Source organism: Cellulomonas phragmiteti, assembly GCF_016862775.1.
Taxonomy (GTDB): Bacteria; Actinomycetota; Actinomycetes; order Actinomycetales; family Cellulomonadaceae; genus Cellulomonas; species Cellulomonas phragmiteti.
Map to the genome: position 1 here is coordinate 115,344 of NZ_BONP01000008.1, position 54,949 is coordinate 170,292.

The following is a 54,949-nucleotide window of genomic DNA, read 5'->3' on the forward strand; positions in this document are numbered from 1 at the left end:
GTCCGGCATCGGCGTCCCGTGCCGCGACGTCCGTGCCGAGCTGCTGCGTGCCGTGGACGCGGACCCCGACGCCGACGTGCCCGTGGCGGGGCTCGCGGGCGTGGCCGGCGTCGACGCGATGCGATGCGCCTACCGCACCCGCCTGCTGCGCATCGCGGCGACGGACCTCACCGCGGACGACCCGCTCAGCCGCCTCCCGGGCGTCGGCGCCGCGCTGGCCGACCTCGCGGCGGCCGCGCTCGAGGCCGCGCTCGCCGTCGCGCGCGCCGACCTCGAGGACGAGGGGCGCGGGGTCCGGCTCGCGGTCATCGGGATGGGCAAGGCCGGGGGGCGCGAGCTGAACTACGTGTCGGACGTCGACGTGGTGTACGTCGCCGAGCCCGTCGCGGGCACCGACGAGGACGAGGCGATGGTCGCCGGTGCGCGGCTCGCCGCCGGCCTGGCACGCGCGTGCTCGGCGCCGGCGGGTGAGCCCGCGCTGTGGCCGGTGGACGCCGCGCTGCGACCCGAGGGCAAGGACGGTCCGCTCGTGCGGACCCTGGCCAGCCACCGCGCCTACTACGAGCGGTGGGCCCGGACGTGGGAGTTCCAGGCGCTGCTCAAGGCACGCCCCCTGGCCGGGGACCACGAGCTGGGGCTCGCGTACGTCGAGACCGTCAACCCGCTGGTGTGGTCGGCGGTGCAGCGCGAGAACTTCGTCGAGGACTCGCAGGCGATGCGCCGCCGCGTCGAGGCGCACGTCCCGCGCGCCGAGGCGGACCGCCAGCTCAAGCTCGGCGTCGGAGGGCTGCGGGACGTCGAGTTCACGGTGCAGCTCCTCCAGCTCGTGCACGGGCGCGCCGACGACTCCATCCGCAGCCCCAGCACGCTGACCGCGCTCGCCGCGCTCGCCGCCGGCGGGTACGTGGGGCGTCAGCACGCCGCCCAGCTGGCCGTCTGCTACCGCTGGATGCGGATGATGGAGCACAGGATCCAGCTGCACCGCCTGCAGCGCACGCACCTGGTGCCCACCGCCGAGGCCGACCTGCGACGGCTGTCGCGGACGATGGGCATGCGGGTCGAGGGACCCGCGGGCCTGCTCGAACGCTGGCGCACGACGCGTCGTGACGTGCGGCGGCTGCACGAGGAGCTCTTCTACCGCCCGCTGCTGCCGGCGACGGCACGGCTGTCGACGGCCGAGGCGAGCCTCGCGCCGGAGGCCGCCCGCGCGCGGCTCGCCGCGATCGGCTACCGGGACCCGGCCGGCGCCGTGCGGCACATCGCCGCGCTCGCCGACGGGGTGTCCCGACGCGCCGCGATCCAGCGGCAGCTGCTGCCGGTGATGCTCGGGTGGTTCGCGGACGGCGCCGACCCCGACGGCGGGCTGCTGGCGTTCCGGCGCCTGTCCGACCAGCTGGGGACCACGCACTGGTACCTCAAGCTCCTGCGCGACTCCGGCACGGCGGCGCAGCGGCTCGCGCAGGTCCTGTCCACGTCGCGCTACGCCGCCGACGCGCTGCGGCGCTCCCCGGAGTCGGTGACGTGGCTCGACGACGACGCCGAGCTCGCGCCCCGCTCGGCGGAGCGCCTCGCGGCGGAGGCCGACGCGGTGCTGCGGCGCGCCGACGAGGCCGTCCCGGCCGTCACCGCCCTGCGGGCGCTGCGGCGCCGCGAGCTGGCGCGCACGGCGGTCGCCGACGTCCTCGGGGTGACCACGGGTGTGCGTGCGGCGCAGAGCCTGACCATCACCGCGGACGCGGTCCTCGCGGGGACGCTGCGCGTCGCCCTGACCGACGTCCGCACCACCATGGGCCTCGAGGCCGACCCCACGCGCGTGCTCGTGGTCGCGATGGGCCGGCTCGGCGGACGCGAGATGAGCTACTCGTCGGACGCGGACGTGCTGTTCGTCCACGACCCGCTGCCGGGCGCCGACGGGAAGATCGCCCAGGACTTCGCCGTCGCCGTCGCGTCCCGGGTGCGTCAGCTGCTCGGGAGCATGGGGCCCGAGCCGACGCTCAGCGTGGACGCCGACCTGCGGCCCGAGGGGCGCAACGGACCGCTCGCACGGTCGTTCGACGCCTACGTCGAGTACTACCAGCGCTGGTCGTCGCCGTGGGAGAGCCAGGCGCTGCTCCGGGCGCGGCCCGTCGCCGGCGACACCGGGCTGGGGGAGCGCTTCATCGAGCTCATCGCCCCGCTGCGCTACCCGCCGGGCGGCCTGGACCCGGCGACCGTGCGCGAGGTGCGGCGCATCAAGGCGCGGGTGGAGGCCGAGCGGCTGCCCCGCGGCGTCGACCCGCTCCGCCACGTCAAGCTCGGCCGCGGCGGCATCAGCGACGTCGAGTGGACGGCGCAGCTCCTCCAGCTGCAGCACGCGCACGAGGTCCCCGCCCTGCGGACCACGTCGACCCTCGACGCTCTCGACGCCGCCCGCGACGCGGAGCTCCTCGACGACGCGGACACGACCGTCCTGCGGGAGGCGTGGGAGCTCGCCTCCCGGGTCCGGGACGCGAACGTGCTGTGGACCGGCCGCGCGGAGGGGGCGCACGCGGACGTCCTGCCGCACGACCGCACCGCCCTCGCCGGTGTCGCGCACGTGCTCGGCGGGTCCGCGGGGTCGGGGGCGATGCTCGAGGAGACGTACCTGCGCACGGCACGGCGTGCCCGCATGGTCGTCGAGCGGGTCTTCTACGGCTGAGACGACCGCTGGTCGTCCGCCCGGGTGACGCCTACAGTCGATCGGGTGACGGCCACCGCGGACGGGCAGACGCGTGGCGCACCGGGCACGTGCCCGGTGCGCAAGCTGACGCAGCCCGACGACGGACTCGTCCCCGACCTGGCGAGCGTGGACGGCGGGGCGCCGCGCTGGCGCATCCGCTCGTACGCGCTGGCGCGTGCCGTCCTGCGCCGCCCCGACGGCACCCGGCAGGCGGGGTTCGGTGCCGACGGCCTGGGCGCGGGCCCCGTGCGGATCCGCCCGCCGATCCTGTACCTCGAGGGCGACGCGCACCACGCGCAGCGTCGCGCGTCGGCGCGGCTGTTCGCCCCGCGCGTCGTCGAGGGCTACCGCGACTGGATGCAGGAGACGGCAGACCGGCTCGTCGTCGAGGTCCGGCCCGACCGCTGGACGGACCTGTCGCGGCTGACCATGCAGATGGCGGTCGAGGTCACCTCACGCGTCATCGGTCTCGACCACGGTGCGTCACCCGGTATGCGGCGTCGGCTCGACGAGTTCTTCGAGCCCACGACCGGTGGCTCCTCCGTGCTGGCGCGCTGGGGCGCGGCACGCCGCAGCACCGCGATGCTGCGGTTCTTCCTCCTGGACGTGAAGCCGGCGATCCGTGCACGCCGTCGGCGCCGTCGGGACGACCTCATCAGCCGGCTCCTCGACGACGGCTACACCGACCTCGACATCCTCACCGAGTGCGTGACGTACGCCGCCGCCGGCATGGCCACCACCCGCGAGCTCATGACGGTCGCGGTGTGGCACCTGCTGGACGACGACGCGCTGCTGGCCCGGTACCGAGCGAGCGACCGGGACGGGCGCGTGGCGATCATCGAGGAGGTGCTGCGCCTCGAGCCGGTCGTCGGCCACCTGCTGCGCCGCACGACGGAGCCGCTGACGCTGGACGGGCCCGACGGGCCGGTCGACGTGCCCGTCGGCGCGCTGCTCGACATCGACCTGCGCGCCGTGAACGCCGACGGGCGGGTCGCCGGCGACGACCCGCTCGGGCTGTGCCCGGCGCGACCGCTGGCGCGCGCGGTCGGGCCGGTCGTGCTCGCGTTCGGTGACGGCCACCACCGGTGCCCGGGTGCGCCCTTGGCGTCGATGGAGGCCGAGATCTTCGTCTCCGCCCTGCTCCGCGACGACCTCGCGGCAGCAGGCCCGCCGCGCGTGCGGTGGAACGACGTCAGCCAGGGCTACGACCTGCGGGCGCTGCGGGTGCGACGGGTCCCGGGTGCCCGCTGAGCGCGAGGTGGCACCCCCGTCGGGGGCGTCCGACGCGGCCTGCGTCTGGCTCACCACGCTCCGGCGCGACGGCTCGCCCCACGTCACGCCCGTGTGGTTCCTCCTCGAGGGCGGGACCTGCTGGATCGCCAGCTCGACGGTGAACGTCAAGGTGACGAACATCCAGCACGACCCGCGGGTGGCGATCGCCGTCGACGGCTCGGGCGCACGACCCGCGGTCGCACAGGGACGTGCCCGGGTGCTGCCGATCGACACCCACCCGCGGCTGCTGCACGCGTTCGCCGTCAAGTACGGCGGCTGGGACGCCGCGGACGAGCGTCAGGACGGGCCGCGGGTCCTGCTCGAGGTCGCGATCGACCGCTGGCTGCTCCCCGCACGCCACGTGCTCCACGCACGCCACGAGGGGCGCCCCTGACGGGACGCCCCTCGGTGCCGAACTGATCGGGAGCAGCCGATCAGACGTCGTAGTAGAGCTCGAACTCGTGCGGGTGCGGGCGCAGCCGGATCGGGTCGACCTCTGCCGAGCGCTTGTAGTCGATCCACGTCTGGATGAGGTCCGGCGTGAAGACGTTGCCGGCCGTCAGGAAGTCGTGGTCGCGCTCGAGGTTGTCGAGGACCTCGGACAGGGAGCCCGGGACCTGCTGGATGAGGGCGTGCTCCTCGGGGGGGAGCTCGTAGAGGTCCTTGTCGACCGGGTCCGGCGGCTCGATCCGGTTCTGGATGCCGTCGAGACCGGCCATCAGCATGGCCGCGAACGCCAGGTACGGGTTCGACGACGGGTCCGGCACGCGGAACTCGACGCGCTTGGCCTTCGGGTTCGAGCCGGTCACCGGGATGCGGATGCACGCGGAGCGGTTGCGCGCCGAGTAGACCAGGTTGACGGGGGCCTCGAAGCCGGGAACGAGGCGGTGGTACGAGTTCACCGTGGGGTTGGTGAACGCGAGCAGCGAGGGCGCGTGCTTGAGCAGGCCGCCGATGTACCAGCGGGCGACGTCCGACAGGCCGCCGTAGCCCTTCTCGTCGAAGAACAGCGGCTCGCCGTCCTTCCACAGGGACTGGTGCACGTGCATGCCCGAGCCGTTGTCGCCGAAGAGCGGCTTCGGCATGAACGTCGCCGTGTGGCCGTTCTCGTGCGCGACGTTCTTGACGACGTACTTGAACAGCTGCACCTTGTCCGCGGACTTGGCGAGCGTGTCGAACCGGTAGTTGATCTCGGCCTGGCCGGCCGTGCCGACCTCGTGGTGCGCGCGCTCGACCTGCAGGCCCAGGGCGTCGAGCTGCAGGGAGATCTGGTCGCGCAGGTCCGCGAAGTGGTCGACCGGCGAGACGGGGAAGTAGCCGCCCTTGTAGGGCGTCTTGTGGCCGAGGTTGCCACCCTCCTCCTTGCGGCCCGTGTTCCACGCCGCCTCGATGGAGTCGATGTAGTAGAACGACGCGTCCTGGCGGGTCTGGAACCGGATGTCGTCGAAGATGTAGAACTCGGCCTCGGGCGCGAAGAACGCGGTGTCCGCGATGCCGGTCGACTTGAGGTACGCCTCGGCCTTGGCGGCGACCTGACGCGGGTCGCGGCTGTAGGGCTCGTCGGTGTAGGGGTCGACGATGTGGAAGTTGATGTTCAGGGTCTTCTCGACGCGGAACGGGTCGATGTACGCCGTCGTCACGTCGGGCATCAGCTTCATGTCCGACTCGTGGATCGCCTGGAAGCCGCGGATCGACGACCCGTCGAACATCTGGCCGTCCGTGAAGAAGTCCAGGTCGAGCGAGTAGGCCGGCACGTTGAAGTGCTGCATCACGCCCGGCAGGTCACAGAACCGCACGTCGACGAACTTGACGTCCTCGCTCTTGATGAACGCCAGGACTTCCTCTGGCTTCGTGAACATCCGCTGCTCCTCGGTCGATGGTGCCCGGTCGTCCCGGGCAGAGCGAGGCTAGGAGCGGGGCGTTTCCCCGCCGTGGCCTCACTGTTTCCGGGAGGTTACGGACCTGCGTGCGAGGTAACGATCGCACGACACGGCCGGTGTGTCCGGTGATCCGCGGCCCCACGTACGCTGAACGCATGGTGACGCGTGACTCGGTGGGCTCGTGGCTCGAGGGGGGTCCGGGGGGCGGCGACGACGGTGCCGCGCGCGGGACCCGACTGGGCCTGCCCGCCGCGGGGCCGGGCTCGCTCGCCCGCCTGGGGCGCCGCATGGCCGCCCTCACGGTCGACTGGGTCGCCTGCCTCGCCGTGTCGGCGCTGCTGCTGCCGGCGCGCGCCGACGGGCTCTTCCTGCTGCGCGGTGACTCGCTCGGCACGCTGGCGGTCTTCGCGGTCGAGAACCTCGTGCTCGTCGCGACGCTCGGCCACACCCTGGGTCACCGGCTGCTGGGCCTGCAGGTGCAGCGCGTCGTGCCTGCCGCACCCGGGGCGTCGCCGACCGTGCGGGCCGGGTCGCCCGGTCTGCTGTCCGCGCTCGTGCGCACGGCGCTGCTCTGCCTCGTCCTGCCCGCCGCGGTGTGGGACGGCGACGGTCGCGGCCTGCACGACCGCGCCGCGGGCACGGTCCTCGTCCGGCGCTGACGCACCCCGACGAGCGGCGCCGGACGGCGCACGCCGTCAGCGACCGCGCATCCCCTTGCGGTCAGGGCGGGCACGGGTCGGGTCGATGCCCTTCGGCACGGGCAGCTTGGCGCCACCGAGGGACGTCACGCGGCGCAGCACGACGGCGACCTCGTCCTTGGTCAGCCGCCCCTTGAGCCGGCTGACCTCGCGCGGCAGCTTGCGCAGCGGGACCTGGCCCTCGCCGTCGCCCACCTGGATGAGGTGGATCGGTGCCCCGGACACGACGCGCGCCGTGCGCTTGCGCTCGGCCTCGAGGAGCTTGCCGATGCGGTGCGCCGGCCCTTCGCCGACGAGCACGACGCCCGGGCGCCCGACACCGCGGAACACCAGGTCCTGCGTCCGCGGGTCGACGGCGACGGGCTCCTGCGTGAAGGTCCAGCCGCGACGCAGGGTCCCCAGTGCGGCCAGCGAGGCGCCGGGCTGCCCGTCGATGCGGGTGTACGCGGCGGTCTCGGCACGCCGCGCGAGCACGAACATCGCCCCGAGCAGCGCGAACGGGATGCTGAGGACCAGCACGTAGACCAGCTGGCCGATGAGCATGCCGATCACCACACCGAGCGTGACGACCGCGACGACGACGCCCAGCATGATCCAGGTGACCGCGGGATCGGACTGCCGGGTCACCTGGTAGGCCTGCCAGACCTGGTGGTACCAGCGGGTCTTCTTGACCTTCCCGGTGCCCGCCCCCGTCGGGGAGGAGCCCTGCGGGGACGTGGAGCGCTCGCGTGCCATGACCCGGGAGTCTACCGGCGCGTGCCGGTGCGACCGGCCCGGGTCCGCGTCAGCCCGCCGTGGTGCGGGCGATCAGCGCCGACGCCTCCTGGCGGGCCGTCGTCGGCTCCCCGAGGTGGGCCAGCGCGGCCGGGATCTCGAGCCCGCGTCGGCGCATCGCCTGGCCCCACAGGCGCCCGGCGCGGTACGACGAGCGCACCAGCGGCCCGGACATCACCCCGAGGAACCCGATCCGCTCCGCCTCGTCCGAGAGCTCGACGAACTCCTCGGGGCGCACCCACCGGTCGACCGGGTGGTGGCGCACGGACGGCCGCAGGTACTGCGTGATGGTGATGAGGTCGCACCCCGCCTCGTGCAGGTCGCGCAGCGCCTCGACGACCTCCTCGGTCGTCTCGCCCATGCCGAGGATGAGGTTGGACTTGGTGACCAGGCCGGCCTCGCGCGCCCGCGTCAGCACGGACAGGGAGCGCTCGTACCGGAACGCCGGGCGGATCTGCTTGAAGATCCGCGGCACGGTCTCGAGGTTGTGGGCCAGCACCTCGGGGCGCGACTCGTTGACGACGTCGAGCAGCTCGGGCACGGCGTTGAAGTCGGGGATCAGCAGCTCGACGCCGGTGCCGGGGTTCAGCGCGTGGATCTGACGGACGGTCTCGGCGTACAGCCACGCCCCGCCGTCGGGCAGGTCGTCGCGGGCGACGCCCGTGATCGTCGAGTACTTCAGGCCCATGGCCTGGACCGACTCCGCGACGCGGCGCGGCTCGTCGGTGTCCAGGTCGGCCGGCTTGCCGGTGTCGATCTGGCAGAAGTCGCAGCGCCGCGTGCACTGGTCACCCCCGATGAGGAAGGTGGCCTCGCGGTCCTCCCAGCACTCGAAGATGTTGGGGCAGCCCGCCTCCTCGCACACCGTGTGCAGGCCCTCGCGGCGCACCAGGCCCTTGAGCTCGCTGTACTCCGGGCCCGTGGTGGCGCGCGTGCGGATCCACTCCGGCTTCTTCTCGATCGGGGTGGCGGCGTTGCGGGCCTCCACCCGGAGCATCCGGCGTCCCTCGGGAGCGATCGTCACGGATCCACCCTAGCCCGCCGCCGGCCCTGGACCCCTGCCCGGACGGTGTGACGGGGACCTCGGTCCCGCGCGCCCGCAGCCGCGCGGGGGCAGGCTGGACGAAACGGTCGCGCACGGCGGAGGTCCGCCGGGCGCGACGGCCGGCCTGGAGGAGGTGGCGCGATGCGCGTCCTGGTGACGGTCGCGTCTCGGCACGGCGCGACGCGCGAGATGGGGTCCGAGGTCGCGGAGCAGCTGCGCGCCGCGGGCCACGACGTGGACGAGGTCGAGCCTGACGACGTCGAGCACGTGGACCCCTACGACGCCGTGGTCATGGGCTCCGCGGTGTACGTCGGGCGGCTCGGGCTCGGTCTGCGTGACCTGGTCGACCGGCAGGCCGGTCAGCTGCGGCAGCGGCCGTCGTGGCTGTTCTGGTCCGGACCGGTCGGCGACCCGCCGATGCCGGCGACGGTCCCCGACGACGTGACGGACATCGCGCGGACGACGGGGGTGCGGGACGTGGCGGTGTTCGCCGGCCGCCTCGACCGTGACGGGCTCAACATCTCCGAGCGGGCGCTCGTGGCCCTCACCCGGGCGGACGCCGGCGACTTCCGCGACCTCGACGCGGTGCGGGCGTGGGCGCAGGGGATCGCGCGGGCGCTGCGCTCGCTGCAGCGGGAGGGCTAGCCGGCCGTGCGCCCGCCGCTCGGCGAGCGCACCGCCGCGCCGTGCGGGCCGGCGAGCAGGGGTGTCAGCGTGTCGTGGAGGTGGGCGACGACCAGGGGTGTGACCTCGGCGATCGTCACCTCGCGCCCCGCCTCGTCCGAGAGCGTGGTGACGTCGGCGTCGTCGATGCCGCAGGGCACGATCCGGGAGTACCAGTCGAGCGACGCGGTGCAGTTCAGCGCGAAGCCGTGCATGGTCGTGCCCCGCGCGACACGGACCCCGATCGCGGCGACCTTGCGTGCGCGCCGGGGGACCGGAGCGGTGCCGGCGTCGTCCGCGGGCAGCCAGACGCCGCTGCGGCCCTCGACGCGCCCGGCGCCCACCCCCACGTCGGCGCACGTGCGGATCAGCGCCTCCTCCAGCGCCCGGACGTAGCGCACGACGTCGACGGGCTCGGCCAGGCGCACGATCGGGTACCCCACGAGCTGGCCGGGACCGTGCCAGGTGATGCGTCCGCCGCGGTCGACGTCCACGACCGGGGTGCCGTCCTGCGGCCGGTCCGAGCGCGCCGTCCGCTTGCCCGCGGTGTAGACCGGCTCGTGCTCGACCAGCAGCAGGGTGTCCTCGCGCTCCCCGGCAGCGACGGCGGCGTGGACCTCGCGCTGCAGCTCCCAGGTCGGGACGTACGGCTGCAGGCGTGTGCCGAGCTCGAGGGGGTCGACGTGCATGGTCGTCAGGCTATGCCGTCGTCGAGGTGGGGCGGTCGGTCACGCCCTCCGAGGGGGCGGGCAGCTGGGCCCAGGGCGCGACGACCTCGCGCATGAGCTCCTCGAGCAGGGCGCGACGCTCCGGCGGCAGGTGGCCGAGGACCTCCTGCTGGGCGGGTGCGGGGTCGGCGCACGCGGCGAGCGCGGCGCTGCCCTGCGGGGTGATCGCCACGACGTGGCGACGGCGGTCCTCGGCGTGGGGGCGGCGGGTGACGTAGTCGGTGCGCACGAGCCGGGCGACGACGCGGCTCATCGTCTGCTCGGTGACCCCGCACGCGTCGGCCAGCTCGCGCTGCGACATGGGGGCCATGGTGAGGTGGACCAGCACCGGCAGGCTCGCGTGGTTGAGGTCCCAGGAGGCGAGGTGGGCGTCCCAGGCGCGCTCGATGCGCCGTGCCGTCGCCGACAGCATCCGACCCACGGGCCAGTGGTCGGGCGGCGGACCCTGCTCCATGCTCACGCGTTCTCCCGGTTTGCCGAGTCGCCGGTCCGGCCTCATGATACTCAGCATGCTGAGGAATCGCGTGGCCCGAGCGGTCGCCGTCGCCGTGGTGCTCGTCGTCTGGATGGGACTGGCCTCGGTGGGCGGCGCCGCCCAGGGGCGGCTGTCCCAGGTCCAGACCAACGACTCCGCGGCGTTCCTGCCGTCGTCGGCACAGTCCACGCTGGCCGCTGAGGCCTCACGCGAGTTCGTCGACACGCAGACCCTACCCGCGCTCGTCGTGCTGACCCCCGCCGGGGGTGGCGACGTCACCCCGGAGCAGCTCGCAGCGGTCGCGGGCTTCGCCGCGCGGTTCCCCGACGTCGCCGTCGCGGGCGGCACCTGGTCCGACCACCTCACCGGCGACATCGCGCCGGTCCCCGCGCAGGACGGCGAGGCGATCCTGCTGGCCGTCCCGCTCGACGCAGCGTCGGCCGGGATCCTGGTCGACGAGGAGTCCCTCACCAACCTGCTGGTCGCGGACCTGCGCGACGGGCTCGCCGAGGACCTCGGTGCGACCGCGGCCGACGCCGGCCCGCTCGGGCTCCAGGCCTGGGTCACCGGACCGGCCGGGTTCATCACCGATCTCGGGACCGCGTTCGCGGGCATCGACGGCCTCCTGCTGCTCGTCGCCCTCGGCGCGGTGCTGCTCATCCTCGTCGTCGTCTACCGCTCGCCGTTCCTGCCGCTCGTCGTCATCCTCACCGCCGTCTTCGCGCTCGCGCTCGCCGGGCTCGTCGTGTACGAGCTCGCCGACGCCGGCGTCCTCGTGCTCAACGGCCAGGCGCAGGGCATCCTGTCGATCCTCGTCGTGGGCGCCGCGGTCGACTACTCCCTGCTGCTCGTCGCGCGGTACCGCGAGGAGCTGCGCCACGTCGACCACCCGGCCGACGCCATGCGCGTGGCGTGGCGGCAGTCCCTCGAGCCCATCGCGGCGAGCGCCGGCACGGTCGTCGCCGGTCTGCTGTGCCTCCTGCTGTCGGACCTCGCGTCCAACCGCAGCCTGGGACCCGTGGCCGCGATCGGCATCGGCGCGGCACTGCTCGCCGCCCTCACCCTGCTGCCCGCGATCCTCCTCGTCGCGGGTCGGCGCTCGCGCGCGCTCTTCTGGCCGCGGGCCCCGCGGCGGGCGGACGCGTCCGGGCCTGCGACGCACGGCGAGCACGCGACTGCCGTCGCACCCGCCGCGGTCGACGCGTCCGAGGGCACCGGCCTGTGGGCCCGGTGGGCCCGGTTCGTCGCCCGCCGCGCCCGCCCCGTCTGGATCGTCAGTGCCACGGTGCTCCTGCTCGCCGCCGTCTTCGTGCCGACGTTCCGCGCGGGAGGCACCAGCCAGAGCGACGTCTTCCTCACCGCCGTCGACTCGGTCGCCGGTGAGGAGGTGCTGGCCGAGCACTTCCCGGCCGGCGCCGTGCAGCCCGCCCTCGTCGTGGTGCCGCAGGCCGACCTCGACGCGGTCGTCGACGCCGCGCAGGGCGTCGAGGGGATCTCCTCCGCCGCGGCGTACACCGGCGCGCCCGCGGGTGCGCCCGGCGCCGGGTCGGCCCCCGCGGTCGTCGTCGACGGTCGCGTCCGGGTCGACGTGGTCACCGACGCGCCGTCCGACAGCCAGGAGGCCGTGGACGCCGTCGCCGACCTGCGCGCGGCGGTCACGGCCGTGGCGCCCGACGCCCTCGTCGGCGGGCCGGCCGCGGAGACCCTGGACACGCAGATCGCCAGCGAGCGCGACCTGCGCGTCATCGTGCCGGTCGTGCTGGTCGTGATCCTGCTGATCCTCATGCTGCTGCTGCGCTCGGTCGTGGCGGGCGTCCTGCTCATGGCGGCCAACGTGCTGTCGTTCGGCGCGGCGATCGGCCTCTCGGCGGTGGTGTTCAACCACGTGCTCGACCTGCCCGACGCGGATCCGGTGGTGCCCCTGTACGGGTTCGTGTTCCTCGTCGCGCTGGGCGTCGACTACTCGATCTTCCTCATGACACGCGTGCGCGAGGAGTCCCGGGCCGTCGGGACGCGTGACGGCGTCACGCGTGGGCTGGCGGTCACCGGGGGAGTCATCACGTCGGCCGGCCTGGTGCTCGCGACGACCTTCGCGGCGCTCGCCGTCATCCCGTTGCTGTTCCTCGCGCAGCTCGCCTTCATCGTGGCGCTCGGCGTGCTCGTCGACACGTTCGTGGTGCGGAGCCTGCTCGTGCCCGGGCTGGTGCACGACCTGGGACCGCGCACCTGGTGGCCGAGCGCGCTCGCGCGGCGCCCGGAGCACGGGGTGCACGCCGCGTCCGGTGCGGCCGCGACCTGACCGCCTCCTAGAGTGGCGGCATGGAGCCGCTGCGCATCGGGCTGATCGGGTACGGCGCTGCCGGGCGGGGGATCCACGCCCGTCTCGCGCGTGAGACGGGGCAGCAGGTGGTCGCGGTCGTCACGCGCGGTCGCGGCGACCAGGTGGCCGCGGACTGGCCGGGTGCACGCGTGCTGCCGGACGTCGACTCCCTGCTCGCCGACGCCGACGACCTGGACCTCGTCGTCGTCGCGAGCCCGACCGGCGAGCACGCCGCGCACGTGCGCGCCGCCCTCGAGGCGGACCTGCCCGTGCTCGTCGACAAGCCCCTGGCCACGACACGGGTCCAGGCCGCCGCCCTGGTGCGCCTCGCACAGGAGCGCGGCGGCCGGCTCACCGTGTTCCAGAACCGTCGCTGGGACCCCGAGCAGCTGACGCTGCGCACGCTCCTGGACGCCGGGACCCTGGGGCGTGTCCACCGGTTCGAGCGACGGTGGGAGAGGTTCCGCCCGCAGCCGCAGCACCGCTGGAAGGAGCAGGACACCGTCGCCGGCGGCCTGCTGCTGGACCTCGGCGCCCACCTCGTCGACTCGGCCGTGCAGCTGTTCGGACCGGTCCGCCGTGTCCACGCCGAGCTGCGTGCCCTGACCACCCCCGCGCTCGACGACGTGTTCCTCGCCCTCGAGCACGTCCCGGACGCGACCGGGCACCACGTCGTCTCCCACCTGTGGGGCGGCGGGCTGGTCGGGGCGCCCGGGCCGCGGACCCGCGTGCTGGGGGAGCACGGCGCGTACCTCGTGACCAGCTTCGAGGGCGAGCCGACCCCGTTCGCCGTGCTCGACGACGCGCAGGAGGCCGGCCGACGGCCCGGTGAGCCGGTCCACGAGGGCTGGCTGGTGCGAGGTGCGCAGCGCACGGCCGTCCCGCGCGCGCCGGGCGGCCACGGCGACCTCTACCGCGCGGTCCAGGCGTGGCTGCGCGGTGCCGGCCCGCTGCCCGTGGACCCCGCGGACGCCGTCGCGACCGCGCGCGTGCTCGACGCCGCCCGGGTCGCCGCCGACACGGGCGTCGCCCAGCTCCTCGACGCTCCCGGCCCTGTGGACGACGCGCCCGCACGGTGACACCGGCGGTGTTGGATGTCGGGGTGCACACCGCCGCCCCACCACCGGACGACGTGACCCGGCTCCTGCAGGCGCACGGGGCCCGTGTCGCCTCGGCCGTGGGGACGGACGGCTCGTGGTGGGTCGCCCGTCCTGTCGACGAGGCCGACGGCCCCTGGCTCGAGGTGCTCGTGGCCGACGTCCCGGTGGACGCGACCCTCCCCGGACGTGCGGGCACGCTCACGGCGCTCGACCACCCGCACCTCGCGCGGGTCCTCGCCGTCGAGCCGTTGGGGCCGGGCCGTGTCGCCCTCGTGTGCGAGCACGTGCCGGGACCCACCCTGGCAGCCGTGCGAGCGGCCCGCCCGCCGTTGGCCGACGGCGAGGTCGTCACCGTGGCGGTGCCCGTGGCGCAGGCGCTCGCGGCGCTGCACGCCACGGGCCTGGCGCACGGCGCCGTCGGTGCCGACCGTGTCGTCCTGCGACCCGGTGGCGTGCCCGTCCTGGTGGACCTGCGCGGCGCGCTGCGCGACGTGGGGACGCCCACCGGCGACGTGCACCGCCTCGTCGCCGCCCTGCTGGGCCTGATGCCGCCGCTGGACGCCCACCTCGCGGCGGGCCTGGAGGAGGCGGTCCGCCTGCGTGACGCGCTGGAGGCGCTCCTGCGCGGCCGCGCGACCCCGCAGGAGGTCGTCGACGCGGTGTTCGCGGTCGCCTCGGCCGAGCCCGTCCAGGTCCCCGAGGCCGACGAGCTGGCCGGGGCCCAGGTCGCGCTCGCTGCGGGGCGCAGCGGCATCCCGCGGGAGGCCGAGACGTCCGCCCCGCCCCGGCGCGCGCGTCGCGAGCAGCGCCGCCGCCGGTGGTGGCCCGTGGCGGCGGGCGCAGCCGTGGTGGTGGTCCTCGCCGCCGGCGCCCTGGCCGTCCGTCACCTGCCCGGGTCGTCGGCGGACGCCGCGACGCCCGTGGCGTCGGCCGGGCCCACCCCGACGGCACCCGTGCCCGGCGCGGGCCTGGGCGACCGGCAGGACCCCGCGACGGCCGCGGCGGCCCTCACACGCCTGCGCACGGCGGCGCTCGCGGACGCCGACGCCGATGCCCTCGCGGCGCTCGGGGTCGCCGGGTCGCCGGCGCTCGCCGCGGACACCGCCCTCGTCGCGCAGCTCGCAGGTGCCCGCAGCGAGGGCCTCGCGGTGGACGTGACGTCGACGACCTGGACCGGGGCGACGCCGGAGGGTGACGCGACCGTCGAGGTCACCTCGACGATGTCCGCGCACACGCGCGTCGCCGTGACGGGGGAGCGCACGGACGTCCCGGCGACCTCGGCGCGGACGGTCGAGCTGGTGCTGCGGTGGACGCCGGCCGGGTGGCGGGTGTGGGACGTCAGGGAGCCGGGCGGCGCGCTGCCCTGAGCCAGTGCGCGACGTCGTCCGCGGTGGCGTGCCGCGGCTCGAAGCCCGAGTCGCGCAGCACCCGGGCGTCGGCGTTGATCGACCCGAGCACCTCCGAGGAGAAGTCGCGCAGCGCGACGCGCAGCAGGGGTGCGGGCACCGGGAGCGTGACCCGCGCGCCCCAGGCCGACCGGAGCGCGGCGACCAGGTCGGCGTGACGGTCCGCACGCGCCACCAGGTTCGCCGGACCGTGCACGGGTGCGTGCAGCAGGTGCGTGATCGCACGTACCTCGTCCAGCAGGCTGATCCAGCTCCAGTACTGCCGCCCGGAGCCGAGGCGCGTGGCGACACCGGCGCGCAACGGCAGGAGCAGGGGTGCAGCGGCACCGCCGCGCGCACTGAGCACGATGCCCGTGCGCAGGTGCACGACGCGCACTCCGGCGTCCTGGGCGGGCGAGGTCGCCGCCTCCCACCGGCGCACGACACCCGCGAAGAACGTGTCGCCCAGCGGCTCGTCCTCGCCCAGCAGCGTGTCCCCGCGGTCGCCGTAGGCGCCGATGCCGGACGCCTGCAGCAGGACCTGCGGCGCTCGGCCCTCCCGCGAGCCCGCGAGCTCGGCGAGCGTGCGGGACAGCAGCCCGGCCGTCTGCACGCGTGAGGACACGACCTCACGCTTGCGTGCGGCCGTCAGCGGGCGGGACGCGACGTTGACGCCTGCGAGGTCGACCACCGCGTCGCTCGCGGCGACCGCCGCGGTGTCGATCGTCCCGGCGACGGGGTCCCACGCGGCCTCGCCGGGGGACCGGGGATCCCGTCGTACCAGACGGACGACGTCGTGGCCGGACTCGCGCAGGTGCTGCACGAGCGCCGTCCCGACCAGACCGGACGACCCGGCCACGAGCACGCGCATGTCGGTCACCCTAGCCACGGGAGGCGATCGCGGCACGGTGGGCACGGCCGGACGCCGCGGCGTGGCGCCGCGCGGCACGGTGCGGGCCGGGGACGACGCGGGGCCGCCCACCTGGCGGTGGACGGCCCCGGGAGGGCTGCGCGAGCGTCAGAGGCCGAGCTCGGCCTCGAACGCCCCCTCCTCGAGCCGGTTCTTCACCGCGGTGAGGTAGCGCGACGCGTCGGCCCCGTCGACCAGCCGGTGGTCGTACGACAGGCAGAGGTAGCACATCGACCGGATCGCGATGACCTCGGCACCGTCGGCGTCCTTCACGACGACCGGGCGCTTGACGATCGCGCCCGTGCCGAGGATCGCGGACGTGCCGCCGGGCACGATCGGGGTGTCGATGATCGCGCCGCCCGAGCCGGTGTTGGTCACCGTGAAGGTCGCACCCGAGAGCTCGTCCGGCGTGACCTTGTTGGCACGCGTCCGGGCTGCCAGGTCGGCGATCTTGCGGGAGATGCCGGCGATGTTGAGGTCGCCCGCGTCGCGGATCACCGGCACGAGCAGACCGCGCTCGGTGTCGACCGCGATGCCGACGTTCTCCTGGCCGTGGTAGGTGATCGTCTTGTCCTCGAGCACCCCGTTGACCTTGGGGTACGTCTTGAGGGCCTCGACGGCGGCCTGCACGAAGAAGGGCAGGAACGTGAGGTTGACGCCCTCGCGTGCCTTGAAGTCCTCCTTCGCGCGGGCGCGCAGCCGCGCGATCCGGGTGACGTCGACCTCGACGACCGTCGTGAGCTGGGCCTGCGTGTGCAGGGCCTCGACCATGCGCTCGGCGATGATCTGGCGCAGCCGGCTGGCCTTCTCGGTCGTGCCGCGCAGCGGCGAGACCTGCGCGGGTGGCGCGGCCTTGGCGGGCGCGGGAGCGGCCTCGGCCGCAGCGGGAGCCGGTGCCTCGGCCGCCTTGCGCGCCTCCTCGGCCTTCGCCGCGGCCTCGAGCACGTCCTCCTTGCGGATCCGCCCGCCGACGCCGGAGCCCGTGAGCGTCGTGACGTCCACGCCCTTCTCGGCGGCGAGCTTGCGGACCAGCGGCGTGAGGTACGACCCGCCGGCGGCGGGCTGCGGGGTGCCCGACGGCGAGGCGCCCGACTGCGGAGCGGGGGACTGGGCCGTGGGCTGCGCGGCGGCCGCCTCCTGCGCGGCCGGTGCGGGCTGATCAGGTGCCGGCGCCTGCTCGGCCTCCGGTGCGGGCGCCTCGTAGCCGGCCGCGTCCTGCGTCTCCTGCTGCCCGCCGGAGGCCGCCGGCTGCTCGCTCGGCTCCTGCGGGGCTGCCGGCTGCTCGCTGGCGGACGCCGCGGCTCCGGACCCGACGACCGCGAGGACCGCCCCGACCTCGACGGTCTCGTCCTCCTGGACGCGGATCTCCTGCAGCGTCCCGGCAACCGGCGACGGGATCTCGGTGTCGACCTTGTCGGTCGAGATCTCGAGCAGCGGCTCGTCCACGGCGACCTCGTCGCCGACGGCCTTGAGCCAGCGGGTGACGGTGCCCTCGGTGACGGACTCACCGAGCGCCGGGAGCGTGACCTCCTGGCCCTCGCCACCGCCGGACGGTGCCGAGGGGGCCGGGGCGTCCTCGTGCTCCTCGACGGGCTGCTGCGCGGACTGCTCGGCGGCAGGCTCCTCGGCGGGGGCCTCCTCGGCGGGGGCCTCCTCAGTCTTCTCCTGGGCAGGGGCCTCCTGGGCGCCGGAGCCGGAGTCGCCGGAGCCCTCGCCCGAGCCGATGACGGCGAGCGTGGCGCCGACCTCGACCGTCTCGTCCTCCTGGACGAGGATCTGCTCGAGCACGCCGGCGAACGGCGACGGGATCTCGGTGTCGACCTTGTCGGTCGAGATCTCGAGCAGGGGCTCGTCGACGGCGACGGTGTCGCCGACGGCCTTGAGCCAGCGGGTGACGGTGCCCTCGGTGACGGACTCACCGAGCGCGGGAAGCTGCACGTTGTCGGACATGACCGCTCGTGTCTCCTTCGATCCTGGGGTCAGTTGTGGGCGTGCAGCGGCTTGCCGGCGAGCGCGAGGAACGCCTCACCGAGAGCCTCGTTCTGCGTGGGGTGCGCGTGCACGAGCTGCGCGACGTCCTCCGGGTAGGCCTCCCAGTTGACGATCAGCTGACCCTCGCCGATCAGCTCGCCGACGCGTGCACCGATCATGTGCACGCCGACGACCGGGCCGTCCTTCTTGCGGACCAGCTTGATGAACCCCTGGGTCGCGAGGATCTGGCTCTTGCCGTTGCCCCCCAGGTTGTACTCGAGGGTCTCGACGGCGTCGTCGCCGTAGAGCTCCTTGGCCCGCTTCTCGGTGACGCCGACCGACCCGACCTCGGGGTCGGAGTACGTCACGCGCGGGATGCCGGACTCCTCGATGAGCGGCGGGTTGAGCCCCGCGATCTGCTCGGCCACGAAGATGCCCTGCTGGAACCCGCGGTGGGCCAGCTGCAGGCCGGGGACGATGTCGCCGACCGCGTAGATGTTGGCGACGCCGGTGTGCAGGCGCTCGTCGGTGATGACGAAGCCGCGGTCCAGCGTGATGCCCTGCTCCTCGAACCCGAGACCGGAGGTGCTCGGCCCACGGCCGACGGCCACGAGCAGGAGGTCCGCGTCGAACGTCTTGCCGTCCTCGAGCGAGACGTGCACGCCGTTGTCGTCCTGGGTGACGCCCGAGAACCGCACCCCCAGGTTGAACGCGATGCCGCGCTTGCGGAACGCGCGCTCGAAGGCCTTGGAGATGACCTCCTCCTCGTTGGGCACGAGGTGGGGGAGCGCCTCGATGATCGTGACGTCGGCGCCGAACGACCGCCAGACGCTCGCGAACTCCGACCCGATCACGCCGCCGCCGAGGATGATCGCCGAGCGGGGGACGTAGTCGAGCGTGAGCGCCTGGTCCGAGGTCATGACCCGGCCGCCGATCTCCAGCCCGGGCAGGGAGCGCGCGTACGAGCCGGTGCCGAGCACGATGTGCTCACCGGTGAGCGTGCGGTCGCCGACCTGGACGGTGTGCGGCCCGGTGAGCTTGCCGTAGCCCTCGACGACCTCGATCTTGCGGGACTTGATGAGCCCCTGCAGCCCCTTGTACAGACGGCCGATCACGCTGTCCTTGTACTGGTTGACCCCGCCCATGTCGATGCGCTCGAGGTGCGTGTGCACCCCGAAGTGCGCACCCTCGCGGGCGTTGTCGGCCAGCTCGGCCGCGTGCAGGAGGGCCTTGGTCGGGATGCATCCCCGATGCAGGCAGGTGCCCCCCACCTTGTCGGCCTCGACCAGGGCGACGGTCTTGCCCAGCTCGGCGGCGCGCAGCGCAGCGGCGTAGCCGCCACTGCCTCCGCCCAGGACGACGATGTCGAAAGCGGTGCCGGTGTCGGCCACGTGCGCACTCCTCGCAGGGTGTGGGATTTGCTGCTCGCCCATCTTGTCATCCCGTCCGCGCCGCGACGAACCGGCTAGCACATCGGGCGGTGTGAGTCCCGCGACAGTCGTCCCATGACCGCGGCCGGTGGCGGGTGGTCGGGACGTCGCACGGGCCGCGTCCAGGCAGCACCCAGGGTCCGTCGGTAAAGTCCCGGCCATGGGTCTGTTCTCACGTCGCCGCCCCGACCGGTCCGGATCGCCCTCCGGCGCACCCACCGGTCGCGACGCGCGCGCCGAGACGCTCGCGTACCTGCGGGACTTCGTCAGCACGCGCGTGGGCGTCGAGGCCTACGTCGAGCCACAGACCAACGTCACCCCGACGACGCTCATGCTCGTCGCGACGGACGGCGAGTGGACGCGTCGCAAGGTCCCGGACGAGCGTGCCGCGGCGGCGCTCGCGCGCGACCTGCAGATCCCGGTGTACGACGTGCAGCGCACCGGGTACCCGCAGCGGGTGCGGGACTGGAACGCGCGGCAGCGCATCGAGCGCAAGCGCCGCGCGGCCGAGCGGGCCTGAGCCGGCGCGCGCCGGCGGTCGCCCCGTCGACGGCTCAGGACGCGCGCTGCTCCAGCAGCCGCAGGAGGGTGCGCACGCCGACGCCGGTCCCGCCCACGGGCGTGTACCCGAACGCGGTGCGCTCGTTGAACGCCGGGCCGGCCACGTCGAGGTGCGCCCACGGGGTCGACCCGACGAAGTGCTGCAGGAAGATGCCGGCGGTCAGCATGCCGCCGAACCGGTCACCGATGTTGGCGAGGTCGGCGACCTTCGACTTCAGCCCGACCTTGAGGTCGGCCGGCAGGGGCATGGGCCAGAACTGCTCGCCGGCGCCGTGCGCCGCGTCGACCACCTCGGCGCGTGCCTCGTCCGTGCCCATGACGGCCGAGACGCGGTGCCCGAGGGCGACGACCTGCGCGCCGGTGAGCGTCGCGATGTCGACCACGAGGTCGGGCTTCTCCTCGACGGCCGCGACCAGGCCGTCCGCCATCACCAGCCGGCCCTCGGCATCGGTGTTGAGGACCTCCACGGTCGTGCCGCCGCGGATCGTCACGACGTCGGACGGGCGCTGCGCCGTGCCGGACGGCATGTTCTCCGCGAGGCAGAGCCAACCGGTCACCGCCACCGGCAGCCCCAGGCGCGCGGCCGCGACGACGGTGTGCAGCACGGCGGCCGCGCCGGCCATGTCGGACTTCATCGCCTCCATGCCGGCGGCCGGCTTGATCGAGATGCCGCCCGAGTCGAACGTGATGCCCTTGCCGACGAGCGCGACGTGGCCCTTGGCCTTCGAAGGGCTGTAGGCGACCTTGACGAGACGCGGCGGGCGGGCCGAGCCCTGCCCGACGCCGACGATGCCGCCGTATCCACCGGCGGCCAGCGCCTTCTCGTCGAGCACGGTGACCTTCAGCGACCTCGCGTCGGCGGCCTTGACCGCCGCCTTGGCCACGTCGGCGAAGGCCGCCGGGTAGAGGTCGTTCGGCGCGGCGTTGACGAGGTCGCGCGTGCCGTGGACCGCCGCGGCGACCACCTCGGCGCGTGCCAGCACGGCCTGCGTCGCCTTGTCCTTCGCCAGGGGGGTCACGATCTCGACGCGGCCGACCGGCGCGTCCTGGGCGTGGTAGCGGTCGAACACGTAGGCGCCGATCAGCGCGCCCTCGGCCACGGCCGCGACCGCCTCCCGGTCGGTGGCGGGCAGGGCCAGGGCCACGGACGCCAGGCCCGTCAGCTCGCGGGTCGCGGCACCGCTCGCGCGCCGCAGCAGCTCGGCACCGGCGGGGGTGGTGGCGTCGACGGGGCCGTCGCCCAGGCCCGTGACCACGAGGGTCGCGGCCTTCAGGCCGGTGCCGGGCAACCGGCGCACCTCGTCGACCGCGCCGGTGATCCCGAGGCGGGCGCCGTCCTGCGTGATCTGGCGGGTGAGCTCGGCGGGCAGCCAGTCCGCGCCCACGGGCACCACGGACGTGCCCTGGACGTGCACGCCCACGACGAGGGCGTCGACGTCGAGCTGGCTGGGGTCGGTGGAGGTCAGCGAGATCACGCCCCCGATCGTAGCGGCGCGGGCGGGCGGTACCGGCGCGCGCCGTGGGCGCCGCCGGGCGGCGACCGGTAGGTTGTCGACCCGTGCTCGTCCCCCTCGCCCTGCTCGTCGCCGCCCTGTGCCTGGCGCTGGCCGTCTGGGCCGCCTGGTTCGTCGTCGCCGACCGGGCCGTGGTCCTGCGCCAGCTGTGGGGAGCGGCGGTCGTGGAGGTCGTCCTGGCCGTCCAGGCCGTGGTGCTCGGGGTGCTGCAGGCGGCCGGCGACCGCGACGTCGACGGCTGGCTGCTGTGGGGGTACGTGGCGACGCAGCTGGTGGTCCTGCCGGTCGCCGCCGCGTGGGCGTTCGCGGAGCGGACCCGGTGGAGCTCGGTCGTGCTGCTGGTCGCCGCGCTGACGGTCGCGTTCCTCGAGCTGCGGCTCCTGCAGATCTGGGGGGCGTGAGGTGGCGAGCGGGCCGCGCGGTGCGGCGCCCGGACGTCGCCCGACCGGGACGGGGGCGGGCCGGCTGCTCGTCGCGGTCTACGGCGTCCTCGCGCTCGCGGCGTCCGCGCGCGGGCTCTACCAGGTGGGCACCAAGCTGCAGGAGGCGCCCGTGGCGTACGTGCTGTCGCTCGTCGCCGGCCTGGTGTACGCCGTCGCGACGTACGCGCTGGCGCGCGACCTGCGGACCCTCGCGTGGTCGGCGGTCGTCTTCGAGGTGGTCGGCGTGCTGACGGTCGGCACCCTGTCGCTCGTCGACGTGGGGGACTTCCCGGACGAGACGGTGTGGTCGCAGTTCGGCGCCGGGTACGGGTACGTGCCGCTCGTCCTCCCGCTCGTCGGGCTGTGGTGGCTGCGCCGCACCGGCCGGGGCGCGTCCGCCGTGGACGCCCGCCCGCCCGCCGCGCCGCCGGCCGTAGGGTGAGCGCCGTGTACCGGCTGCTGTTCGACCTGGTGTTCCGTCGCATGGACCCCGAGCGGGCGCACGAGGTGGCGTTCACCCTCATCGGTGCCGTCGGTCGCGTCCCCGGCCTGCGGTGGGTCGTGTCCCGCGTGCTGCGCGTGCCGCGCGGCGACGCGGGGCGCGTCGAGGTGTGGGGCCGCACCGTGCCGGGCCGGTTCGGGCTCGCCGCGGGCTTCGACAAGGACGCGCGCGCGGTCGAGGGCCTCGCGATGCTGGGGTTCGCGTTCGTCGAGGTCGGCACGGTCACCGCGCACCCGCAGCCGGGCAACGACAGGCCCCGCCTGTGGCGCATCGTGGAGGACCGCGCGCTGCGCAACCGGATGGGCTTCAACAACGAGGGGTCCGCCGCGGTCGCGGCGCGGCTGCGGCGGTTGCGTGCCACGCCCCGTGGCCGCTCGCTCGTGGTCGGGGTCAACATCGGCAAGACGAAGGTGACGCCGGCGGACGACGCCGCGGCCGACTACGCGACGAGCGCCTCGCGCCTGGCGCCCTACGCGGACTACCTGGTCGTCAACGTGTCGTCACCGAACACGCCGGGGCTGCGGGACCTGCAGGCGGTCGACGCGCTGCGACCGGTGCTCACCGCGACGCGCGTCGCCGCGGACGAGGCCACCTCGCGGTCGGGGCGTCCGGCGGTGCCCGTCCTGGTGAAGATCGCGCCCGACCTGTCCGACGCCGACGTCGACGCGGTGGCCGACCTCGTGGCCGAGCTCGGGCTCGACGGTGTCGTGGCCGTCAACACGACGATCGCGCACGACCTCGGCCCGGGTGGTCTGTCGGGCCCGCCCGTGCTGTCCCGGGGGCTCGACGTCGTCGCGCGGCTGCGCACGCGACTCGGCGAGGAGGCCGTGATCATCGGGGTCGGCGGCGTCAGCGGGCCCGCGGACGCCCGGGAGTACCTCGCGGTGGGTGCGACGCTGGTGCAGGCCTACACGGCGTTCATCTACGAGGGACCGACCCTCGCAGCCCGCATCGGCCGTGCGCTCGCCGCCGAGACCGCCGGCGCGACGGGGGGTCGGCGGTGATGGTCGTGCGCCCGCGCTGGCGCTGGCGTCTGGTCGCGGCGGACGGCGCGGACGTCGAGCGGCCGGGCAGCCCGGTGTTCCTCGCCCGGTTCGAGGCCGAGCAGTGGCTCGGCGAGCACTGGCGCGCCCTCGCCGGGCAGGGCGTGCGCCGCGCCGTGCTGCAGAACGACAGCGAGGACCTCCTCCCGGGCATCGAGCTGCCGGGCGACTGAGCGCGTCACACGAGCGCGGGCTGCGCTCCGGACGCCCGAGCGGGAGCCCCGGAGCCGAGGGCCGCCCACCCGGCGGCGAGCCCGTCCACAGCCCGGCGCAGCGCGTCGACGGGCTGGGAGAACGGCACGCGGAGGTGGTCGTCGAACGTGCCGTCGACGCCGAACGCCGGGCCGGGGGCGATGCGGACTCCGTAGCCGTGCGCGAGCGCCGCGAGCGCGGTCGAGACGGGTGCACCCAGGTCGACCCACGTCGACAGGCCGCCCGCGGGCACGGCGAGGCGCCAGTCGGGCAGGTCCTGGGCGAGCATCCGCACCAGTCCGTCGCGCTGCTCGCGGAGCGTGGCGCGACGCTGCCCCAGGACCTCGTCGGCGCGCGCGAGCAGCTCGACGGTCACCAGCTGGTCGAGCACCGACGTGCCGAGGTCCACGTGCGCCCGTCGTTGGGCGAGTGCACCGACGAGATCGGGGTGACCGCGTAGCCAGCCGACGCGCAGGCCGCCCCAGAAGGACTTGGACGCCGAGCCGACGCACACGACGTACCGGTCGCCGGCGCCGGACCCGGCGAACGGCGCCGGCGCCGGACCGTCGAGCGTGAGGTCGGTGAGGGTCTCGTCGCCCACGACGACGGTGCGGGTGCGTCGAGCCAGGTCGCGTACCTGCTCGCGACCCTCGGGCGACAGCGACGTCCCGGTGGGGTTGTGGTGGTCGGGGACCAGGTACACCAGGCGCGGCGACGCCTGGCGGACGGTCGACGCGAGCAGCTCGAGGTCCGTGCCGTGCCGCAGGACCGGCACCGGAACGGCGCGTGCGCCGGCGGCCCGGACCGCGTCGATCGCGTGCGGGTACGTCGGGTGCTCGACGACCGCACGGTCGCCGGCCCCGGCGAAGGCGCCGGCCAGCAGGTGGATCGCCTGCTGCGCGCCGGTGGTGACGAGCACCTGGTCGGGCGTGGTCGGGACCCCGCGCGCCGTGTAGCGCGCCGCCACGGCCGCGCGCAGCTCGGGCAGGCCGAGCGGCGCGTAGCCGGCGCGCGACGTGTGGCGGGGCAGCGCGTCCAGGGCGTCCGCGCACGCCTGCGCCAGCTGGGGCGGAGCCGGGGGTGCGGCGGCGGACAGGTCGACGAGACCGTCCTCGGCGGTGCCCAGCCGGGCGGGTGCGCGGTCGCGCGCCTGCGCGGGCAGGGTCGTCACGGTGCCCGACCCTCGTCGGCTGACGAGGAAGCCCTCGTCGCGCAGCAGGTCGTACGCCGCGGTCACGGTGGTGCGCGAGACGCCGAGCGCGTCGGCGACTTCGCGCTCACCGGGGAGCCGGGTGGCCAGGGGCAGCGTCCCGGAGCGGGTGAGGCCGCGCAGGGCGTCGGCGAGCGAGCGGTAGGCCGGCCCGTGGTGCTGCCACGACCCGAGCAGCGTGCGGAGCCGGGGCCCGCTCACCCGGCGATCAGCGTCTCCCGTCATGTGGCCACTATCTGCCAAGTGGATATGGAATGCAATGCCACCGGCTCCGCAGAGTAGGGCCATGATCTCGCCCCCGTGGGTGGCAGCAGCCGTCCTCCTCCTCCTCCTCGTCCTGGTGCAGCTCGCCCGGACCGTCCGCGGCGACGGGCTGGGTCACCGTCCGCCGCCGGCACGCTCGGCCGAGGGGGAGGGGCAGGGGTGCTGACGCTCGCACGTGGCACCGACCGTCGGCGCCCTGCGCCCGTGCGCCGCCACCGCACCGACCGCCGTCGTGGCGCCCAGCTCGGAGGCGGGCTGGTGCTGTACGCGGCGTCCATCGCCCTCCTCGTCCACGCGCACCTCGGGTCGATGCCCTGGGACGTGCTGAGCCAGGGCCTCGCGCGTGCCACCGGGCGCTCCCTGGGGACCGTCACCGTGGTGGTGTCCCTCGTCGTCCTCGTGGCGTGGCTGCCGCTACGGCAGCGTCCCGGTGTCGGCACGGTCGCCAACGTGGTCGTCATCGGTGCGCTCGTGGACCCGTTCCTCGCGCTCGCCGCCCTGCTGCCCGAGCCGTTGCCGCTCGCCGCGCGCGGTGCGCTGGTGGTGGTCGGCATCGCCCTCAACGGTCTGGCGACCGCCCTGTACGTCGGCGCGCGCCTCGGCCCCGGCCCCCGTGACGGCCTGATGACGGGACTCGTCGCGCGCACCGGGTGGTCGGTCCGGCTCGTGCGCGCGGCCATCGAGGTGGTCGTCGTGGCCGCGGGCTGGGCGCTGGGCGGCACCGTCGGGGTCGGCACCCTGGCGTACGCCCTCGCGATCGGTCCGCTCGTCCACGTGCTCCTGCCGCGGCTCACGGTGCCGGTCGAGCGGTAGCCTGCCACCAGGTCGGACCACGTCCGCCCGCGGGTCGAGGAGGACGATGTACACGGTCGGTGCGGTGGTGGACGGTTACGAGCTGACCGCGGCGGGCGAGTGGGTGCGACGCTCGCCGACGACGGGCTCGCCGTACCAGGTCGGGGACGTCGTCGACGGGCACCTGCTCGACGCCGACCTCGCCTGGGTGCCGCTGCGCCGGGCGCCGTCCGAGCCGTACGTCGCCGGTGACGTCGTGGACGGCCACGTCCTGACACCGGACGGGGACTGGACCCCGCTCGAGGCGCGGGTGCGGGCGCGCGCGGAGGGCGGCAGGGCGCGGCAGCAGGGTGCGGCGCGGCCTCAGGTCCCCGCGCCCTCGTCCGCGGAGCCGTCCGCCGCCGAGCGTGCGGCGCGACGTGCGGCGGAGCACCAGCTCGCCGGTGAGCGTGCCGCCGCCGAGCGGCGCGCCGCGTCCCAGCACGCGTCCGCCGAGCACCGTGCGGTCGAGCACCGGGCGGCCGACGCGCGTGCCGCAGCCGGGCGGGCCACCGAGCGCGCCGCCGCCCGGGCGAGCGCCGCAGCACCGGCCCGCCGCACCTACGAGGTGGGGGACGTCGTCAACGGGCACGTGCTCACGCCCGAGCACCGCTGGGTGCCCGTGGGCGGCCCGGGTCGCCCCTCCGGCGGGCCGGCGGACGTCCGCCCGGACCCGGTGCGCCCGGCGGCGCCGCCCGCGTCGCCGGCTCCCGCTCGGCGCAACGGCCTGTCCCCGATCGTCCCGCTGCTGTTCATCGGATTCGTCGTGCTCCAGGCCGTGCGGGCCTGCGGGGGCTGACGGGAGCCGCCGGGCCCGGTCGCCTCAGGCCGGGTGCTGCCCGTGCTTGACCCGCGGCTTCGGCAGCCGCGAGGGACGCACCTGGAACGCGCGCAGCACCGCGTACATCGTCAGGCCGCGCAGCAGGGCCGCGTCGCCGAACTTCGCCGCCAGACGCTGCTTCAGACCGCGCCACATGAGCCACGCGTCGATCATGGACGCGATGATGTAGACGTACAGCACGACGAGCGACGCGAACGCGACGACCGGTGCCGTGCTCGCGGTGACGAACTGCAGGACGAGGAACGCCGCAGCCAGGGGCAGGAAGAACTCCCCGAGGTTCCACCGCGCGTCGACGCTGTCGCGCACGTACCGCCGCACGGGGCCGCGGTCGCGCGCCGGCATGTGACGCTCGTCCCCGTTGCGCATCGCCTGGTACTCCAGGTCGCGCTGCACGCGCGCCTTGGCCCGGGCCTCCTTGGCGGCCGCGCGGCGGTCCGCGGGCACGAGCGGGCGCCGGTTGCGGGCCTCCGCCTCCTTGCGTCGGGGCGTCGGGCGGCCCTTGCCCGTGGGCACGGGCTGCGGCGGCTCGTCCACGACGGGCGCGTCGACGGTCGGCGGGGGGTCCTGCTTGCGTCCGAACACCCGACCAGGGTAGTCGAGTAGCGTCGTGGGACGTGACCACCACCGACCCTGCCGCCGTCCCGACCGACGCCCGCGTCGCCGCCCTGCGGGCGCGCGTCGCCGAGCAGTTCGCGGACGTCCGCGCGGACCTCGACGCGCTCGTCCGCATCCCCAGCGTGTCAAACGCCGAGTTCGACCAGGCCCACGTCGAGGCGTCCGCCGAGGCCGTCGCGCGGCTGCTGGGCGCGGCCGGTCTGCCCGAGGTCGACGTCCTGCGGGTCGTCGGCCCCGACGGCGTCGCGGGCGCCCCCGCCGTCGTCGCGCGGCGTCCCGCGCCGGACGGCGCGCCCACGGTGCTCCTGTACGCGCACCACGACGTGCAGCCTCCGGGTGACGAGGCCCACTGGTCGTCGCCGCCGTTCGAGCCCACCCGGCGCGGTGAGCGGCTGTACGGGCGCGGAGCCGCCGACGACAAGGCCGGTGTCGTCGCGCACGTCGGTGCGCTGCGGGCGCTCGGGGACGAGCTCGGCGTCGGCGTGACCGTGTTCGTCGAGGGGGAGGAGGAGGTGGGGTCGCCGACCTTCGTCGACTTCCTCCACGCGCACCGCGACCTGCTCGCGGCCGACGTCATCGTGGTCGCCGACTCCTCGAACTGGAAGGTCGGCGTCCCGGGGCTGACGACGTCGCTGCGGGGCCTCGTGGACCTGGTGGTCGAGGTCCGGGTGCTCGACCACGCCGTCCACTCCGGCATGTTCGGCGGACCGGTGCTCGACGCCCCCACCCTGCTGGCACGCCTGCTGGCGACCCTGCACGACGAGCACGGGGACGTCGCCGTCGCCGGGCTCGTGCGGGCCGAGGACCCGAGCGTCGACTACGAGGAGGCCGACCTGCGCGCCGACGCCGGCGTCCTGCCGGGCGTGCGGCTCGCCGGCACGGGACCGCTGACGGCCCGGCTGTGGACGCGTCCGGCCATCGGGGTCATCGGGCTGGACGCGCCGCGCGTCGCGAGCGCCTCCAACACGATCACCCCGCGGGCGTCGGCCAAGCTGTCGGTGCGGCTCGCGCCGGGTCAGGACCCCGCGGCCGCGATGTCGGCGATGCGCCGGCACCTCGAGGACCACGCACCGTTCGGCGCGCAGGTCACCGTCGAGGAGGGGGAGCAGGGGCGTGCGTTCCGCGCACCCGCCGACTCGGCGGGCATGCAGGCGGCACGCTGGGCGATGCGCACGTCCTGGGGCACGCCGCCCGTCGACATCGGCGTGGGCGGGTCGATCCCGTTCATCGGCGACCTGCTGGACGTGTACCCCGAGGCCACGATCCTCGTCACGGGCGTCGAGGACCCCGACTCCCGCGCGCACGGCGCGGACGAGTCGGTGCACCTGGGCGAGCTCGAGCGCGTCGTGCTGGCGGAGGTCCTGCTGCTCGAGGTGCTGGCCGCACGCGGCTGAGCACGCGGTCGCGCGCGGTCAGCGGTGGGCGACGTCGACCGCGCGCGCCCACGCGGCGACGTCGTCGGGCAGCGCGGGGCTCTCCCGCCGGGTGCCGTCGATGACCTCCACGACGTCCGCGGGAGCGATGCGGTCCCCGGCACGCGACAGGAAGCGGCCGGCGAGCCAGCCGCGTGCGGCGAGGTGCCCGCCGCGCTCGACCACCTGCTCCAGGTACACGACGCGGGCGTCCCACCCGAGCACGCGCGTGGTGACCGTGAACCGCTGCCCCAGGGTCAACGACCGCCGGTACGTCATGGTCGAGGCGGCCACCACCGGGTACCAGCCGCGCGCGGCAAGGCGGCCGTACGCCCCGAGGTCCGCGAGGTAGTTCGACCGGCCGATGTCCAGGTACTGCAGGTAGACACCGTTGTTGGTGTGGCGGTAGAGGTCCAGGTCGCCCGGTCGCACCCGCAGGTGGGTGACCGACGGGTCGAGCAGGTCCTGGCCGGGCACGGCCCGGCGCGGGCGGAGGGTGGCGAGCGTGAGCTGGATCATCCGGGACACCGGGCCGAGGTTACCGACCGGCGCCCGTGCTCGGGCACGGTCGCCCCGCCGGCGTCACACCGGAGGCAGCGGGTCGTACTGCAGGTCGCGACGCACCGCGAGCGCGGCGTCGGTCGACTCGAGGCGGGCGACCAGGTGCAGGGCCATGTCGATGCCCGCCGAGACCCCGGCGGACGTGATGAGGTCGCCGTCGTCGACGAACCTCGCGTCGGTGTCGACCAGGACGCTCGGCTCGGCCGTCACGAGGGCGTCGAGCGCGCTGTGGTGCGTGGTGGCGGGCCGGCCCGCCAGGAGACCGGCGGCGGCGTAGACCAGGGCGCCGGTGCACACGCTCGTCATGAGCGGCGTGCGCGCGCGCATCCGGCGGACCCACGCCAGGTGCGTCTCGTCGGTCAGCAGCGTGCGGGTGCCGCGGCCCCCCGGGTGCACCAGCACCGTCAGGGGGCCGACGTCCTCGGCGCCGGTGTCCGGGACGAGGCTCAGGCCCTTGGCGCAGCGCACCCCGGCGCCGTCGGCGGAGAAGGTCAGGACCTCGGGGCGCAGGGAGCTGCGCTGCGCCCAGGACGCGAGCACCTCCCACGGACCCACGGCGTCGAGCTCCTCGACGCCGTCGAACACGAGGACCCCCACCCGCAGCGGGGACTGGGTCGACATCGGCTACCCCCTCGAGCCGTTCCCGGGCCGGTGGCGCGTCAGTGCCCCGGCAGTGCCAGCATCTGGTCCAGCGCGACCCGCGCCCAGTGGGCGTCGTCCGCGTCCACGACGATCCGGTTGGGCACGCGCCCCTCGACGAGCGACTCCAGCGTCCACACCAGGTGGGGCAGGTCGATCCGGTTCATCGTCGAGCAGAAGCAGACCGTCGAGTCCAGGTAGTGCACCGTCAGCTCCGGGTGGTGCGCCGCCAGGCGGCGCACCAGGTTGAGCTCGGTGCCGATCGCCCAGGAGGACCCCGGCTCGGCCGCGTCCAGCGCCTTGATGATGTACTCCGTGGACCCGACCATGTCGGCCGCCGTGACGACCTCGTGCGTGCACTCCGGGTGGACCAGCACCGTGACGTCGGGCACCGCGGCACGGACGTCCGCGACGTTGCGCGCCGAGAACCGGCCGTGCACCGAGCAGTGCCCGCGCCACAGGATCATGCGCGCCGCCTGCAGCTGCGCGGCGGTGACGCCGCCGCCGGGCTTGCGCGGGTCGAACACGACGCAGTCGTCCAGCGAGAGGCCGAGCTGGGTGACCGCCGTGTTGCGGCCCAGGTGCTGGTCCGGCATGAACAGCACCTTGCCGCGACCCTCGAGACCGCCCACCCGGTCGAAGGCCCACCGCAGGGCCACGTGCGCGTTGGACGACGTGCACACCGTGCCGCCGTGCCGGCCCGTGAACGCCTTGATCGCCGCCGTGGAGTTCATGTAGGTCACCGGGACCGTGTCCGCGGCGACCCCGGCGTCGACCAGCACGTCCCAGGCGTCCTCGACCTGGTCGATGGCCGCCATGTCGGCCATCGAGCAGCCGGCGGCGAGGTCCGGCAGCACGACCTGCTGGGTGTCCGACGTGAGGATGTCGGCGGACTCCGCCATGAAGTGCACGCCGCAGAACACGACGAACTCCGCGTCGGGACGGGCGGCCGCCTCACGCGCGAGCTTGAAGGAGTCGCCCGTGACGTCGGCGAACGCGATGACCTCGTCACGCTGGTAGTGGTGCCCCAGCACGAACGCCCGGTCGCCCAGCGCGGCCCGTGCGGCCTGCGCGCGCGCCACGAGGGTCGGGTCGGCCGGGTCGGGCAGCGCGCCGACGCACTCCACCCCTCGCTCGGACGTCAGGTCGACGCCACGACCGAGCAGCAGGAGCGCGGACGGGGCGGGCTCGGTGAACGTGCCGGTGCTGGTGCTCACCGCCGCATGATCCCACAGCCGTCGCCGCCACGGCGGGCGACCCCGGGCACGTGGACACGCCGCGCGGACGCCGAGACGCCGGCCCCGTCCCGGCGTGCCACGATCGGGCCGTGCGCGTCCTCCTGGCCCCCGACGGCTTCGGCACCAGCCTCACCCCCGCCGAGGCGGCCGACGTGCTGCGCTCCGGGTGGGCGGACGGTGCCCCGCACGACCTGCTCGACGTCTGCCCGCTCGCGGACGGCGGGCCGGGGTTCGTCGCCACGCTGCACGCCACGCTCGGCGGCGGCCTCGAGCCGGTGACGGTCACGTCCCCGCTCGGGGCTGCCACCCCCGCCGCCCTGCTGCGCGTCGGCACGACGGTCCACGTGGAGTCCGCCCACGCGCTGGGGCTGGACCTCGTGCCGGCGGACCTGCGGGACCCGACGCGCACGACCAGCCGCGGCGCCGGCGAGCTGATCGCCACCGCGCTGCCCGGCGCGGACCGGGTCGTCGTCGGGCTCGGGGGCTCCGCCACCAACGACGGGGGAGCCGGCCTGCTGCTCGCGCTCGCGGACGCCCTGCTCCCGCCCGGCTCGGTCGCCCCGGACGTCGCCGCCCTGCTCGGCGGCGGCGGGGGCGGGCTGGGCGCGGTCGCGGCCGAGGACCTGCGGTGGCTGCCCGACCTGCGGGACGCGCTGCGCGGCGTCGACCTGCTCGCCGCGGTGGACGTGGACGTGCCGCTGCTGGGGCTGCAGGGGGCGTCCGCCGGGTTCGCCCCGCAGAAGGGGGCGTCGCCGCAGCAGGCGCAGGACCTGGAGCGCGCCCTCGGGGCGTTCGCGCACGCCGCGACCGCCGCGCTGGGTCCTGTGCGCACCGGTCCGGGGGCCGACCTGCTGGGAGCCCCGGACGCACGTGCGGGGCGCCCGGCCGCGCTGCCGGGGGCCGGTGCGGCCGGCGGTGTCGGGTTCGCGCTCGCGCTGCTCGGCGCACGGCTGCTGCCCGGCGCGCGCCTCGTCGCCGACGCGGTGGACCTGCCGACCCGGATCGGTGCGCACGACCTCGTCGTCACCGGGGAGGGGCGCACGGACTGGCAGTCGCTGCACGGCAAGGTCGTCGCCGAGGTCGCGGCACGGGCGCTGCCGCTGGCCGTGCCCGTCGTCGTCGTGTCCGGCGAGGTGCTCGTCGGGCGTCGCGAGCTGTCCGCAGCGGGCGTCACGGCCGCGTACGCGGTCGCCGAGGGCCCCGACGCGGTCCGCGAGGCCCTCGCCGACCCGGTCGGGACGTTGCGTGCCCGGGCGGCGCGGGTCGCCCGCACGTGGTCGCCCGCGCGGGCGACGTAGTCTGGTCGGGAACAACGGTCCGGCCGACGGTGTTGGCGTCGGCGAGGAACGTTCTGGCGAACCCGGGAGTGACATGAGCGAGACCACGCAGACCGCGACGCACGGCGTCCAGCTCACCGACGTGGCTGCCGGCAAGGTGCGCAGCCTGCTCGAGCAGGAGGGGCGCGACGACCTGCGTCTGCGCGTCGCCGTGCAGCCCGGCGGCTGCTCGGGCCTGATCTACCAGCTGTACTTCGACGAGCGGCTGCTCGACGGTGACGCGACGCGCGACTACGACGGCGTCGAGGTCGTCGTGGACCGCATGAGCGTGCCGTACCTCGACGGCGCCACGATCGACTTCGCGGACACGATCGAGAAGCAGGGCTTCACGATCGACAACCCCAACGCGGGCAGTGCCTGCGCCTGCGGCGGTTCGTTCAGCTGAGTCGCACGACGTCGACGGGCCCGCACCCCTCCGGGGGTGCGGGCCCGTCCGTGTCCCGGCCGGGCCGGTCGGCGGCCCTCACGCCCCGAGCGCGGCCCTGACGTCGGCGACCGCGCCCGGCAGGACGTCGCAGAACCGGTGGACGTCCGCCGCCGTCACGTCGCTCGGCAGCGACAGCCGGACGTTGCCCTGCGTGAGGACGCCCATCGCGGCGAGCACGTGGCTCGGCTCGAGCGCGCTCGACGTGCACGCCGACCCCGAGCCGACGCCGAAGCCTGCGCGGTCCAGACGGTCGACGACCGACTCGCCGTCGGCGTAGAGGCAGGAGAAGGTCACGACGTGCGGGAGCCGGTCGACCGGGTCGCCGTGGACCTGGACGTCGGGGACCTCGGCGGCCACCCGGCGGCGCACCACGTCGACGAGCGCGCGGCGGTGGGCGTCGGCGCGCCCGCGGTCGGCCACGGCCTCCTGCAGGGCGACGGCGGCCGCGAGCGCCAGGGGCACGTGCACGCCGCCGGGGGACCAGCGGTCGTCGTCCTCCGGCCAGTCGGGGCTGCGGCGCACACCGGTCCGGGTGACCACCACGCCGAGCGGCGGGCCGCCCCAGTCCCCGGCGTCGGCGACCATCACGTCGCCCGCGCGTCCGACGTCGACGTGCCCGGCCGCCGCGCCGACGTCGACCAGCAGCGGCACGCCCGTGCCGCGCAGCGCCGCGTGGACGTCGTCCACCGGCTGGCGGGTGCCGACCTCCCCGTTGGCGTGCTGCAGGACCGCCACGGCGGTGCCCTCGCCGACGGCGGCGGCGAACCGCTCGGCGTCCACCCGGCCCAGGGTGTCGACGCCGACCGTGCGGACCTGCCCGCCCCCGCGCTCGGTGACGAACCGCGCGGCGTGGTGCAGGGCGGCGCGCTCGACGGCACCGACCACCACGTCCGCGCCGGCGCGGCGGCGTCCGCGCGCGACGGCACGCAGCGCGTCGTGCAGCGCCGCCGTGGGGCCCGCGACGAGGTCGACCTCGTCCGTGCGGGCGCCGAGACAGGCGGCGATCGCCTCCCGGGCGCCGTCGAGGAGGAGGCGCGCCCGTCGGGCCTCGGCGAACAGCCGCCGCGGGTCCGCCCACCCCTGGTCGAGGGCCTCGAGCAGGGCGGCGCGCGCCCCGGGCCGCAGCGTGGCGTGCCCGGCGACGTCGAGGACGACCCGGGTCGGGGGCGCGTCGGGCCGGTCGGACGACTGAGGGCTCACGCGGGCACGGTAGCCCGGCGGCCGGGGGCCGCGGCGGGCAGGGGCGCGGGTCGCGGGGTGTGACGGTGCTGACACCGCGTCGTCAAACGTGCGGTGCAGCACGTGAGGGGCGCCACGGCAGGCTAGGCTGGCCGGGTCGAGGACGAAGGTCCCGCACGGCTGTGCGCCCGCGATCGGGCCGTCGTCGGTGGGACGCGAGTGGAAGGTTGCCCGTGCACCCGGTTCCCCCCCGCCGCACCCGGCGCGCCGTCGTCGCCGTGCTGGCCACGACGCTCGTGCTGGTGCTCAGCGGCTGCTCCGAGACCGTCCAGCGTGGCTGGCTCCCCGGCTACTCCGACCACGAGGTCACCGACCAGACGGGGCGCATCGTCTCGCTGTGGGTCGGCTCGTGGATCGCGGCGCTGGCGGTCGGCGCCATCACGTGGGGGCTGATCCTGTGGTGCGTCGCGGTCTACCGCAAGCGCAAGGACGACCACACGCTGCCCGTCCAGCTGAGGTACCACGTCCCGCTGGAGATCATGTACGTCCTGCTCCCGATCGTGATGGTGGGCGTGCTCTTCTACCACACCAACGAGGACACCCTGGCGCTGCAGGACACCTCGGCCGAGCCGGACGTGAACATCCAGGTCATCGGCAAGCAGTGGAGCTGGGACTTCAACTACCTCGACGACGACGTCTACGAGACCGGCCAGCACGCGCAGGACATCGGTGGTGACGAGGCCGCCCTCGGCGAGCAGGTCACGCTGTACCTGCCGGTCGACCAGCGCGTGGAGTTCACGCTCGACGCACGTGACGTCATCCACTCGTTCTGGATCCCGGAGTTCCTCTACAAGCTCGACATGATCCCGGGGCACACCAACACCTTCCAGGTGACGCCGACCCGCGAGGGCGTGTACCGCGGCAAGTGCGCCGAGCTCTGCGGGGAGGAGCACTCCTCCATGCTGTTCAACGTCGCGGTCGTCTCCCAGGAGGAGTACGACGCGCACATGGAGGAGCTGCGTGAGCGCGGCCAGACGGGTGCGCTCGGCCTCGAGTACAGCCGGCAGCAGGACCTGAACGACGTGGCGGAGGAAGAGAACTGATGGCGGCGCACACCGAGGTGATCCCCGGTCTGTCGCCCCGGCGCCAGACGCTGGGGCGGACGGTCGTGAAGTGGATCACCTCCACCGACCACAAGACGATCGGGTACCTGTACCTGATCACGTCGTTCGCCTGGTTCGCGATCGGCGGCATCCTCGCGCTGCTCATCCGCGCCGAGCTGTTCGCCCCGGGGATGGACCTGTTCCAGTCGAAGGAGCAGTACAACCAGGCGTTCACGATGCACGGCACGATCATGCTGCTGCTGTTCGCGACCCCGTTGTTCGCGGGCTTCGCCAACATCCTCATGCCGCTGCAGATCGGTGCGCCGGACGTCGCCTTCCCGCGGCTGAACATGTTCGCGTACTGGCTCTACCTGTTCGGCGGCCTCATCGCCGCGGCCGGCTTCCTCACGCCGCAGGGTGCCGCGTCGTTCGGGTGGTTCGCCTACGCGCCGCTGTCCAACCAGCTGTACTCGCCAGGCCTCGGGGGAGACCTCTGGGTCTTCGGCCTCGCGCTGACCGGGTTCGGCACGATCCTCGGCGCCGTCAACTTCATCACCACGATCGTCACGATGCGTGCTCCCGGCATGACGATGTTCCGCATGCCGATCTTCACCTGGAACACCCTGGTGACGTCGCTGCTGGTGCTCATGGCGTTCCCGCCGCTGGCCGCCGCGCTGTTCGCCCTCGGCGCCGACCGGCGCCTGGGGGCCCAGGTGTTCAACCCGGACAACGGCGGGGCGCTGCTGTGGCAGCACCTGTTCTGGTTCTTCGGCCACCCCGAGGTCTACATCATCGCGCTGCCGTTCTTCGGCATCGTGACGGAGATCCTCCCGGTCTTCAGCCGCAAGCCGATCTTCGGCTACAAGGGCCTCGTCTACGCGACGATCGCGATCGCGGCCCTGTCCGTGACGGTGTGGGCGCACCACATGTACGCGACGGGTGCGGTGCTGCTGCCGTTCTTCGCGTTCATGACGATGCTCATCGCCGTGCCGACCGGCGTGAAGTTCTTCAACTGGATCGGCACCATGTGGCGCGGCAAGCTCACGTTCGAGACGCCGATGCTGTGGACCATCGGCTTCCTCGTGACCTTCCTCTTCGGAGGCCTCACGGGTGTGATCCTGTCGAGCCCCGCGCTGGACTTCCACCTGTCCGACACCTACTTCGTGGTCGCGCACTTCCACTACGTGGTCTTCGGCACGGTCGTCTTCGCCATGTTCGCGGGCTTCTACTTCTGGTGGCCCAAGTTCACCGGCCGCATGCTCGACGAGCGGCTCGGCAAGATCCACTTCTGGGTGCTCTTCGTCGGCTTCCACATGACGTTCCTCATCCAGCACTGGCTCGGGGTCATCGGCATGCCGCGCCGCTACGCCGACTACTCGCCGGCCGACGGGTTCACGTGGATGAACCAGGTCTCCACGGTCGGGTCCGCGATCCTCGCGGCGTCGACGCTGCCGTTCCTCTGGAACGTGTACGTGACGTGGCGCAACGCCCCCAAGGTGACGGTCGACGACCCCTGGGGCTTCGGTGGCTCGCTCGAGTGGGCCACGAGCTGCCCGCCGCCGCGGCACAACTTCACGTCGCTGCCGCGGATCCGCTCCGAGCGTCCCGCCTTCGACCTGCACCACCCGGAGGTCGCCGCCATGGACCACGTGGCACCGGCGGACCCCGGTCCGTTCGACTGGGCACCTGACCAGACGGGCGAGCGTGAGCTCGCCGAGGAGCGCATGGAGCGGGGGACCGGCGAGGAGCACCAGTCGTCGGCCACGGTCGTCGAGAACGACATCGAGGACGTGCGCGCGCGCCGCGAGGAGGACGAGCGATGAAGATCGAGGCACAGCTCTTCCTGTACGGGATCCTCTTCTTCATCCCGGTCGGGCTGATCTATGGGTTCTGGAGCGGTGGCGAGGCGGTCGGCACGGTCGGCATCCCGCTGGTCGGCGGGCTGGTCGGCATGATCGGCGGGTACTTCGCTCTGCTCGCGCGTCGCATCGACGCGCGTCCGGAGGACGACGAGCTCGGCGAGATCGAGCAGGGTGCGGGGAACCAGGGCACCTTCAGCCCGTGGAGCTGGTGGCCGCTCGTCGTGGCCCTCGCCGGGTCCATCGCCTTCCTCGCCATGGCCGCCGGCTGGTGGCTCATGGTCCCGGCTGCTGTGCTCGGCGTCGTCGGCCTCGTCGGGTGGATGTTCGAGTTCTCCCGCGGGCAGCACGCCCACTGATCCACCTGCCGCGCTCAGCGCGGACGACGAGGGCCCGGCACGGTGCGTGCCGGGCCCTCGGCGCGTGTCGTACCGGCGCCGACCGGGTCCGAGTGGTCGGTCGTCGGTGTCCTGCGACGACGACAGCCGCCCGACCCCGACGGGGCCGGACGGCTGCTGCCGTGCGCGGGGCGCCGGCCAGGACGGGCTCGTCCGACCAGTGCCGCTGCGAGGTGTCAGGCGGGGACGATGAGCCCCGAGGTCTGGGTGCGGGCGCGCGTGAAGCGCGCCGCGGCGTCGGCCCAGTTGACGATGTTCCACCACGCCTTGACGTAGTCCGCCTTGACGTTGACGTAGTCGAGGTAGAACGCGTGCTCCCACATGTCGAGGACGACGATGGGCACGAGGCCGAGCGGGTAGTTGCTCTGCTGGTCGTAGAGCTGGAAGATCGCGAGCTTCTGGCCGACGGAGTCCCACCCGAGGATGGACCAGCCGGAGCCCTGGATCCCGAGCGCGTTGGCGGCGAAGTGCTTCTGGAACGCCTCGAACGAGCCGAAGAACTCGTCGATCGCCGCGGCCAGCTCGCCGGTCGGCTTGTCGCCACCGTCGGGCGAGAGGTTCTCCCAGAACACCGAGTGGTTGACGTGCCCGCCGAGGTTGAACGCGAGGTTCTTCTCCTGCAGGTTCACCGTCGCGAAGTCGTCGGCCTCGCGCGCCGCGGCAAGCTTCTCGAGCGCCGTGTTCGCGCCCGCGACGTACGCGGCGTGGTGCTTGTCGTGGTGCAGCTCCATGATCCTGCCGGAGATGTGCGGCTCGAGCGCCGCGTAGTCGTACGGCAGATCCGGGAGCGTGTAGTCAGCCATCTCGTACCTCTCCTGCGTCGGTTGGCGGGCGCACGGGGCACCCGCCCGGAAACGCCGTCGCGGTGCCCGGCACGTCCGGCCGGACACCGCGAGCGGTCGTCTGTCAGGTCAACTCTGGCCCAGGATCACGTGTTCCGCGTGTCGGGATCCGTCTCGTCCTGCGAGCGGAGTCGCCGGCCGCCGCCCGTGGGCGCGCCCTCGGCCAGCAGCTGGGCGGGAGCCTTCTCCTGGTCGGAGCCCAGGGCGTCGTGCTCGCCGTGCGAGTGGGACGCCGCGAGCTCGGTCGGCGTGACGGGCTCGACGCGGTCCTCGTAGAACACCTGGGAGATCCGCTGGCGCATCCGGTCCAGGCGGTAGCCCTGGCGCCGGACACCGCGCGAGTCCTCCGCGGGTGCGATCTCGATCGGACGGATCGCGTCGTGCTGCACCCGCAGCCAGCGCTCGTGCGCGTCCAGCGGCTTGTGGACCTCGATGTACTCGCCCGAGGCGAAGCGGACGATCTGGCCGGTCTCGTGACCGTGCAGGACCAGCTCGCGGTCCTTGCGCTGCAGGCCGAGGCAGATCCGCTTGGTGACCACGAACGCGGCCCACGGGCCCACGAAGAACAGGATCCGGAACACCCAGGTGATGTCGTTCAGCGACATCTGGAAGTGCGTCGCGATCAGGTCGTTCGCGCCGGCCAGCACGAGGATGAAGAACGCGACGAGGACCGACACGCCGAACGCGGTGCGGAACGGGCGGTTGCGCGGGCGGTCGAGCAGGTGGTGCTCCCGCTTGTCGCCGGTCGCGAACGCCTCGAGGAAGGGGTACAGCGCGAGCAGGCTGAACAGGATGCCCGGCACGATCATCGCCGGGATCAGGACGTTGAGCGACAGCGTCCAGCCGTCGGGACCGAACAGCACGTACTCGGTCTGGCCGGGCATGAGGCGCAGCGATCCCTCGAGGAACAGCATGTACCAGTCGGGTTGGGCGCCGGCGGACACGGGGGAGGGGTCGTACGGCCCGTAGTTCCAGACCGGGTTGATCGACATCGTCGCGCCCATCAGCGCGATGATGCCGAACACGACGAAGAAGTAGCCGCCCGCCTTCGCGACGTAGATCGGGAACAGCGGGTACCCCACCACGTTGGCGTTGGTCCGGCCCGAGCCCGGGTACTGCGTGTGCTTGTGCAGCACGACGAAGAACAGGTGCAGCGCGATGAGCGCGAGGATCAGGCCCGGCACGACGAGGATGTGCAGCGTGAACAGGCGTGGGATCACGTCGTGGCCGGGGAACTCGCCACCGAAGATGAAGTACGAGAGGTAGCTGCCGAGGATCGGCACGGCACGCACGACGCCGTCGGTGATCCGCAGACCGTTGCCGGACAGCACGTCGTCCGGCAGCGAGTAGCCGGTGAAGCCGGCGGCGAGGCCCAGGATCATCAGCACGAAGCCGACGACCCAGTTGAGCTCGCGCGGCTTGCGGAACGCGCCGGTGAAGAACACGCGCATCATGTGGGTGACGATCGCGGCCATGAAGATCAGGGCGGCCCAGTGGTGGATCTGCCGCATGAGTAGACCACCGGTCACCTCGAACGACAGGCGCAGCGTCGAGGCGTACGCCTCGGACATCTCGACGCCGTTCATGGTCGCCCAGGGGCCCTCGTAGTGGACCTCGGCCATGCTCGGGACGAAGAACATGGTGAGGAACACGCCGGAGATCAGCAGCGTGACGAAGCTGTACAGCGCGATCTCGCCCAGCAGGAACGACCAGTGGTCGGGGAAGATCTTGCGCGCGAACTCCTTGACCGCGGTCCCGATGCCGGTGCGCTGGTCGAGGTAGTCGGCGGTGGCGGCGGCGGCCTTGCCGCCGCCCGTCGGTGCGGTGGTCGTCGTCATCGCAGACGCTCCCAGAAGCTCGGACCGATGGGCTCGGCGAAGTCGCTCTGCGCGACCAGGTAGCCCTCGTCGTCGACGGTGATCGGCAGCTGGGGCAGCGGCCGCTTGGCGGGACCGAACACGACCTTGGCGCCGTCGGCGACGTCGAACGTGCTCTGGTGGCACGGGCACAGCAGGTGGTGCGTCTGCTGCTCGTACAGCGCCACCGGGCATCCCACGTGGGTGCAGATCTTCGAGAAGGCGACGATGCCGTCGTACGACCAGCCCTCGCCCTGCTCGGACTTGATGTCCCGGGGGTCCATCCGGACCAGCAGGACGACGGCCTTGGCCTTCTCGTCCAGCGGAGCCTCGGCCTCGTCCAGGCCCTCGGGGATCACGTGCACGACCGAGCCGACGGTGACGTCCGACGCCTTGATCGGGCGCCCGGTCGGGTCGATCGTGAGCTTCTTGTTCTTCGCCCACAGTGTGCGCTTGAACTTCGAGACGTTCCAGTCCTCGCCGACCTCGCCGATGAGCGGGAGCGCGAGGGTGAGCGGGAAGAGGGCGAGCGAGGAGACCAGGGCGCCCTTGAGCACGCCGCGCCGCCCGATCGCCGAGTCGTCGGCGCCGTCCTTCAGCACCTGCAGGGCCTCGGCCCGCCCCGCGTCGCTGGTGCGCTGCGCGTGCCGGTCCTCGGCCTTCTCGTGGTCGTTCATCAGCGACTTCGCCCAGTGGACGGCGGCGAGGCCGATGCCCAGCAGGGAGAACGCCAGGCCCAGGCCGAGCGCGAGGTTCGACGTGCGCATCGAGGCCAGCGTCTCGCCCGGCGGCAGCGCGAAGTACGCGACGACGAAGCCGATCGTGCCCAGGATCGAGATCGCGAACAGCACGACGACCTGGCGCTCCGCCCGCTTGTTCGCGGCCGGGTCGACGTCCGAGCGACGGGGCCGGTGAGGACCGAAACCGGGGTTGCGGAACTTGCCGACGCTGTTCTCGCCCTCGCGCAGGGCGACGTCCGAGCCCGCGGTGTCGCCGTGCTCGTGGTCGTCGTGACCGTTGACGGGGGTGATGCTCACGAGGACCTCGCTCCGATCCAGACTGCTGCGCCGATGAGGAGCCCCATGCCGACGACCCAGGCCCACAGGCCCTCGCTCACGGGCCCGAGGCTGCCGAGGTCGAGGCCGCCGGGAGCGCCCTCACCCTGCAGGTCGAGGAACGCGATGATGTCGCGCTTCTCGTCCGGCGTGAGCGTCGCCTCGTTGAAGACCGGCATGGACTGCGGCCCGGTGACCATCGCCTCGTAGACGTGCGTGGGGGTCACCTCCCACAGGTTCGGTGCCCACTTGCCCTGGGACAGCGCGCCGCCGGCGCCGATGGCGTTGTGGCACATCGCGCAGTTGGTGCGGAACAGGGCCATGCCGTTCGCGGGGTCGCCGAGCGCCGGGTCGACCTGCTCGGCGGTCGGCACCGCGGGACCGGGGCCGAGGGCGGCCACGAACGCGGCGAGCGCGGCGATCTGCTCCTCGTCGAACTGGGCGGGCTTGGCGGGTGCCTGCGGCCCGTTCATCTGCATCGGCATGCGCCCGGTGCCGACCTGGAAGTCGACCGACGCGGCGCCGACGCCGACGAGCGAGGGGACGTCGTCCCGCCCGGTGGCGTCCGGCCCGTGGCACGTCGCGCAGTTGGCCTGGAACAGCTTCTCACCGGTCTCGACCTGGTCCGCCGTGGCCGCCGCGGGTGCGGCGTCGGCGGACGTCGGGGACAGCACGGCGTACAGCGCGCCGGTGAGCAGCAGCGCCAGCAGGAGCAGCACGACCGGCGCACGCCGGTCGTGCCTGCGGGCTGCGAGTGCCTTCACGGATCGGTCCTCGTCTCGCGTGTCGGGGGTGTGCGGGTGGGGTGCGCCGGCCCGTCGCGACGGGCCGGACGACGTCATCGGACCAGGTAGATGACCGCGAACAGCGCGATCCAGACGACGTCCACGAAGTGCCAGTAGTAGGAGGTGACGATCGCGGTCGTCTCCTCGTGGTGGGTGAACCGCTTGGCCGCGAAGGAGCGGCCCAGCAGGAAGAGGAACGCGATGAGGCCGCCGACGACGTGCAGCCCGTGGAAGCCGGTCGTGAGGTAGAAGACCGACCCGTACGGCGACGAGGAGATCGTCAGCCCGTGCTCGACCAGCTCGGCGTACTCGAAGATCTGCCCACCGATGAAGACCGCGCCCATGACGTAGGTCAGCGTGATCCACTCGTTCATGCCCCAGCGCCAGAACTGCAGCAGCGAGCCGCTGCGCACCGGCTGGAGCCGCTCGGCGGCCCACACACCCATCTGGCACGTCACCGACGACAGCACCAGGATGGTCGTGTTCGCGAAGGCGAACTGCAGGTTGAGCTTGTCGGCCTGGAGCGCGAACTCCTCGGGGACCGCCGCCCGCACCGTGAAGTACATGGCGAACAGCCCGGCGAAGAACATGAGCTCGCTGGCGAGCCACACGATCGTCCCGACCGACACAGGGTTCGGTCGGTTCACGGTCACGTGGGAGACAGGGCGCGAGGCAGCCGTTGCGGTCGACACCCCGCCATTATGGCTGACGAGCGCCGGGCATGGGTCGTTCGGCCCACGTCGGCCCCCGGGGATATGTCACATCGTCACTTTCTCGTGACCTGCCGTGGCCGCGGCGCGACGTCGCGACGGGGTGCGGCGCCCCCGGCGGCGGGGCGACGTGCCAAGATGCCCCTTGCACGTCGACGACGATGGAGAGGCACCATGAGCACCGCGAACCCGGCGGCCCGCGCGCCGCGCATCCTGCTGTACAGCGACGACGTCGACGCACGCGAGCAGGTGCGCCTCGCGGTCGGGCGGCGTCTCGGACGCGGCGAGCCCGACATCGAGTGGACCGAGGTGGCCACCGCGGACGCCGCCATCGCCGTGGCGGACGCCGGGGGCGCGGACGTCCTGGTGCTCGACGGCGAGGCCGACAAGGTCGGCGGCCTGGGGCTGTGCCGCCAGCTCAAGGACGAGGTGTACGACTGCCCGCCCGTGCTCGTGCTCACCGGGCGCCCGCAGGACGCCTGGCTCGCCTCGTGGTCCAACGCCGACGCCGTGGTCAGCCGGCCCCTGGACCCGGTCGTGCTGCACGCCGCCGTGTCCGGCCTGGTCCACGCCGCGGCGGCCCGCGGATGACGGGCGCCGTCACCTGGCCCGACCTGCTCACCTCGCTGGTCCGGGGCCAGGACCTCGACAGCGCGCACGCGGCCTGGGCGATGGACCGGATCATGAGCGGCGAGGCGTCCCCGTCGCAGGTCGCCGGGTTCCTCGTGGCGCTGCGCGCCAAGGGGGAGACCGTGGCCGAGCTCGCCGGGCTCGCCGACCAGATGCTCGAGCACGCCCACCGGTTCGACGTCGCCGGACGCACGGTCGACATCGTCGGCACCGGCGGCGACCGGCTGCACACGGTGAACATCTCCACGATGGCGGCCCTGGTCGTCGCCGGCGCCGGGCTGACGGTCGTCAAGCACGGCAACCGCGCGGCCTCGTCGTCGACGGGCTCGGCCGACGTGCTCGAGGCGCTCGGCATCAGGCTCGACCTGCCGCTCGACCGGGTCGCGGCCCTCGCGACCGAGGTGGGTATCACGTTCTGCTTCGCCGGGGCCTTCCACCCGTCCATGCGGCACGCCGGGGCGACCCGACGCGACCTGGGCATCGCGACGGCCTTCAACTTCCTGGGCCCGCTGACCAACCCGGCCCAGCCGCAGTCGAGTGCCATCGGCGTCGCCGACGCGCGCATGGCCGGCCTGATCGCGGGCGTGCTGGCGTCGCGGGGTCGCTCGGCGCTCGTCTTCCGCGGTGAGGACGACGGTCTCGACGAGATCGCGACGACGGGTCCCACCAGGTTCTGGGAGGTGCGGGACGGCGCCGTGCGCGAGGAGGTCGTCGACTGGCAGGCCGCGGGGGTCGGCCGGGTGACGATCGACCAGCTCCGCGGTGGGGCGGCCGAGGAGAACGCCGCCGTCGTGCGTTCGCTCGTCGCCGGCGAGCGCGGTCCGGTGCGCGACACCGTCGTGCTCAACGCGGCAGCCGCGCTCGTGGCCGACGGCACGCTGCCGGGCACCGACGAGGGCACGCTCGTGGAGCGCCTCGTGGCGGGCGCCGGCCACGCGGAACGGGCGATCGACGACGGCGCGACCGCGGCCGTGCTCGACCGCTGGCGGGCGGCCGCGGCCGCCTGACGGCGGTGCGCTCAGTCCTCGAGACCGAGCGAGAACGCCTCCTCGAGGTCGTGGCGGGAGTACGCACGGAACGCGATGTACGTCTGCGTGCGCAGCACTCCCTCGACCTTGCTGACCTTGTCCGCGATGACGTCCGCGAGCCGCTCGTGCTCGCGGACGCGGACCAGGGCGATGAGGTCGACCTCCCCGGTGACCGAGTAGACCTCGCTGACGCCCTCGATGTCCGCGGTCGCGGCAGCGACCTCGGGGATGCGGGCGGCGTCGCAGTCGATCAGCACGATGGCAGTGAGCATGGCAGCCATCATGCCGTGCGCTGCGCCGCCGCGGAGGCCGAGGCGGGCACGTCGTCGACGAGCGGTGCACGGGGCGCGACCAGGTCGAGCGTGACCGCGGCGGCGGCGTCCCGCACGGCCTGGGCCGAGCGCACCGGGGACGACCACTCGCCGTCGACCTCGACGAGCCGGACCCCGGGCTGCTCCAGCCACGCCAGCACCAGGTCGGTCTCCTCGGGGTGGGCAGCGGTCGCGGGTGCCACGGGCGCAGCGACGTGCTCTCCGCCGGCGCGCAGGCTCGCGACGACGGGCCGCGGGTCGGTACGACGGTCCACCACCGCGGTGCCCGCGAGCCGTCCGTACCGGACCAGCACGATCTCCCAGCCGCCCTCGTCGGTCCGCCGCGCCGCGACGAGCTCGCGGCACCGGGCGGCGCGCTCGTGACGCTGGGCGCGTCCCGCACCGCGGACGAACGCGGTGAGCCGGTCGCGCACCGTGCCCGCCTCCTCGAACCGCTCCTGCGTCGCGAGCGTGCGGATCCGGGCGGCGTGCGCCTGGGCCACCGCGCGCGGGTCACCCGTCATCGCGTCCCGCACGGCACCGGCGACCGCGCCGTAGGCGGCGACGTCCTGGCCCCCGACGCAGGGTGCACCGCAGCGCCCGACCTCCGCGAGCACGCACGCGTGCGCACCCGGCGCAGGGCGGGCCGGCAGCCGCCCGGTGCACTGCCGGACGGCGAACGAGGCGTGCAGCGCGTCGACCGCCTGCTGCGCGAGGGCGTGCGACGCGAACGGGCCGATGTGCGCGGTGCCCGCCCGCACGTCGCGGACGACCGACAGGCGCGGGAAGGGCTCGTCGGTCAGGCGGACCCAGGGCATGCGCTCCGGGGCGCGCGACCGGCGGTTGTAGCGCGGTGCGTGCTCGGCGATGAGGCGGAGCTCGCGGACCCGGGCCTCGAGCGGTGACGCGCACGGCACCGGGTCGACCCGCACGGCGAGGCGCACCATCTCCGTCATGCGGCCCCGCTTCTCGGCGGAGGTGAAGTAGCTGCGGACGCGGCGGCGCAGCGACGTCGTCGACACACCGACGTAGAGCACCTCCTCGCGCGGACCACGGAACAGGTACACCCCCGGCGCGTCGGGCAGGTCGTCGGCCAGGCTGCGGCGGCGCCGCACGTCGGCGGGCACGGGGTCCGTGGCCGTCGCGAGGTCCTCGAGGTGCGTCACCCCGAGCGGGGCGAGCCGGCCGAGCAGCGCGTGCAGCACGTCCACCGTCGCCCGCGCGTCGGCCAGGGCGCGGTGGTTGGGCGTCTCCTGCGCGCCGAACAGGGCGGCGAGGGTCGACAGCTTGTGGTTGGGGGCCTCGTCGCGCAGCACCACGCGTCTCGCGAGCCGCACCGTGTCCACCACCTGGAACCCCGGCCAGGCGCGGTCGCAGCGACCGGCGGCGGCGCGCAGGAAGCCCACGTCGAAAGGTGCGTTGTGCGCGACGAGCACGGCGTCGCGCGCGAACTCGAGGAAGCTCGGCAGGACCTGGGCGATGGTGGGGGCGCCGACGAGCATCGAGGTCGTGATCCCGGTGAGGACCTGGATGAACGGGGGGACCGGGCCTCCGGGGTCGACCAGGGTCTGGAACTCCCCGAGGACCTCCCCACCGCGTACCTTGACGGCGCCGATCTCGGTGATCGCGTCCGCCGTCGCGCTCCCGCCGGTCGTCTCGAGGTCGACGACCACGAAGGTCACGTCCCGCAGCGGGGTCCCGAGCTCGTCGAGCGCCACCTGCACGGGCGTCGACCCCGCGACCGGCAGGGCCCCGTCGGGCGGACGCAGTCGACGCGGGCTGGACATGACCCGGACCGTACCGGGGACGTCCGACAGGGCGGCGCGGCCGCGCCGCGGGCGCGTCCTAGGCTGGCGCCATGGCGGGTCAGCAGCAGGAGGCGCAGGACGCCACGGACGCCGACGTCCCGTCGCAGGTGCGCGCGGCGATCGTGCGGCTCGCGGCCGACGTGCTGGCCGACACCGAGCCCGCCCAGACCCCGGCGGCGCTGCTCGCCGTCCGGCGGTTCGCGCCCCGCCGGCGGGCCGTCGCCGGCGCGCAACCGCTGTGGGCGGCGCTGCAGGAGGACGAGGCGTTCCGCGCCCGGGTCACCCGGGTCTGGCTGCAGGCGCACGACCCGACCGACGGCTCCTCGGCGGACGCCGCCCCGTCGGCGGGCACGGCGGGCGTCGACGCCGCCGTCGGTGCCTGGCTCCAGGGGCTGCCGTGGCAGCACCTGGTGCCGCAGGACGTCCCCCCGGCCGACGACGTCGGGGCGCGTCGTCTCGCGGCCCTCGAGCGGGAGCTCGAACGGCTGCGTGCCGCGGTCGGCGTCGCCCGGGAGGCCGAGCGCGCAGCCCGCGACGAGCTCGCGGCCCTCCAGCGCGAGCTGCGGCGGCTGCGCTCGGACGCCGACCGCGCACGCAGCGACGCACGGGTGCTCGCCGACGCCGCGGCGCAGGACGCCCGCCGCGCGGCCGCCGACCTGGCCGCCGCGGCGGACGAGCGCGCACGGGCCGCGGCGGACCTCCGTGCCGCGGCCGCGGAGCGGGCGTCGACGCGGGACGAGGCGCGCGCCGGCCACCGGCTCGCGGAGTCACGCCTCCGGCTGCTCCTCGACACGGTCGTGGACGCCGCCGCGGGCCTGCGGGCCGAGCTCGCGCTGCCCCCGGTCCGCGAGCTGCCGGCCGACCTGGTCGCCCCCGTCGGGGCGGCACCCCACGAGCGGCCGACGTCGCGGGGACGCTCGGTCGACGACCCGGCCCTCCTCGACGACCTGCTGCGGCTGCCGCGGGCCCACCTGCTGGTGGACGGCTACAACGTGTCGAAGACGGGCTGGCCGCACACGACGCTGGCCGACCAGCGGCGGCTGCTCGTCGACGGCATGGGCGCGCTGGTGGCCCAGACCGGTGCCGAGGTCACCTGCTGCTTCGACGGGCAGGCGGGCGGGCGGGCCGTGACGGCGCAGCGGGGGGTGCGCGTGCTGTTCACCGCGGGGGAGACGGCGGACGACCTGCTGCGCCAGCTCGTCGGTGCCGAGCCGCCCGGGCGCGTCCTGGTCGTGGTGACGTCCGACCAGGAGGTGGTCCGGGACGTGGAGGCCGCGGGGGCCTGGGCGGTGCCGTCGGCGACGCTCGTGGCGCGCCTGCGCCGGCGCTGACGACGGGCCGTGACGCGACCGCGCCCCCGACCGTGGGCCGGGGGCGCGGGACGTGCCGGTGCTGCGGTCAGCGCTCACCCTCGGCGTACAGCGCGTCGACGTCCGCGGCGAAGTCCTGCAGGACGGCCGAGCGGCGCACGCTGAGCTTGGGCGTGAGGTACCCGTCGGCGATCGTCAGGTCGCGGTCCAGGATGCGGTAGCGCCGGATCGACTCGGCGCGCGACACGGCCTTGTTGGTGCGCTCGACGGCCTTGTCGAGCGACGCCAGCACGTCGGGGTCCTTCGCGGCCTCCTCGATCGACATCGCCGGCTTGCCGTGCGCCGAGAGCCACCCGGGCACGCCCTCCGGGTCCAGCGTGATCAGCGCGCCGATGAACGGCCGCTGGTCACCGACGACGACCACCTGGCTCACCAGGGGGTGACCGCGCAGCCGGTCCTCGAGCACGCTGGGCGCCACGTTCTTGCCGCCGGCGGTGACGATGATCTCCTTCTTGCGGCCGGTGATCCGCAGGAACCCGTCCTCGTCGATCGAGCCGAGGTCACCGGTCCGGAGCCAGCCGTCGTCCAGGGCCTCGGCGGTGGCCTCGGCGTTGCCGTGGTACCCGCGGAACACCTGGATGCCCTTGATCTCGATCTCGCCGTCCGCGGCCAGGCGCAGCGACGTGCCCGGCAGGGCCGGGCCGACCGTCCCGATCTTGGTGCGCTCAGGCAGGTTCACCGTGGCGGGCGCCGTGGTCTCGGTCAGGCCGTAGCCCTCGAGCACCTTGAGGCCCACCCCGCGGTAGAAGTGGCCGAGGCGCTCGCCGAGCGGCGCGCCGCCGGAGATGGCCCACTCGACCTGGCCGCCGAGCACCTTGCGCAGCTTGGACAGCACGAGCACGTCGGCGACCTTGTGCTGCAGGCGCAGCCAGGGGCTCGGCCCGCGCGGGGTGTCCAGGGCCCGCGAGTAGACGATCGAGGTCTTGGCGGCGCGCTGGAAGATCGCGCCCTTGCCGCCCGCCGCGGCCTTCTGCTCGGCGGAGTTGTAGACCTTCTCGAAGACGCGGGGCACGGACAGGATGAAGGTCGGCCGGAAGGTGCCGATGCCCTCGACCAGCGTCTTGGGGTCCGGCCAGTGCCCGAGGGTCGCGCCCGCCGGGACGGTCAGCACGTGGACGAACCGCGCGAACACGTGCGCGAGCGGCATGAACAGCATCGTGCGCGAGCCCGGCTTGGCCACCACGACGTTGAGCTTCTCGACGGCGTTGACGGTCAGCGCGGCGAAGTTGCCGTGCGTCAGCTCGACGCCCTTGGGCCGGCCGGTCGTCCCCGACGTGTAGATGATCGTCGAGAGGTCGTCGCGCGCGGCGAGCCCCCGACGCCGTGCCACCTCCGCCTCGTCGACACCCGTCCCCGCGGCGACCAGCTCGTCCACGGCGCCGTCGTCGATGATCATCACCTCGCGCAGCGTCGGCGCCTGGTCGCGGACCTCGGCGACGACCGCCGCGTGCGCCGCCGTCTCGACGACCAGCAGGCTCACGTCGGCGTCGGTGAGGATCCACGCGACCTGCTCGGCCGACGACGTCTCGTACAGCGGCACCGGCACGGCACCGACGGCCCAGGTCGCCCAGTCCAGCAGCGACCACTCGTAGCGGGTGCGGGACATGATGCCGACCCGGTCGCCGGGCTGCACGCCCTTCGCGACGAGCCCGCGGGCGGCGGCCACGATCGCGGCGTCGTACTCACGTGCCGTCATCGGCAGCCACTGCCCGTCGACGTGGCGCTCGACGAGCACCCGGTCGGGGGTGCTGCGGACGCGGGACGCGAGCAGGTCGTTGAGGTTGTCCGACGGGTCGACCTCGATGAGGAGCGGGCTGTGGGACTCGTCCATGCTGACTCCAGTGGCAGGGGGGCGAACGTGCCACGAGGATACGGGACGTCGGTACCTGGTCAGCGGACGACCGCCGGGTGGAGTCGCAGGCCACGCCCACGTCGGCGGGGCCCACGACGTGCGGGGCCCCACCGGCGCCCGTGGTCGCGCTCCCGCACCCCGCGGACTGCCGCTAGCGTGGTGGCCGCCGCGCGACGGACGCGCGGCGGCGAGGGCAGGAGCGGACCAGGACATGCACGCCATCGGGGTCGACATCGGCGGGACGAAGATCGCGGCGGGCGTGGTCGACGAGGCGGGGACGATCCTCGCGAAGACACGGCGGGACACCGACCCCGACGACGCGGCGAGCATCGACGCCGCCATCGCGGACGTGTACCGGGAGCTGAGCGCCTCCTACGAGGTACGGCAGGTGGGCCTGGCCGCCGCCGGGTTCGTCGCCTCGGACCGCGCACGGGTGCTGTTCGCCCCGAACATCGCGTGGCGCGAGTACCCGCTGCGCGACAACGTCGCCGCCCTCATCGCCGACCCCGCCGTCCGGATCGTCGTCGAGAACGACGCCAACGCCGCGGGCTGGGCCGAGTTCCGGTACGGGGTCGGTCGGGACGTCGAGGACATGGTCATGCTGACGCTGGGCACCGGGCTCGGCGGAGCGATCGTCACCGGCGGGCGTCTCGCGCGCGGCGCCTGGGGCGCAGCCGCCGAGATCGGGCACATGCGCGTCGTCCCCGGCGGGCACTGGTGCGGGTGCGGCCACCAGGGCTGCTGGGAGCAGTACGTCTCCGGGTCGGCGCTCGTGCGCGACGCGCGCGCGGCCCTGGTCACCCGGCCCGAGCAGGCCGCCGGCCTGCTCGCCCTCGCGGGGGGCCGGGCGGAGGCGGTCACGGGACCGCTCGTCACGGGCGCCGCCCAGGCGGGCGACCCGCTCGCCGTGGAGCTGCTCGCCGAGGTGGGCCGCTGGGTGGGGGAGGGCGCCGCGAGCGTCGCGGCGCTGCTCGACCCCGAGCTGTTCGTCATCGGCGGCGGCGTCAGCGCCGCGGGCGACCTGGTGCTCGCGCCGGCCCGCAAGGCGTTCGGCGAGCAGCTCTCGGGCCGCGGGCACCGGCCCGAGGCGGCGATCGTCGTGGCCGACATGGGCAACGACGCCGGCATGGTCGGCGCCGCCGACCTCGCGCGGATCTGACCGGGCGCGCGCCCGGCGCCGTGAGGCGCGGTCGTCAGACGACCGCGCCGTCGTCGTCCGACGGGTCCCGGCGCTGCGGCATCCGCCACACGAGCACGCCCACGGCGACGACGAACACGACCAGCGCGGCCCGCACGAGCAGGGCCGGGGCGTCGCGCCAGACCGTGACGGCGACGAGCATGAACAGGGGCACGCCCGCGGCCGCGCCCCACGCCAGCGTCAGCAGGGGGTCGCCGCTCGTGACCGGCCCGGGGTCGGCGGGGACGAAGTGCTCGAGCTCGTCGACCGCGTCCTCCGCCGCGTCGTACTGGGTCGTCCCGTCCCAGTCGCGTCCGACGGGGCGCGCCGGGCCGCCCGTCGCGAGCCCGTCGTCCGGCGCACCGCCCGGGTCAGGTGCCCCGTCCTGGGCGCCGAACAGCGACCGGAGCACCGCGGGGTCGGTGCCGCCGTCGTCGTCGGAGAGCCGCGCGACGATCGACGCCCAGACCTCGTCGTCGTCCGTGCGCGGCGGTGTCGCCCCTGCGGGCGGCGGCGCCGGGCGGTCGTCGTCGGGAGGCTCGGGGCGGTCGGTCGGGTGCTGCGCACCGGTGATCTCGCCGCCCTCGGCGTCGTCGTCGGGACGTGCGTCCATGGGAGCACTCTAGAGTCGGACCCGACGTACCGACCCGTCGAGGTCGGTGGCAGGTCCGCGGGACCGACCGGCGCCGCGGCGCGACGCGGTGCGGTGGACGTCGAGCGAGGAGACACGTTGTTCTACTGGTTGATGAAGCGGGTCGTCGTCGGGCCCCTGCTGCGGCTGGTCTACCGGCCGTGGGTGCGCGGCGCCGCACACGTCCCTGCCGACGGCGGCGCGATCCTCGCGAGCAACCACCTGGCCGTCATCGACTCCTTCTTCCTGCCGCTCGTGCTGGACCGCGAGATCGTGTTCATCGGCAAGCAGGAGTACTTCACCGGCGCCGGTCTCAAGGGCCGCATGACCGCGGGCTTCATGCGGGGGGTCGGGACCATCCCCGTCGACCGCGGCGGCGGCAAGGCCGGCGAGGCGGCCCTGCGCACGGGGCTGCGCCGGCTGTCCGAGGGCGGGTTGTTCGGCATCTACCCCGAGGGCACCCGCAGTCCGGACGGACGGCTGTACCGCGGCAAGACCGGTGTCGCGCGCCTCGCGCTGGAGTCCGGAGCACCCGTCGTGCCCGTGGCGATGGTCGGGACGGACGTCGCGCAGCCCCTGGGTCGGCGCATCCCCAAGGTCATGCGCATCGGCGTGGTCATCGGGGAGCCCCTGGACTTCTCGCGCTACCGCGGCATGGAGAACGACAGGTTCATCCTGCGCTCGGTCACCGACGAGATCATGTACGCGATCATGAGCCTGTCGGGCCAGGAGTACGTCGACGTCTACGCCGCCACGCAGAAGGCGCGGATCGCGACCGGGCACCGCGCGGGTGCCGAGGACGCGGGCGCCATGCCGGCCGCTCCGGGCGGCCGTCCGGTGCCCGATGTCCAGGTTCCGGTCCCTCCGCAGGACGAGGCGCCACCGTCAGTAGGATGAGGCGGACCCGGACGTGTGCCGGGCCCGTGCGCGTGCCCGTCGGGTGCGTGCCCGCCGTCCCCGCGCGGCGGCCCGCCCCGGACCTCGGTCCCGGTCGTGCGCCGCTCGCGAGCCCCACGCTGGGCGCCGGCCGGGTGCGTCCCCGCACCCGCGCCCGTCAGTGCTCTGCCAACGAGAGGTGTGTCCCATGTCGGTCCGTCGCGTCGCCCTTCTGACCGCCGGCGGTTTCGCTCCCTGCCTGTCGTCCGCCGTCGGCGGGCTCATCGAGCGCTACACGGAGATCGCCCCCGAGGTCGAGATCATCGCCTACCAGCACGGCTACCACGGGCTGCTGCGCGGGGACAGCGTGACGATCACGCCCGAGGTCCGGGCCAAGGCCGGCGTGCTGCACCGGTTCGGCGGCTCGCCGATCGGCAACTCGCGCGTCAAGCTCACCAACGCCAAGGACTGCGTCAAGCGCGGCCTGGTCGCCGAGGGCCAGGACCCGCTGCACGTCGCGGCCGAGCGGCTCAAGGCCGACGGCGTCGACGTCCTGCACACGATCGGTGGTGACGACACCAACACCACGGCCGCCGACCTGGCCGCGTACCTGCACGAGAACGGCTACGAGCTGACGGTCGTCGGTCTGCCCAAGACGATCGACAACGACGTCGTGCCGATCCGCCAGTCGCTCGGGGCGTGGACCGCGGCCGAGGAGGCCGCCGGGTTCGCCGCGAACATCATCGGGGAGCACCGGTCCGGCCCGCGGATGCTCATCGTGCACGAGGTCATGGGGCGCCACTGCGGGTGGCTGACGGCTGCCGCCGCGGCGGAGTACCGCAGGTGGCTCGGCACGCAGGAGTGGGTGCCCGAGATCGGCCTGTCGCGCGAGCGCTGGGACATCCACGCGGTCTTCCTGCCCGAGCTCGCGCTCGACATCGACGCCGAGGCGGCGCGCCTCAAGGGCGTCATGGACGAGCAGGGCAACGTCAACATCTTCCTGTCCGAGGGTGCCGGCATGCACGAGATCGTCGAGCAGCTGGAGGCGTCGGGCGAGACGGTCCAGCGCGACCCGTTCGGCCACGTGAAGCTCGACACGATCAACCCGGGTCAGTGGTTCGCCAAGCAGTTCGCCGAGAAGCTCGGGGCCGAGAAGGTCATGGTCCAGAAGTCCGGCTACTACTCGCGGGCCGCCGCCGCCAACGCCGAGGACCTGCGGCTCATCAAGTCGATGACCGACCTGGCCGTCGAGTGCGCGCTGCGCGGCGAGTCCGGCGTGATCGGCCACGACGAGGAGCAGGGCGACCGGCTGCGGGCGATCGAGTTCCCGCGGATCGCGGGCGGCAAGGCGTTCGACGTGTCGCAGCCCTGGTTCGGTGAGCTCATGGCCGACATCGGCCAGTCCGTCGTCCCGGCGAGCCACTCATGAGCGTGGAGCCGGACCCGCGGGTCGTCGCGGGGCTCGACGTCTGGGAGTCGCTGCCGGTCGGGCAGCAGCCGCAGTGGCCGGACGCCTCCGAGGTGCGCCGCGTCCGCGACCGGCTGGCCGGTCTGCCCCCGCTCGTGTTCGCCGGTGAGGCCGACGCGCTGCGTGCGCAGCTCGCGGCCGCGTCCCGCGGCGACGCCTTCGTCCTGCAGGGCGGGGACTGCGCCGAGACGTTCGCCGAGGCGACGGCCGACAACATCCGCAACAAGATCAAGACGATCCTGCAGATGGCGGTCGTCCTCACGTACGGCGCGAGCCTGCCGGTCGTGAAGATGGGCCGCATGGCGGGGCAGTACGCCAAGCCGCGCTCGTCGGACGTCGAGACCCGCGACGGGGTCACGCTGCCCGCGTTCCGGGGCGACATCATCAACGGCTTCGAGTTCACGCCCGAGGCCCGCACCCCCGATCCGGACCGGCTGCTCGAGGCGTACCACACGTCCGCGTCGACGCTGAACCTCATCCGCGCGTTCACGACGGGCGGCTTCGCCTCGTTGCTGCGCGTGCACGAGTGGAACCGCGGGTTCACCGCGAACCCGGCGTACTCGCGCTACGAGCAGCTCGCCGCCGAGATCGACCGCGCGATCCGCTTCATGTCGGCGTGCGGGGCCGACGTCGACGCGCTGCGCGCGGTGGACTTCTACTCCGCGCACGAGGGGCTGCTGCTCGACTACGAGCGTCCCCTGACCAGGATCGACTCGCGCACGGGACTGCCGTACGACTGCTCCGCCCACTTCCTGTGGATCGGGGAGCGCACGCGCCAGCTCGACTCGGCGCACGTCGACTTCTTCTCGCGCGTGCAGAACCCGCTCGGCGTCAAGCTCGGACCGACCACGACGGGCGACGACGCGATCGCGCTGATGGACAGGTTGAACCCGACGGGCGAGGCGGGCCGTCTGACGTTCGTGACCCGCATGGGTGCCGGCAAGGTCCGCGACCTGCTGCCGGCGCTCGTTGAGAAGGTCACTGCCGACGGGCGCCCCGTCACGTGGGTGTGCGACCCGATGCACGGCAACGGCATCACGTCCGCCAGCGGCT

General features: G+C 74.3%; 53 protein-coding genes (2 of these 53 only partly in view). 29 read left to right on the top strand and 24 right to left on the bottom strand.

All coding sequences use genetic code 11. From position 1 onward, the window contains the following. The 3 genes in view from Cph01nite_RS08830 to Cph01nite_RS08840 are tightly spaced (at most 45 nt apart) and all read left to right on the top strand, a layout consistent with a single transcriptional unit that may run on beyond the window. Positions 1-2,677, top strand: the 3' portion of a protein-coding gene (locus Cph01nite_RS08830; protein WP_203673320.1) for a bifunctional [glutamine synthetase] adenylyltransferase/[glutamine synthetase]-adenylyl-L-tyrosine phosphorylase. Its footprint begins 365 nt before the window's first position; only the last 2,677 of its 3,042 coding nucleotides appear in the window; its start codon lies off the left edge, out of view; the stop codon is at positions 2,675-2,677. A 45-nt stretch (positions 2,678-2,722) separates the two neighbouring features. Beyond that, positions 2,723-3,949: a cytochrome P450 gene (locus Cph01nite_RS08835; RefSeq protein ID WP_203673322.1), complete on the top strand. Its 1,227-nt coding sequence runs from the start codon at positions 2,723-2,725 to the stop codon at positions 3,947-3,949. Beyond that, a complete protein-coding gene (locus Cph01nite_RS08840; protein WP_239069148.1) occupies positions 3,939-4,364 on the top strand; it encodes a nitroreductase/quinone reductase family protein in 426 nt (141 codons plus the stop codon). Before Cph01nite_RS08835 ends, Cph01nite_RS08840 begins: the two co-directional genes overlap by 11 nt. Before the next feature lie 40 nt (positions 4,365-4,404). On the opposite strand, the gene glnA is transcribed toward Cph01nite_RS08840, so the two are convergent. Next, a complete protein-coding gene (gene glnA, locus Cph01nite_RS08845) occupies positions 4,405-5,829 on the bottom strand; it encodes a type I glutamate--ammonia ligase (protein ID WP_203673323.1) in 1,425 nt (474 codons plus the stop codon). A 176-nt stretch (positions 5,830-6,005) separates the two neighbouring features. On the opposite strand from glnA, the gene Cph01nite_RS08850 reads away from it, so the two are divergent. After that, a complete protein-coding gene (locus Cph01nite_RS08850; RefSeq protein WP_203673324.1) occupies positions 6,006-6,509 on the top strand; it encodes an RDD family protein in 504 nt (167 codons plus the stop codon). Positions 6,510-6,545: 36 nt separating this feature from the next. Here Cph01nite_RS08850 and Cph01nite_RS08855 read toward each other — a convergent pair whose 3' ends face one another. Together Cph01nite_RS08855 and lipA are read right to left on the bottom strand one after the other, a co-directional pair. Continuing rightward, positions 6,546-7,283 carry a DUF4191 domain-containing protein gene (locus Cph01nite_RS08855; RefSeq protein ID WP_203673325.1) on the bottom strand — a complete coding sequence of 246 codons (738 nt, stop codon included), beginning with the start codon at positions 7,281-7,283 and terminating at the stop codon, positions 6,546-6,548. Positions 7,284-7,332: 49 nt separating this feature from the next. After that, positions 7,333-8,346 carry a lipoyl synthase gene (gene lipA, locus Cph01nite_RS08860; RefSeq protein WP_203673326.1) on the bottom strand — a complete coding sequence of 338 codons (1,014 nt, stop codon included), beginning with the start codon at positions 8,344-8,346 and terminating at the stop codon, positions 7,333-7,335. Between the two features lie 162 nt (positions 8,347-8,508). Between lipA and Cph01nite_RS08865 the strand changes: the two genes are divergently transcribed. Further along, positions 8,509-9,012, top strand: a complete 504-nt coding sequence (locus Cph01nite_RS08865) for a flavodoxin domain-containing protein (protein ID WP_203673327.1) — start codon at positions 8,509-8,511, stop codon at positions 9,010-9,012. Here the strand turns inward: Cph01nite_RS08865 and lipB are convergent. Both lipB and Cph01nite_RS08875 read right to left on the bottom strand, forming a co-directional pair. Continuing rightward, positions 9,009-9,719 carry a lipoyl(octanoyl) transferase LipB gene (lipB, locus tag Cph01nite_RS08870; RefSeq protein ID WP_203673328.1) on the bottom strand — a complete coding sequence of 237 codons (711 nt, stop codon included), beginning with the start codon at positions 9,717-9,719 and terminating at the stop codon, positions 9,009-9,011. The genes Cph01nite_RS08865 and lipB overlap by 4 nt on opposite strands. Positions 9,720-9,729: 10 nt before the next feature. After that, positions 9,730-10,212, bottom strand: coding sequence for a MarR family winged helix-turn-helix transcriptional regulator (locus tag Cph01nite_RS08875; RefSeq protein WP_203673446.1), 483 nt, complete (start codon positions 10,210-10,212; stop codon positions 9,730-9,732). A 55-nt stretch (positions 10,213-10,267) separates the two neighbouring features. Here Cph01nite_RS08875 and Cph01nite_RS08880 point away from each other — a divergent pair, with 55 nt between their 5' ends. Genes Cph01nite_RS08880 through Cph01nite_RS08890 form a run of 3 tightly spaced genes read left to right on the top strand, consistent with a single transcriptional unit; the run spans position 10,268 to position 15,020 of the window. Next, positions 10,268-12,532: an MMPL family transporter gene (locus Cph01nite_RS08880; RefSeq protein ID WP_239069149.1), complete on the top strand. Its 2,265-nt coding sequence runs from the start codon at positions 10,268-10,270 to the stop codon at positions 12,530-12,532. 20 nt (positions 12,533-12,552) lie between these two features. Next, entirely contained in the window at positions 12,553-13,632 is a 1,080-nt protein-coding gene (locus Cph01nite_RS08885) for a Gfo/Idh/MocA family oxidoreductase (RefSeq protein ID WP_203673331.1), read from the top strand. Positions 13,633-13,655: 23 nt separating this feature from the next. After that, a complete protein-coding gene (locus Cph01nite_RS08890; protein ID WP_203673332.1) occupies positions 13,656-15,020 on the top strand; it encodes a serine/threonine-protein kinase in 1,365 nt (454 codons plus the stop codon). Here the strand turns inward: Cph01nite_RS08890 and Cph01nite_RS08895 are convergent. The 3 genes from Cph01nite_RS08895 to lpdA form a co-directional block, all read right to left on the bottom strand. Further along, positions 14,992-15,909, bottom strand: coding sequence for a TIGR01777 family oxidoreductase (locus Cph01nite_RS08895; protein ID WP_203673334.1), 918 nt, complete (start codon positions 15,907-15,909; stop codon positions 14,992-14,994). The two genes, Cph01nite_RS08890 and Cph01nite_RS08895, sit on opposite strands and share 29 nt — an antisense overlap. A gap of 147 nt (positions 15,910-16,056) precedes the next feature. Further along, a complete protein-coding gene (sucB, locus tag Cph01nite_RS08900) occupies positions 16,057-17,898 on the bottom strand; it encodes a 2-oxoglutarate dehydrogenase, E2 component, dihydrolipoamide succinyltransferase (RefSeq protein WP_203673336.1) in 1,842 nt (613 codons plus the stop codon). Between the two features lie 29 nt (positions 17,899-17,927). After that, a complete protein-coding gene (lpdA, locus tag Cph01nite_RS08905) occupies positions 17,928-19,310 on the bottom strand; it encodes a dihydrolipoyl dehydrogenase (RefSeq protein ID WP_203673338.1) in 1,383 nt (460 codons plus the stop codon). A 199-nt stretch (positions 19,311-19,509) separates the two neighbouring features. Here lpdA and Cph01nite_RS08910 point away from each other — a divergent pair, with 199 nt between their 5' ends. Continuing rightward, complete coding sequence (locus Cph01nite_RS08910; protein ID WP_203673340.1) at positions 19,510-19,869, top strand: oxidoreductase; 360 nt, start codon at positions 19,510-19,512, stop codon at positions 19,867-19,869. A gap of 34 nt (positions 19,870-19,903) precedes the next feature. Here Cph01nite_RS08910 and Cph01nite_RS08915 read toward each other — a convergent pair whose 3' ends face one another. Then, positions 19,904-21,385 (bottom strand): leucyl aminopeptidase, encoded by a 1,482-nt coding sequence (locus Cph01nite_RS08915; protein ID WP_203673342.1) that lies wholly within the window; start codon positions 21,383-21,385, stop codon positions 19,904-19,906. A gap of 83 nt (positions 21,386-21,468) precedes the next feature. Between Cph01nite_RS08915 and Cph01nite_RS08920 the strand changes: the two genes are divergently transcribed. The 4 genes from Cph01nite_RS08920 to Cph01nite_RS08935 are packed head-to-tail and all read left to right on the top strand — an operon-like array spanning position 21,469 to position 23,564. Next, the gene (locus Cph01nite_RS08920; RefSeq protein WP_203673344.1) at positions 21,469-21,825 is read left to right on the top strand and encodes a hypothetical protein; all 357 of its coding nucleotides are present in this window, start codon (positions 21,469-21,471) and stop codon (positions 21,823-21,825) included. Position 21,826: 1 nt separating this feature from the next. After that, positions 21,827-22,288 carry a hypothetical protein gene (locus Cph01nite_RS08925; RefSeq protein WP_203673347.1) on the top strand — a complete coding sequence of 154 codons (462 nt, stop codon included), beginning with the start codon at positions 21,827-21,829 and terminating at the stop codon, positions 22,286-22,288. A gap of 5 nt (positions 22,289-22,293) precedes the next feature. Next, a complete protein-coding gene (locus Cph01nite_RS08930) occupies positions 22,294-23,352 on the top strand; it encodes a quinone-dependent dihydroorotate dehydrogenase (protein ID WP_203673349.1) in 1,059 nt (352 codons plus the stop codon). Next, positions 23,352-23,564 carry a hypothetical protein gene (locus tag Cph01nite_RS08935; RefSeq protein ID WP_203673351.1) on the top strand — a complete coding sequence of 71 codons (213 nt, stop codon included), beginning with the start codon at positions 23,352-23,354 and terminating at the stop codon, positions 23,562-23,564. The genes Cph01nite_RS08930 and Cph01nite_RS08935 overlap by 1 nt, the downstream gene beginning before the upstream one ends. Before the next feature lie 5 nt (positions 23,565-23,569). On the opposite strand, the gene yczR is transcribed toward Cph01nite_RS08935, so the two are convergent. Further along, entirely contained in the window at positions 23,570-25,018 is a 1,449-nt protein-coding gene (gene yczR, locus Cph01nite_RS08940) for a MocR-like transcription factor YczR (protein ID WP_203673352.1), read from the bottom strand. Positions 25,019-25,079: 61 nt separating this feature from the next. Between yczR and Cph01nite_RS08945 the strand changes: the two genes are divergently transcribed. The 3 genes from Cph01nite_RS08945 to Cph01nite_RS08955 are packed head-to-tail and all read left to right on the top strand — an operon-like array spanning position 25,080 to position 26,687. Continuing rightward, positions 25,080-25,223, top strand: coding sequence for a hypothetical protein (locus Cph01nite_RS08945; protein WP_203673353.1), 144 nt, complete (start codon positions 25,080-25,082; stop codon positions 25,221-25,223). A gap of 38 nt (positions 25,224-25,261) precedes the next feature. Continuing rightward, on the top strand, positions 25,262-25,870 hold the full coding sequence (gene yczE, locus Cph01nite_RS08950) for a membrane protein YczE (RefSeq protein ID WP_203673448.1): 609 nt from the start codon (positions 25,262-25,264) through the stop codon (positions 25,868-25,870). A 46-nt stretch (positions 25,871-25,916) separates the two neighbouring features. Then, positions 25,917-26,687 (top strand): hypothetical protein, encoded by a 771-nt coding sequence (locus tag Cph01nite_RS08955; RefSeq protein WP_203673354.1) that lies wholly within the window; start codon positions 25,917-25,919, stop codon positions 26,685-26,687. A 24-nt stretch (positions 26,688-26,711) separates the two neighbouring features. On the opposite strand, the gene Cph01nite_RS08960 is transcribed toward Cph01nite_RS08955, so the two are convergent. Continuing rightward, complete coding sequence (locus Cph01nite_RS08960) at positions 26,712-27,311, bottom strand: DUF3043 domain-containing protein (RefSeq protein WP_203673355.1); 600 nt, start codon at positions 27,309-27,311, stop codon at positions 26,712-26,714. Positions 27,312-27,343: 32 nt separating this feature from the next. Here Cph01nite_RS08960 and Cph01nite_RS08965 point away from each other — a divergent pair, with 32 nt between their 5' ends. Continuing rightward, on the top strand, positions 27,344-28,738 hold the full coding sequence (locus Cph01nite_RS08965) for a dipeptidase (protein WP_203673356.1): 1,395 nt from the start codon (positions 27,344-27,346) through the stop codon (positions 28,736-28,738). Positions 28,739-28,756: 18 nt separating this feature from the next. Here Cph01nite_RS08965 and Cph01nite_RS08970 read toward each other — a convergent pair whose 3' ends face one another. The 3 genes from Cph01nite_RS08970 to nadA all read right to left on the bottom strand — a co-directional run bounded on the left by Cph01nite_RS08970 (position 28,757) and on the right by nadA (position 31,173). Beyond that, positions 28,757-29,275, bottom strand: a complete 519-nt coding sequence (locus Cph01nite_RS08970) for an acyl-CoA thioesterase (RefSeq protein WP_203673454.1) — start codon at positions 29,273-29,275, stop codon at positions 28,757-28,759. Positions 29,276-29,338: 63 nt separating this feature from the next. Continuing rightward, positions 29,339-29,938 (bottom strand): DJ-1/PfpI family protein, encoded by a 600-nt coding sequence (locus Cph01nite_RS08975; RefSeq protein WP_203673357.1) that lies wholly within the window; start codon positions 29,936-29,938, stop codon positions 29,339-29,341. A gap of 38 nt (positions 29,939-29,976) precedes the next feature. Continuing rightward, positions 29,977-31,173: a quinolinate synthase NadA gene (nadA, locus tag Cph01nite_RS08980; RefSeq protein ID WP_203673358.1), complete on the bottom strand. Its 1,197-nt coding sequence runs from the start codon at positions 31,171-31,173 to the stop codon at positions 29,977-29,979. Positions 31,174-31,283: 110 nt separating this feature from the next. Here nadA and Cph01nite_RS08985 point away from each other — a divergent pair, with 110 nt between their 5' ends. Both Cph01nite_RS08985 and erpA read left to right on the top strand, forming a co-directional pair. Next, positions 31,284-32,492 carry a glycerate kinase gene (locus Cph01nite_RS08985; protein WP_239069150.1) on the top strand — a complete coding sequence of 403 codons (1,209 nt, stop codon included), beginning with the start codon at positions 31,284-31,286 and terminating at the stop codon, positions 32,490-32,492. A gap of 73 nt (positions 32,493-32,565) precedes the next feature. Beyond that, the gene (gene erpA / locus Cph01nite_RS08990) at positions 32,566-32,916 is read left to right on the top strand and encodes an iron-sulfur cluster insertion protein ErpA (protein ID WP_013117313.1); all 351 of its coding nucleotides are present in this window, start codon (positions 32,566-32,568) and stop codon (positions 32,914-32,916) included. A gap of 78 nt (positions 32,917-32,994) precedes the next feature. Here the strand turns inward: erpA and Cph01nite_RS08995 are convergent, their stop codons facing one another. After that, positions 32,995-34,158, bottom strand: a complete 1,164-nt coding sequence (locus Cph01nite_RS08995; RefSeq protein ID WP_203673359.1) for a cysteine desulfurase family protein — start codon at positions 34,156-34,158, stop codon at positions 32,995-32,997. Positions 34,159-34,370: 212 nt separating this feature from the next. On the opposite strand from Cph01nite_RS08995, the gene ctaC reads away from it, so the two are divergent. From ctaC to Cph01nite_RS09010, 3 genes are read left to right on the top strand one after another with little or no spacing between them, the layout of a single operon-like run. Beyond that, on the top strand, positions 34,371-35,240 hold the full coding sequence (ctaC, locus tag Cph01nite_RS09000) for an aa3-type cytochrome oxidase subunit II (RefSeq protein WP_203673361.1): 870 nt from the start codon (positions 34,371-34,373) through the stop codon (positions 35,238-35,240). Continuing rightward, positions 35,240-37,063 (top strand): aa3-type cytochrome oxidase subunit I, encoded by a 1,824-nt coding sequence (ctaD, locus tag Cph01nite_RS09005; protein ID WP_203673363.1) that lies wholly within the window; start codon positions 35,240-35,242, stop codon positions 37,061-37,063. The genes ctaC and ctaD overlap by 1 nt, the downstream gene beginning before the upstream one ends. Further along, a complete protein-coding gene (locus Cph01nite_RS09010) occupies positions 37,060-37,458 on the top strand; it encodes a cytochrome c oxidase subunit 4 (protein ID WP_203673365.1) in 399 nt (132 codons plus the stop codon). Before ctaD ends, Cph01nite_RS09010 begins: the two co-directional genes overlap by 4 nt. 215 nt (positions 37,459-37,673) lie before the next feature. On the opposite strand, the gene Cph01nite_RS09015 is transcribed toward Cph01nite_RS09010, so the two are convergent. The 5 genes from Cph01nite_RS09015 to ctaE form a co-directional block, all read right to left on the bottom strand. Continuing rightward, the gene (locus Cph01nite_RS09015) at positions 37,674-38,300 is read right to left on the bottom strand and encodes a superoxide dismutase (protein WP_203673368.1); all 627 of its coding nucleotides are present in this window, start codon (positions 38,298-38,300) and stop codon (positions 37,674-37,676) included. A gap of 125 nt (positions 38,301-38,425) precedes the next feature. Beyond that, the gene (gene qcrB, locus Cph01nite_RS09020; RefSeq protein ID WP_203673370.1) at positions 38,426-40,177 is read right to left on the bottom strand and encodes a cytochrome bc1 complex cytochrome b subunit; all 1,752 of its coding nucleotides are present in this window, start codon (positions 40,175-40,177) and stop codon (positions 38,426-38,428) included. Further along, positions 40,174-41,232, bottom strand: coding sequence for a cytochrome bc1 complex Rieske iron-sulfur subunit (gene qcrA, locus Cph01nite_RS09025; RefSeq protein ID WP_203673377.1), 1,059 nt, complete (start codon positions 41,230-41,232; stop codon positions 40,174-40,176). The genes qcrB and qcrA overlap by 4 nt, the downstream gene beginning before the upstream one ends. Then, entirely contained in the window at positions 41,229-42,014 is a 786-nt protein-coding gene (gene qcrC, locus Cph01nite_RS09030; protein ID WP_203673378.1) for a cytochrome bc1 complex diheme cytochrome c subunit, read from the bottom strand. Before qcrC ends, qcrA begins: the two co-directional genes overlap by 4 nt. Positions 42,015-42,088: 74 nt before the next feature. Further along, positions 42,089-42,727: an aa3-type cytochrome oxidase subunit III gene (gene ctaE / locus Cph01nite_RS09035; RefSeq protein ID WP_203673379.1), complete on the bottom strand. Its 639-nt coding sequence runs from the start codon at positions 42,725-42,727 to the stop codon at positions 42,089-42,091. Positions 42,728-42,919: 192 nt separating this feature from the next. Between ctaE and Cph01nite_RS09040 the strand changes: the two genes are divergently transcribed. Beyond that, positions 42,920-43,336 carry a response regulator transcription factor gene (locus Cph01nite_RS09040; protein WP_203673380.1) on the top strand — a complete coding sequence of 139 codons (417 nt, stop codon included), beginning with the start codon at positions 42,920-42,922 and terminating at the stop codon, positions 43,334-43,336. Next, a complete protein-coding gene (gene trpD, locus Cph01nite_RS09045; RefSeq protein ID WP_203673381.1) occupies positions 43,333-44,382 on the top strand; it encodes an anthranilate phosphoribosyltransferase in 1,050 nt (349 codons plus the stop codon). Before Cph01nite_RS09040 ends, trpD begins: the two co-directional genes overlap by 4 nt. An 11-nt stretch (positions 44,383-44,393) precedes the next feature. Here trpD and Cph01nite_RS09050 read toward each other — a convergent pair whose 3' ends face one another. After that, the gene (locus Cph01nite_RS09050; protein WP_203673382.1) at positions 44,394-44,675 is read right to left on the bottom strand and encodes an Lrp/AsnC family transcriptional regulator; all 282 of its coding nucleotides are present in this window, start codon (positions 44,673-44,675) and stop codon (positions 44,394-44,396) included. An 8-nt stretch (positions 44,676-44,683) separates the two neighbouring features. Next, a complete protein-coding gene (locus tag Cph01nite_RS09055; protein WP_203673383.1) occupies positions 44,684-46,501 on the bottom strand; it encodes a DEDD exonuclease domain-containing protein in 1,818 nt (605 codons plus the stop codon). Between the two features lie 71 nt (positions 46,502-46,572). On the opposite strand from Cph01nite_RS09055, the gene Cph01nite_RS09060 reads away from it, so the two are divergent. Continuing rightward, positions 46,573-47,853, top strand: coding sequence for an NYN domain-containing protein (locus Cph01nite_RS09060; RefSeq protein ID WP_203673385.1), 1,281 nt, complete (start codon positions 46,573-46,575; stop codon positions 47,851-47,853). 67 nt (positions 47,854-47,920) lie between these two features. Here the strand turns inward: Cph01nite_RS09060 and Cph01nite_RS09065 are convergent, their stop codons facing one another. Beyond that, complete coding sequence (locus Cph01nite_RS09065) at positions 47,921-49,723, bottom strand: AMP-dependent synthetase/ligase (RefSeq protein WP_203673387.1); 1,803 nt, start codon at positions 49,721-49,723, stop codon at positions 47,921-47,923. Between the two features lie 232 nt (positions 49,724-49,955). Here Cph01nite_RS09065 and Cph01nite_RS09070 point away from each other — a divergent pair, with 232 nt between their 5' ends. After that, positions 49,956-50,903: an ROK family glucokinase gene (locus Cph01nite_RS09070; protein WP_203673395.1), complete on the top strand. Its 948-nt coding sequence runs from the start codon at positions 49,956-49,958 to the stop codon at positions 50,901-50,903. Between the two features lie 34 nt (positions 50,904-50,937). Here the strand turns inward: Cph01nite_RS09070 and Cph01nite_RS09075 are convergent, their stop codons facing one another. Then, complete coding sequence (locus Cph01nite_RS09075; RefSeq protein WP_203673397.1) at positions 50,938-51,534, bottom strand: hypothetical protein; 597 nt, start codon at positions 51,532-51,534, stop codon at positions 50,938-50,940. A 117-nt stretch (positions 51,535-51,651) separates the two neighbouring features. Between Cph01nite_RS09075 and Cph01nite_RS09080 the strand changes: the two genes are divergently transcribed. The 3 genes from Cph01nite_RS09080 to Cph01nite_RS09090 form a co-directional block, all read left to right on the top strand. Continuing rightward, positions 51,652-52,449, top strand: a complete 798-nt coding sequence (locus Cph01nite_RS09080) for a lysophospholipid acyltransferase family protein (protein ID WP_239069152.1) — start codon at positions 51,652-51,654, stop codon at positions 52,447-52,449. 187 nt (positions 52,450-52,636) lie between these two features. Beyond that, a complete protein-coding gene (locus Cph01nite_RS09085) occupies positions 52,637-53,857 on the top strand; it encodes a pyrophosphate--fructose-6-phosphate 1-phosphotransferase (RefSeq protein ID WP_203673398.1) in 1,221 nt (406 codons plus the stop codon). Next, positions 53,854-54,949: the 5' portion of a class II 3-deoxy-7-phosphoheptulonate synthase gene (locus tag Cph01nite_RS09090; protein WP_203673401.1), read on the top strand. The gene runs 257 nt beyond the window's last position; 1,096 of the gene's 1,353 nt are visible here — the first part of the coding sequence; the start codon lies at positions 53,854-53,856; its stop codon lies off the right edge, out of view. Before Cph01nite_RS09085 ends, Cph01nite_RS09090 begins: the two co-directional genes overlap by 4 nt.

Excerpts from the sequence above, each read along its gene's own strand:
- glnA (WP_203673323.1), bottom strand. The coding sequence starts at position 5,829 with ATGTTCACGAAGCCAGAGGAAGTCCTGGCGTTCATCAAGAGCGAGGAC.
- Cph01nite_RS08850 (WP_203673324.1), top strand. The coding sequence starts at position 6,006 with ATGGTGACGCGTGACTCGGTGGGCTCGTGGCTCGAGGGGGGTCCGGGG.
- Cph01nite_RS08855 (WP_203673325.1), bottom strand. The coding sequence starts at position 7,283 with ATGGCACGCGAGCGCTCCACGTCCCCGCAGGGCTCCTCCCCGACGGGG.
- Cph01nite_RS08865 (WP_203673327.1), top strand. The coding sequence starts at position 8,509 with ATGCGCGTCCTGGTGACGGTCGCGTCTCGGCACGGCGCGACGCGCGAG.
- lipB (WP_203673328.1), bottom strand. The coding sequence starts at position 9,719 with ATGCACGTCGACCCCCTCGAGCTCGGCACACGCCTGCAGCCGTACGTC.
- Cph01nite_RS08875 (WP_203673446.1), bottom strand. The coding sequence starts at position 10,212 with ATGGAGCAGGGTCCGCCGCCCGACCACTGGCCCGTGGGTCGGATGCTG.
- Cph01nite_RS08880 (WP_239069149.1), top strand. The coding sequence starts at position 10,268 with ATGCTGAGGAATCGCGTGGCCCGAGCGGTCGCCGTCGCCGTGGTGCTC.
- Cph01nite_RS08885 (WP_203673331.1), top strand. The coding sequence starts at position 12,553 with ATGGAGCCGCTGCGCATCGGGCTGATCGGGTACGGCGCTGCCGGGCGG.
- Cph01nite_RS08895 (WP_203673334.1), bottom strand. The coding sequence starts at position 15,909 with ATGCGCGTGCTCGTGGCCGGGTCGTCCGGTCTGGTCGGGACGGCGCTC.
- sucB (WP_203673336.1), bottom strand. The coding sequence starts at position 17,898 with ATGTCCGACAACGTGCAGCTTCCCGCGCTCGGTGAGTCCGTCACCGAG.
- Cph01nite_RS08910 (WP_203673340.1), top strand. The coding sequence starts at position 19,510 with ATGGGTCTGTTCTCACGTCGCCGCCCCGACCGGTCCGGATCGCCCTCC.
- Cph01nite_RS08935 (WP_203673351.1), top strand. The coding sequence starts at position 23,352 with ATGGTCGTGCGCCCGCGCTGGCGCTGGCGTCTGGTCGCGGCGGACGGC.
- yczR (WP_203673352.1), bottom strand. The coding sequence starts at position 25,018 with ATGACGGGAGACGCTGATCGCCGGGTGAGCGGGCCCCGGCTCCGCACG.
- Cph01nite_RS08945 (WP_203673353.1), top strand. The coding sequence starts at position 25,080 with ATGATCTCGCCCCCGTGGGTGGCAGCAGCCGTCCTCCTCCTCCTCCTC.
- Cph01nite_RS08955 (WP_203673354.1), top strand. The coding sequence starts at position 25,917 with ATGTACACGGTCGGTGCGGTGGTGGACGGTTACGAGCTGACCGCGGCG.
- Cph01nite_RS08970 (WP_203673454.1), bottom strand. The coding sequence starts at position 29,275 with ATGATCCAGCTCACGCTCGCCACCCTCCGCCCGCGCCGGGCCGTGCCC.
- Cph01nite_RS08975 (WP_203673357.1), bottom strand. The coding sequence starts at position 29,938 with ATGTCGACCCAGTCCCCGCTGCGGGTGGGGGTCCTCGTGTTCGACGGC.
- erpA (WP_013117313.1), top strand. The coding sequence starts at position 32,566 with ATGAGCGAGACCACGCAGACCGCGACGCACGGCGTCCAGCTCACCGAC.
- ctaD (WP_203673363.1), top strand. The coding sequence starts at position 35,240 with ATGGCGGCGCACACCGAGGTGATCCCCGGTCTGTCGCCCCGGCGCCAG.
- Cph01nite_RS09010 (WP_203673365.1), top strand. The coding sequence starts at position 37,060 with ATGAAGATCGAGGCACAGCTCTTCCTGTACGGGATCCTCTTCTTCATC.
- Cph01nite_RS09015 (WP_203673368.1), bottom strand. The coding sequence starts at position 38,300 with ATGGCTGACTACACGCTCCCGGATCTGCCGTACGACTACGCGGCGCTC.
- qcrB (WP_203673370.1), bottom strand. The coding sequence starts at position 40,177 with ATGACGACGACCACCGCACCGACGGGCGGCGGCAAGGCCGCCGCCGCC.
- Cph01nite_RS09040 (WP_203673380.1), top strand. The coding sequence starts at position 42,920 with ATGAGCACCGCGAACCCGGCGGCCCGCGCGCCGCGCATCCTGCTGTAC.
- trpD (WP_203673381.1), top strand. The coding sequence starts at position 43,333 with ATGACGGGCGCCGTCACCTGGCCCGACCTGCTCACCTCGCTGGTCCGG.
- Cph01nite_RS09050 (WP_203673382.1), bottom strand. The coding sequence starts at position 44,675 with ATGCTCACTGCCATCGTGCTGATCGACTGCGACGCCGCCCGCATCCCC.
- Cph01nite_RS09055 (WP_203673383.1), bottom strand. The coding sequence starts at position 46,501 with ATGTCCAGCCCGCGTCGACTGCGTCCGCCCGACGGGGCCCTGCCGGTC.
- Cph01nite_RS09060 (WP_203673385.1), top strand. The coding sequence starts at position 46,573 with ATGGCGGGTCAGCAGCAGGAGGCGCAGGACGCCACGGACGCCGACGTC.
- Cph01nite_RS09065 (WP_203673387.1), bottom strand. The coding sequence starts at position 49,723 with ATGGACGAGTCCCACAGCCCGCTCCTCATCGAGGTCGACCCGTCGGAC.
- Cph01nite_RS09070 (WP_203673395.1), top strand. The coding sequence starts at position 49,956 with ATGCACGCCATCGGGGTCGACATCGGCGGGACGAAGATCGCGGCGGGC.
- Cph01nite_RS09075 (WP_203673397.1), bottom strand. The coding sequence starts at position 51,534 with ATGGACGCACGTCCCGACGACGACGCCGAGGGCGGCGAGATCACCGGT.
- Cph01nite_RS09085 (WP_203673398.1), top strand. The coding sequence starts at position 52,637 with ATGTCGGTCCGTCGCGTCGCCCTTCTGACCGCCGGCGGTTTCGCTCCC.